General features: G+C 62.5%; 48 protein-coding genes. 21 read left to right on the top strand and 27 right to left on the bottom strand.

Annotation, left to right across the window (positions count from 1 at the left end):
- Positions 1-176: 176 nt before the first annotated feature.
- From ACYU03_RS15655 to ACYU03_RS15645, 3 genes are all read left to right on the top strand, one after another.
- Positions 177-782 carry a hypothetical protein gene (locus ACYU03_RS15655; protein ID WP_461891479.1) on the top strand — a complete coding sequence of 202 codons (606 nt, stop codon included), beginning with the start codon at positions 177-179 and terminating at the stop codon, positions 780-782.
- Between the two features lie 75 nt (positions 783-857).
- On the top strand, positions 858-1,478 hold the full coding sequence (locus ACYU03_RS15650) for a cytochrome b/b6 domain-containing protein (protein ID WP_461885563.1): 621 nt from the start codon (positions 858-860) through the stop codon (positions 1,476-1,478).
- Positions 1,471-2,241 carry a molybdopterin-dependent oxidoreductase gene (locus tag ACYU03_RS15645; RefSeq protein WP_461885562.1) on the top strand — a complete coding sequence of 257 codons (771 nt, stop codon included), beginning with the start codon at positions 1,471-1,473 and terminating at the stop codon, positions 2,239-2,241. Before ACYU03_RS15650 ends, ACYU03_RS15645 begins: the two co-directional genes overlap by 8 nt.
- Positions 2,242-2,464: 223 nt before the next feature.
- On the opposite strand, the gene ACYU03_RS15640 is transcribed toward ACYU03_RS15645, so the two are convergent.
- Together ACYU03_RS15640 and ACYU03_RS15635 are read right to left on the bottom strand one after the other, a co-directional pair.
- On the bottom strand, positions 2,465-2,857 hold the full coding sequence (locus ACYU03_RS15640; RefSeq protein ID WP_461885561.1) for a RidA family protein: 393 nt from the start codon (positions 2,855-2,857) through the stop codon (positions 2,465-2,467).
- Between the two features lie 78 nt (positions 2,858-2,935).
- A complete protein-coding gene (locus ACYU03_RS15635) occupies positions 2,936-3,403 on the bottom strand; it encodes a winged helix-turn-helix transcriptional regulator (RefSeq protein ID WP_461885560.1) in 468 nt (155 codons plus the stop codon).
- 43 nt (positions 3,404-3,446) lie between these two features.
- On the opposite strand from ACYU03_RS15635, the gene ACYU03_RS15630 reads away from it, so the two are divergent.
- The gene (locus tag ACYU03_RS15630) at positions 3,447-4,382 is read left to right on the top strand and encodes an aromatic alcohol reductase (protein WP_461885559.1); all 936 of its coding nucleotides are present in this window, start codon (positions 3,447-3,449) and stop codon (positions 4,380-4,382) included.
- A gap of 51 nt (positions 4,383-4,433) precedes the next feature.
- On the opposite strand, the gene ACYU03_RS15625 is transcribed toward ACYU03_RS15630, so the two are convergent.
- Together ACYU03_RS15625 and choX are read right to left on the bottom strand one after the other, a co-directional pair.
- The gene (locus ACYU03_RS15625; RefSeq protein ID WP_461885558.1) at positions 4,434-5,360 is read right to left on the bottom strand and encodes an alpha/beta hydrolase; all 927 of its coding nucleotides are present in this window, start codon (positions 5,358-5,360) and stop codon (positions 4,434-4,436) included.
- 14 nt (positions 5,361-5,374) lie between these two features.
- Complete coding sequence (gene choX, locus ACYU03_RS15620) at positions 5,375-6,313, bottom strand: choline ABC transporter substrate-binding protein (RefSeq protein ID WP_461885557.1); 939 nt, start codon at positions 6,311-6,313, stop codon at positions 5,375-5,377.
- A 533-nt stretch (positions 6,314-6,846) separates the two neighbouring features.
- Between choX and ACYU03_RS15615 the strand changes: the two genes are divergently transcribed.
- Genes ACYU03_RS15615 through msrA form a run of 3 tightly spaced genes read left to right on the top strand, consistent with a single transcriptional unit; the run spans position 6,847 to position 10,470 of the window.
- Entirely contained in the window at positions 6,847-8,901 is a 2,055-nt protein-coding gene (locus ACYU03_RS15615) for an ATP-binding cassette domain-containing protein (RefSeq protein WP_461885556.1), read from the top strand.
- Between the two features lie 9 nt (positions 8,902-8,910).
- The gene (locus ACYU03_RS15610) at positions 8,911-9,957 is read left to right on the top strand and encodes an ABC transporter substrate-binding protein (protein ID WP_461885555.1); all 1,047 of its coding nucleotides are present in this window, start codon (positions 8,911-8,913) and stop codon (positions 9,955-9,957) included.
- Between the two features lie 54 nt (positions 9,958-10,011).
- The gene (gene msrA / locus ACYU03_RS15605) at positions 10,012-10,470 is read left to right on the top strand and encodes a peptide-methionine (S)-S-oxide reductase MsrA (RefSeq protein WP_461885553.1); all 459 of its coding nucleotides are present in this window, start codon (positions 10,012-10,014) and stop codon (positions 10,468-10,470) included.
- 84 nt (positions 10,471-10,554) lie between these two features.
- Here msrA and ACYU03_RS15600 read toward each other — a convergent pair whose 3' ends face one another.
- Positions 10,555-11,580, bottom strand: coding sequence for a substrate-binding domain-containing protein (locus ACYU03_RS15600; RefSeq protein ID WP_461885551.1), 1,026 nt, complete (start codon positions 11,578-11,580; stop codon positions 10,555-10,557).
- A gap of 252 nt (positions 11,581-11,832) precedes the next feature.
- Between ACYU03_RS15600 and ACYU03_RS15595 the strand changes: the two genes are divergently transcribed.
- From ACYU03_RS15595 to ACYU03_RS15585, 3 genes are read left to right on the top strand one after another with little or no spacing between them, the layout of a single operon-like run.
- On the top strand, positions 11,833-13,182 hold the full coding sequence (locus ACYU03_RS15595) for a uracil-xanthine permease family protein (RefSeq protein WP_461885550.1): 1,350 nt from the start codon (positions 11,833-11,835) through the stop codon (positions 13,180-13,182).
- A 22-nt stretch (positions 13,183-13,204) separates the two neighbouring features.
- Positions 13,205-14,602: an amidohydrolase family protein gene (locus tag ACYU03_RS15590; protein WP_461885548.1), complete on the top strand. Its 1,398-nt coding sequence runs from the start codon at positions 13,205-13,207 to the stop codon at positions 14,600-14,602.
- A 20-nt stretch (positions 14,603-14,622) separates the two neighbouring features.
- Positions 14,623-15,336: a sulfite exporter TauE/SafE family protein gene (locus tag ACYU03_RS15585; RefSeq protein ID WP_461885546.1), complete on the top strand. Its 714-nt coding sequence runs from the start codon at positions 14,623-14,625 to the stop codon at positions 15,334-15,336.
- Between the two features lie 361 nt (positions 15,337-15,697).
- On the opposite strand, the gene ACYU03_RS15580 is transcribed toward ACYU03_RS15585, so the two are convergent.
- The 3 genes from ACYU03_RS15580 to ACYU03_RS15570 all read right to left on the bottom strand — a co-directional run bounded on the left by ACYU03_RS15580 (position 15,698) and on the right by ACYU03_RS15570 (position 19,655).
- Entirely contained in the window at positions 15,698-17,044 is a 1,347-nt protein-coding gene (locus ACYU03_RS15580; protein ID WP_461885544.1) for an OprD family porin, read from the bottom strand.
- A 93-nt stretch (positions 17,045-17,137) separates the two neighbouring features.
- Positions 17,138-18,454 carry an MFS transporter gene (locus tag ACYU03_RS15575; RefSeq protein ID WP_461885542.1) on the bottom strand — a complete coding sequence of 439 codons (1,317 nt, stop codon included), beginning with the start codon at positions 18,452-18,454 and terminating at the stop codon, positions 17,138-17,140.
- Positions 18,455-18,479: 25 nt separating this feature from the next.
- Complete coding sequence (locus ACYU03_RS15570) at positions 18,480-19,655, bottom strand: M20 aminoacylase family protein (RefSeq protein ID WP_461885540.1); 1,176 nt, start codon at positions 19,653-19,655, stop codon at positions 18,480-18,482.
- Positions 19,656-19,801: 146 nt separating this feature from the next.
- Between ACYU03_RS15570 and ACYU03_RS15565 the strand changes: the two genes are divergently transcribed.
- Positions 19,802-20,752: a LysR family transcriptional regulator gene (locus tag ACYU03_RS15565; protein ID WP_461885539.1), complete on the top strand. Its 951-nt coding sequence runs from the start codon at positions 19,802-19,804 to the stop codon at positions 20,750-20,752.
- A 92-nt stretch (positions 20,753-20,844) separates the two neighbouring features.
- On the opposite strand, the gene scpA is transcribed toward ACYU03_RS15565, so the two are convergent.
- From scpA to ACYU03_RS15520, 9 genes are all read right to left on the bottom strand, one after another.
- Positions 20,845-22,920 (bottom strand): methylmalonyl-CoA mutase, encoded by a 2,076-nt coding sequence (gene scpA / locus ACYU03_RS15560; protein WP_461885537.1) that lies wholly within the window; start codon positions 22,918-22,920, stop codon positions 20,845-20,847.
- A gap of 8 nt (positions 22,921-22,928) precedes the next feature.
- The gene (locus tag ACYU03_RS15555) at positions 22,929-23,792 is read right to left on the bottom strand and encodes a Pnap_2097 family protein (protein ID WP_461885535.1); all 864 of its coding nucleotides are present in this window, start codon (positions 23,790-23,792) and stop codon (positions 22,929-22,931) included.
- 61 nt (positions 23,793-23,853) lie between these two features.
- On the bottom strand, positions 23,854-25,089 hold the full coding sequence (locus ACYU03_RS15550) for an MSMEG_0569 family flavin-dependent oxidoreductase (RefSeq protein ID WP_461885533.1): 1,236 nt from the start codon (positions 25,087-25,089) through the stop codon (positions 23,854-23,856).
- A gap of 18 nt (positions 25,090-25,107) precedes the next feature.
- Complete coding sequence (locus ACYU03_RS15545; protein WP_461885531.1) at positions 25,108-25,434, bottom strand: MSMEG_0570 family nitrogen starvation response protein; 327 nt, start codon at positions 25,432-25,434, stop codon at positions 25,108-25,110.
- 1 nt (position 25,435) lies between these two features.
- Entirely contained in the window at positions 25,436-26,422 is a 987-nt protein-coding gene (locus tag ACYU03_RS15540) for a sll0787 family AIR synthase-like protein (RefSeq protein WP_461885529.1), read from the bottom strand.
- A complete protein-coding gene (locus tag ACYU03_RS15535; RefSeq protein ID WP_461885527.1) occupies positions 26,412-26,975 on the bottom strand; it encodes an MSMEG_0567/Sll0786 family nitrogen starvation N-acetyltransferase in 564 nt (187 codons plus the stop codon). The genes ACYU03_RS15540 and ACYU03_RS15535 overlap by 11 nt, the downstream gene beginning before the upstream one ends.
- 13 nt (positions 26,976-26,988) lie before the next feature.
- Positions 26,989-28,080 carry an MSMEG_0568 family radical SAM protein gene (locus tag ACYU03_RS15530; protein WP_461885526.1) on the bottom strand — a complete coding sequence of 364 codons (1,092 nt, stop codon included), beginning with the start codon at positions 28,078-28,080 and terminating at the stop codon, positions 26,989-26,991.
- On the bottom strand, positions 28,073-29,017 hold the full coding sequence (locus ACYU03_RS15525; RefSeq protein ID WP_461885524.1) for a Nit6803 family nitrilase: 945 nt from the start codon (positions 29,015-29,017) through the stop codon (positions 28,073-28,075). The genes ACYU03_RS15530 and ACYU03_RS15525 overlap by 8 nt, the downstream gene beginning before the upstream one ends.
- A gap of 109 nt (positions 29,018-29,126) precedes the next feature.
- Positions 29,127-29,609, bottom strand: a complete 483-nt coding sequence (locus tag ACYU03_RS15520; RefSeq protein WP_461885522.1) for an MSMEG_0572/Sll0783 family nitrogen starvation response protein — start codon at positions 29,607-29,609, stop codon at positions 29,127-29,129.
- A gap of 238 nt (positions 29,610-29,847) precedes the next feature.
- Here ACYU03_RS15520 and ACYU03_RS15515 point away from each other — a divergent pair, with 238 nt between their 5' ends.
- A complete protein-coding gene (locus tag ACYU03_RS15515; protein WP_461885521.1) occupies positions 29,848-31,767 on the top strand; it encodes a sigma 54-interacting transcriptional regulator in 1,920 nt (639 codons plus the stop codon).
- A 37-nt stretch (positions 31,768-31,804) separates the two neighbouring features.
- On the opposite strand, the gene ACYU03_RS15510 is transcribed toward ACYU03_RS15515, so the two are convergent.
- The 3 genes from ACYU03_RS15510 to ACYU03_RS15500 form a co-directional block, all read right to left on the bottom strand.
- The gene (locus ACYU03_RS15510) at positions 31,805-32,863 is read right to left on the bottom strand and encodes an AraC family transcriptional regulator (protein ID WP_461885519.1); all 1,059 of its coding nucleotides are present in this window, start codon (positions 32,861-32,863) and stop codon (positions 31,805-31,807) included.
- Complete coding sequence (locus ACYU03_RS15505) at positions 32,860-33,786, bottom strand: GGDEF domain-containing protein (RefSeq protein ID WP_461885517.1); 927 nt, start codon at positions 33,784-33,786, stop codon at positions 32,860-32,862. The genes ACYU03_RS15510 and ACYU03_RS15505 overlap by 4 nt, the downstream gene beginning before the upstream one ends.
- 108 nt (positions 33,787-33,894) lie before the next feature.
- Positions 33,895-35,298, bottom strand: coding sequence for a purple acid phosphatase family protein (locus tag ACYU03_RS15500; RefSeq protein WP_461885515.1), 1,404 nt, complete (start codon positions 35,296-35,298; stop codon positions 33,895-33,897).
- 431 nt (positions 35,299-35,729) lie between these two features.
- Here ACYU03_RS15500 and ACYU03_RS15495 point away from each other — a divergent pair, with 431 nt between their 5' ends.
- The 5 genes from ACYU03_RS15495 to ACYU03_RS15475 all read left to right on the top strand — a co-directional run bounded on the left by ACYU03_RS15495 (position 35,730) and on the right by ACYU03_RS15475 (position 42,190).
- On the top strand, positions 35,730-38,201 hold the full coding sequence (locus ACYU03_RS15495) for a TonB-dependent receptor (RefSeq protein WP_461885513.1): 2,472 nt from the start codon (positions 35,730-35,732) through the stop codon (positions 38,199-38,201).
- A gap of 29 nt (positions 38,202-38,230) precedes the next feature.
- Complete coding sequence (locus ACYU03_RS15490; RefSeq protein WP_461885511.1) at positions 38,231-40,123, top strand: phytase; 1,893 nt, start codon at positions 38,231-38,233, stop codon at positions 40,121-40,123.
- Between the two features lie 87 nt (positions 40,124-40,210).
- Entirely contained in the window at positions 40,211-40,927 is a 717-nt protein-coding gene (tolQ, locus tag ACYU03_RS15485) for a protein TolQ (RefSeq protein WP_461885509.1), read from the top strand.
- Between the two features lie 13 nt (positions 40,928-40,940).
- Positions 40,941-41,384 (top strand): protein TolR, encoded by a 444-nt coding sequence (gene tolR / locus ACYU03_RS15480; RefSeq protein ID WP_461885507.1) that lies wholly within the window; start codon positions 40,941-40,943, stop codon positions 41,382-41,384.
- Between the two features lie 2 nt (positions 41,385-41,386).
- Positions 41,387-42,190: an energy transducer TonB gene (locus ACYU03_RS15475; protein ID WP_461885505.1), complete on the top strand. Its 804-nt coding sequence runs from the start codon at positions 41,387-41,389 to the stop codon at positions 42,188-42,190.
- Positions 42,191-42,273: 83 nt separating this feature from the next.
- Here ACYU03_RS15475 and ACYU03_RS15470 read toward each other — a convergent pair whose 3' ends face one another.
- Positions 42,274-47,796 carry a trifunctional serine/threonine-protein kinase/ATP-binding protein/sensor histidine kinase gene (locus ACYU03_RS15470; protein WP_461885503.1) on the bottom strand — a complete coding sequence of 1,841 codons (5,523 nt, stop codon included), beginning with the start codon at positions 47,794-47,796 and terminating at the stop codon, positions 42,274-42,276.
- 224 nt (positions 47,797-48,020) lie between these two features.
- Positions 48,021-48,383 carry an SDR family NAD(P)-dependent oxidoreductase gene (locus ACYU03_RS15465; protein ID WP_461885501.1) on the bottom strand — a complete coding sequence of 121 codons (363 nt, stop codon included), beginning with the start codon at positions 48,381-48,383 and terminating at the stop codon, positions 48,021-48,023.
- Positions 48,384-48,682: 299 nt separating this feature from the next.
- On the opposite strand from ACYU03_RS15465, the gene ACYU03_RS15460 reads away from it, so the two are divergent.
- Positions 48,683-49,660: an alpha/beta fold hydrolase gene (locus tag ACYU03_RS15460; protein ID WP_461885499.1), complete on the top strand. Its 978-nt coding sequence runs from the start codon at positions 48,683-48,685 to the stop codon at positions 49,658-49,660.
- Between the two features lie 123 nt (positions 49,661-49,783).
- Here ACYU03_RS15460 and ACYU03_RS15455 read toward each other — a convergent pair whose 3' ends face one another.
- From ACYU03_RS15455 to ACYU03_RS15435, 5 genes are all read right to left on the bottom strand, one after another.
- Positions 49,784-50,533, bottom strand: a complete 750-nt coding sequence (locus tag ACYU03_RS15455) for an SDR family NAD(P)-dependent oxidoreductase (RefSeq protein WP_461885497.1) — start codon at positions 50,531-50,533, stop codon at positions 49,784-49,786.
- 80 nt (positions 50,534-50,613) lie between these two features.
- Positions 50,614-50,964, bottom strand: a complete 351-nt coding sequence (locus tag ACYU03_RS15450; protein WP_461885495.1) for a MerR family transcriptional regulator — start codon at positions 50,962-50,964, stop codon at positions 50,614-50,616.
- Between the two features lie 110 nt (positions 50,965-51,074).
- Positions 51,075-51,584: a GNAT family N-acetyltransferase gene (locus ACYU03_RS15445; RefSeq protein ID WP_461885493.1), complete on the bottom strand. Its 510-nt coding sequence runs from the start codon at positions 51,582-51,584 to the stop codon at positions 51,075-51,077.
- 41 nt (positions 51,585-51,625) lie between these two features.
- Positions 51,626-52,372: a 3-oxoacyl-ACP reductase family protein gene (locus ACYU03_RS15440; protein ID WP_461891478.1), complete on the bottom strand. Its 747-nt coding sequence runs from the start codon at positions 52,370-52,372 to the stop codon at positions 51,626-51,628.
- Positions 52,373-52,457: 85 nt separating this feature from the next.
- On the bottom strand, positions 52,458-53,516 hold the full coding sequence (locus ACYU03_RS15435) for an alpha/beta fold hydrolase (RefSeq protein ID WP_461885491.1): 1,059 nt from the start codon (positions 53,514-53,516) through the stop codon (positions 52,458-52,460).
- 342 nt (positions 53,517-53,858) lie between these two features.
- Here ACYU03_RS15435 and ACYU03_RS15430 point away from each other — a divergent pair, with 342 nt between their 5' ends.
- From ACYU03_RS15430 to cfa, 3 genes are all read left to right on the top strand, one after another.
- The gene (locus ACYU03_RS15430) at positions 53,859-54,350 is read left to right on the top strand and encodes a GNAT family N-acetyltransferase (RefSeq protein WP_461885489.1); all 492 of its coding nucleotides are present in this window, start codon (positions 53,859-53,861) and stop codon (positions 54,348-54,350) included.
- Between the two features lie 306 nt (positions 54,351-54,656).
- Complete coding sequence (locus tag ACYU03_RS15425) at positions 54,657-55,082, top strand: DUF892 family protein (RefSeq protein WP_461885487.1); 426 nt, start codon at positions 54,657-54,659, stop codon at positions 55,080-55,082.
- A gap of 35 nt (positions 55,083-55,117) precedes the next feature.
- Positions 55,118-56,272 carry a cyclopropane fatty acyl phospholipid synthase gene (gene cfa, locus ACYU03_RS15420; protein WP_461885485.1) on the top strand — a complete coding sequence of 385 codons (1,155 nt, stop codon included), beginning with the start codon at positions 55,118-55,120 and terminating at the stop codon, positions 56,270-56,272.
- The last annotated feature ends 371 nt before the right edge of the window (positions 56,273-56,643 follow it).

Genomic DNA, 56,643 nt, shown 5'->3' with positions numbered 1-56,643 from the left:
TGCTGCAAATTTTTCAGAGCGAGTTTAACCAGCTGCGAAAGCGCTGTCGGTTACATTTTTGTCATTCGCAAAGTATGGGCCGAATGACAAAAAAGTAACCGCCCGGTCATCGTGCCGGCCCGGCAGCGTGTGGAAGATGGGGCATCCAAACCCGCAGAGGAACTACCGCAATGTTCATGAAAACTGCTTTTTCCATCTCATTTGGTTTGCTGATGGGGGGGGCTGCAATGATGGCTAGCGCCGCCGACATGCCGGTCATCAAGCCGCTACGAGGCGTCGTCGAAACGGTGGGCGATAATATGCTGACCTTCACCACACGCAACGGTGAGCACCAGACCATCGGCCTGACCGAGCAGACCGGAGTGCTTCAAGTGTCCAAGGCAGAGGTCGACTCCATCAAAGCCGACAGCTTTGTCGGTTCGGCCGCCATTCCGCAGGCTGACGGTACGCTCAAGGCGCTTGAAGTAACGGTTTTCGAGCCCAGTCTTAAGGGCAGCGGGGAAGGTCACTATGGATGGGAGAACGCCGATGGTAGCACCGGCACCATGACCAACGGCACGGTGGGCAAGTTGTCCAGCGCGAATGGCCGCACCTTGACCGTTAATTACAAAGGCGGTGAGAAGAAGCTGGTGGTGCCTGACGATGTGCCTATCGCTTACGTTGAGCCGGGCAAGGTGGAGGAATTGGTCAAAGGAGCCAAGGTCGTGGTGTTTCTTGCGGAGGACGGCAAGAACGCGCGGGGTGTAGCAGTGGGTAAAGATGGCTTCCAGCCGCCTATGTAAAAGCTCCAGTAGGCTGAAGCGAGGCCCACGCAGCCTCGTTTCAGCTCCGGTAGGTGCTATTGGGGAGAGGGGGCCATGAAACGAGTTGTCCATGCATGGCCGGTGCGGGTGATGCACTGGCTCAATGTCGTTTGCATGCTGTGCATGTTCATGAGTGGTTGGGCGATCTACAACGCATCGCCACTGTTCGGTTTCAGATTCCCCGTGGAGTTGACGGTAGGGGGCTGGTTGGGCGGTTCACTCGCCTGGCATTTTGCGTTCATGTGGTTGTTGGTCATCAATGGCCTGTTGTACGTGTTCTACGGTTTGATCAGTGGTCATTTCAAGAGTGACTTCCTACCAGTGACAGCAAGGGCGGTGCTGCGTGACATGAGCGCTGCAGTGCGCTTTCGGCTGGTGCATGAGCACGGTGTTTATAACGCAGTGCAACGCTTGATGTACTGGTTGGTGCTCGCGGCCGGGTTGCTTGTGGTGGTGTCAGGGCTGGCGATCTGGAAGCCCATACAGTTGCACGCGCTGGCAACGTTATTGGGCGGTTACGACGCTGCGCGTTATGTCCACTTCGCGGCGATGGCTGGCATTGGCGTATTCATCGTCGTCCACCTGCTCTTGGTGCTGCTGGTGCCGAAAACGTTGTTACCCATGATCATTGGCCGCCTGCGTTTCATTGAAAGAGGAAGTCCCGATCATGACTGAGTCGGATAAACGCATAAGGCAGCGCCTTCAACTTGAACCATCCCAGCGGCTGCAATTGGAAAACATCCAGCGCAGGCACTTCCTTCGTGGCGGCCTCACCGTCGGTGCCATGGCGATGCTCAGCGGTTGCAACTTGCAAGACGGCGACCAGGTCGATCGAGTTCTGTGGGCCATGTCGCGCTGGAATGACCGGGTACAGGCTTGGTTGTTCAATGGCCAGAAGCTCGCACCTAGCTATACCAAGGCGCAAATTACAACGCCATTCCCGTTCAACGCATTCTATGGCGAGGATGATATCCCGGAGCTTGATTTGTCGGACTATGCCCTGGCGGTATCAGGCAGGGTGCGTGACAAGGCACCGTGGACGTTAGCGCGCCTACGCAAGCTGCCGCAGCGTACAGACATTACGCGTCTGGTGTGTGTCGAAGGTTGGAGTGCCATCGGGCAGTGGGGCGGCGTGCCTTTGAAGACTTTTCTCGAGCATGTTGGGGCGGACACTACTGCCAAATTCGTCGGCTTCAAATGTGCTGACCGGTACTACTCGAGCCTCGATATGGCTACGGCCTTGCATCCACAGACACTGTTGGCGCTGGATTATGGAGAAGTTGCCTTGCCACCCGAATATGGTTATCCGCTGCGGGTACGAGTGCCTACCAAGCTGGGTTTCAAGAACCCAAAGTATGTCGTCGAAATATTCGTCAGCAATGATAACCCCGGTGGGTATTGGGAGGATCAGGGGTATAACTGGTTCAGCGGTATCTGATCAAACCGACCGCAGGCCTAGCTGCGCGAACCGAGTGTAGCGATATGCCGCTATCCTGGACTCGTGCAGAACTGCATCCTCCTTCACAAAGCGCTTTTCATGCGATCCACGTTCTCGCCTGCGACACTCGTCAGTCGACTGAGAAGAATGGTCGGGTCAATTACAGGTCTGTTGCCGCGTAGATGGACACCCTATTTACGATGCAGGCGTATTTGCCGAAAACTCATCGCTGGACCGCGATGCACTTGATCTCCACGAGCAGGCCCGGTCGAGCGAGTTCACTGACACCGATGCATGTCCATGCACAGGTGCTCCTTGGAAAGACTTTATCCTTCACACGTCTGAAGAGTGGCATGTGGCGGTGCATGTCGATGTGATAAGTCGTCATTTCGACTACATCCGCAAATTCACAGCCACCGGCTGCCAGGACGAGTCGGAGATTTTCCCACGCCGCCAAAAACTGTTGCTCCGGGTCTTCAATAACGGACAACTCCGGTGTGCGGCCTACTTGACCAGCACAGTAGAGGGTTTTCCCCACCTTTACAGCTGGCGCGTAACCAGCATGTTCGGAAAGCAACCTCATGCTGTCTGGAATGATGATCTGGCGATCATTCATGATGGTGAAAGCCAAAGATATGAACGGATACGAAACCTACCCCAGCTAGCAGAGCTCCGTCCAGCTGAGTCACTTTTCTTATTGCGGCTTGGTCGCAACTTTGGCTTGCTCGTCATAACATTTGCGCGCTGCGGTAAACTCTTCCGCGTGCTCAATCACCCACGTCCACAGTGGAATCATCTGCACCAGCAGGCCCATTCCTAATGCGGTCAACGAGTATTCGACGCGTAGTGGCTTCTCATGAAAATCGTATCGCTTGATTAACCCATCACGCTCAAGCTGCCGCAGCGTGTGGGTGAGCATGCGTTGTGTCACTCCGTGCAGCCGGCGGCGCAGTTCGGCATGCCGTAATGGGCTGGTGACGCCAAGGGCGTGCACAACCCCGAGTGACCACCTATTACCGGAGTGGCCCAGGATGTCGCGCTTAAGACCGTCCTCATCTTCGCTGAGCGCTTTACAGGCCGCCTGCGATCGCCTCACCAGTTCCTCTGCATCCAGGCCGCTCGGTATCACCGATGTACCTACTTTTGGCTCGTTAGTGTCCATGACAAGATCTCCAGAGCTGAACCAATTTGCTCAGGAGCTAACGATGAAGGCCGACATTTCAAACGTCAAACAGCAAATTCTGGTCATTGGAGCTGGTGAACTAGGGCTCGCCGTATTGCGAGGGTTGGCCGCCAGAGCGGCAGAGTCAATCAGTCTCACAGTGCTCCTGCGTCCAGGCGCTGTGGATCCCCGAGCCCCTGGGAAACAACGGCAACTCGAAGAGATCAACAGTCTGGGCGTAGCCATAGAGCTGGGCGACGTAATGGATGCCACCATGGAAGAATTAGCGGACGTGTTGAGCCGTTACCATACGGTGATCAGTTGCGTGGGATTTGCGGCCGGCCGGGGCACTCAGCGTAAACTCACAGAAGCCGCGCTTAACGCGGGCGTGAAGCGATACGTTCCTTGGCAATTTGGTGTCGACTATGACCTTATTGGGCGTGGCAGCCCACAAGACTTATTCGATGAGCAACTCGACGTTCGAGAAATGTTGCGGTCTCAGCAGCAGACCGAATGGCTGATTGTTTCGACGGGTATGTTCACCAGTTTCTTGTTTGAACCCTCGTTCGGTGTAGTCGACTTGGGTGCCGGGCGAGTGTCTGCGTTGGGTAGCCTGGATACTGCTGTGACGGTCACTACGCCGGATGATATTGGCTCGCTCACCGCTGCTGTGGTATTGCACAACCCGCCCATTAGGAACCAAGTGGTATACACCGCTGGAGACACCCTTACCTATGGGGATTTGGCCGATCTGGTCGAGCGGGTCACCGGACGCACCGTTGTGCGCGAGGAGCTAAGTGTGGAGCAGTTAAAGGCAGACCTGGAGAAAATGCCCGATGACAACTTGCGCAAGTATCGAGCGGTTTTTGCGATGGGGCGGGGAGTCGCATGGGATAAGGCGAAGACTTTTAATGCCCATCAAGGATTGCCTGTAACCAGCGCGGAGCAGTGGGCGCGCTCTAACCTGAAGCATGATTAAAGCACCGTCTGGATGCAAATTGCGCCACGTAAACCGAGGGAAACCTGGTGCTCACGCCAGTCTGTTCGCCAGTGATTCGAACAGCGCCGAGTACAGCCGCTCGACCTCCGGAAGCTCTCGCGCCCGCAGGCAACCATGGACCAACCCCAGGCCCGGAAAGTAGTCCACCGATACGCCATCGCGGCGCAGTCGTTGGGCATAGTGCAGGCTATCGTCGCGCAGAGGATCGAACTCAGCGACACCGATGAACGCCGGGGCCAGTCCGGAGAGGTCGTCGGCATACAGGGGCAGGGCCAGAGCGTGCCGGTACTGGGTGGGTTCAGGCAGGTAGGCGTCCAGGCAGGCCAGCATGTCCTGGGTGGACAGCAGCGGGGCATCCGAACAGTCGAGCCGCGAGGCTGTGGCTTCGTTGCCCAGGGCCGGGTAGACCAACGCCTGGGCCCGTGGCTGTGCTTCGCCGGCATCGCGTAGGGTCAGGCACAGGGCGGCGGCCAGGTTGCCACCGGCGCTGTCGCCGGCCACTGCCAGGCGCGTGCGGTCGATGGGGATGTCCAGCGCGCCGTCGCGCAATGCGCGCCAGGCTGCCAGGCTGTCTTCCAGAGCCGCGGGGAAGGGGTGCTCTGGCGCGAGCCGATAATCCACCGCCACCACCAGCAGGCCCAGATGCGCGGCCAGTTCGGCGCAGAAGAAACTGTGGGAATCCAGGTCGCCGAGCATCCAGCCGCCGCCGTGCAGGAACAGCACTGCGGGCCAGCCGCTGGCCGGTGCCGAGCGGGCAGGGCGGAACAGGCGCAATGGCGGCAGCCCGGCCAGGGCTAGGTCGCGCACCTGCAGGCCTGGCGGGCGTGTTGGGGTGAAAGCGGCGGCCATGCGCGAATAGGCGGCGCGCTGCGCGGCCAGGGACGGATCGGCGGTGGTGAAGGCACGGGTGCGTTCGACGAAGGCCGTCATGCCGGCGGACAGTGGGTAGGTGGCCATTCACGTTAGCTTCCTTACTGGAAGGCGAGGAGCCGTGCCGCATCGGCCGGCCTGCCGTCGAAGGTGGTCACCCCGCTCAGCCAGGCTGTGACCTGTTCGGGGTGGGCCTTGAGCCAAGTACGGGCGGCGTCCAAAGGCTGACTGCGTTCGAGGATCGGCGCCATCACCTGGCTGACTTGCTGGCTGTTGAAACGCAGATTGTGCAACAGCGTGGCGACGTTGCCGCACTGTTGCTGGTAGCCGGCGGCAGTCATGATGGAAACGGTGGCGGCGCCTTCGTCGGGGCCGAACACGTCGTCGCTGCCGGAGAGGTATTTCATGTCGATCTGCAGGTTCATCGGGTGCGGCTTCCAGCCGGAGAACACCACCCATTGCTCGCGCTTGATGGCGCGCTTCACCGCAGTGAGCATGCCGGCCTCGCTGGACTCGACAGCTTGGAAGCCCTTCAGGCTGAATTTGTCCTCGGCGATCATCTGCGCGGTGATGCGATTGGCACCGCTGCCAGGTTCGATCAGGTAGATTCTGTTGTTGAGCTTGTCGCGGAACCGGGCGATGTCGGCGAAGGTTTTCAGGCCGCCATCGTAGGCGTAGGCGGGCACCGCATAGGTGGACTGCGCGTCGCCCAGGGTGGCTGGGCTGATGACCTCGATCTGCTGTTTATCCAGGTAAGGTTTGGCCACTGCCTGCATGGTCGGCTGCCAGTAGCCGAGGAACACATCGAGGCGCTTTTCGGCCATGCCGGCGAGGATGATCTGCTGTGAGGCGCTGGTCTGCTTGACGTTATAGCCCAGGCCGTCGAGCAGAGCCTCTGCCACGGCGCTGCTGGCCACCACATCGGTCCAGTTCACCGAGCCCATGCGCACTGTCTGACAGGCAGCCGGCTCGGCAGCCCAGGTACCGCTGGCGACGGTGAACAGCGCGGCACAAGCGGCCGCTGTGATCGATAGCTTCATGACTTTCCCCTCGAGGCCTTCGTGGCAGTGGTTATCGTTGTTGTGTCATGGGCCCCGCGCGGCGGTGGCTGGCGCTACACGTTACGCAAAGCCAGCGGGGGCAAATCGCACCCTGGCGACCTGCACTTGCACGCTGGCGACCTCTGCGGGGCCGCGCCATGGGGGCAGGGTCCAGCAACTGCGGGTGGGCGCTAGCTTCTTTGCCCAGATCATGCCCAGAGCGCGGCGGTCCAGGCCGAGCATGGCGAGGACTACAAGATGGATGGCGTGCTCGCTTAAACGTTGCCTCGAAATGAGCACGTCTACGCTCGCGTTGATAGGTGAGTACTGTTCGCCGGCCAACAGTGATCGGACAGCAGTGCTGGATTAGCAACAGATCATTGGCGTCGCGAGAGCCTGCAGGCTCCGTTTCTTGCGGTTTCTTCGCACTGGCATGATGTCTGCTCTATATCCCGGGAAAGTCATGTATTTCAGGGGCAGATGTGAGCGTTAATGAATACCCACTCATTTCCAGTGGCCGAGTGGATGACTCTGTGTCTCCCAAGACCGATGCTGAGCCTCTTTCCTTGGTAGCTTCACCGGTCGTCGACATCGCGCTGGAGTTCCGCAAGGTAACCAAGCGCTATGCGAGTAGCGGGCGCCAGGCTCCGAAGAATGCCGTGGAAAGCGTCAGCCTCGCAGTTCGGCGGGGTGAGGTGCTTTGCCTGATGGGCACTTCCGGCAGCGGCAAGTCGACATTGTTGCGCCACGTCAATCGGTTGGTCGAACCCAGCAGTGGCGAGGTGCTGATCGATGGCACTGCGCTGGGAGGACTGTCGGTCCAGGCACTGCGTGAGTTGCGCTCGCAGCGTATTGGTATGGTGTTCCAGCATTTCGGACTACTGCCCCATCGCAATGTGCGGGAGAACGTCGCCTTGCCCCTGGAGCTTCGCGGGGAGACAGAAGCGGCCCGGTATGCTGCGGCGCAGCGGCAATTGCAGGCGGTCGGGCTGGAAGAATGGGGTGAGCACTTTCCTCATGAGTTGTCCGGCGGTATGCAGCAACGGGTAGGGCTGGCGCGGGCTCTGGTGACTGAGCCGGATATCTTGCTGATGGATGAACCTTTCAGCGCGTTGGACCCGACGATCCGGCGGGACTTGCAGGGCCGCTTCCTGCAGTTGGTGCGTGATCGTGGCATCACGACCTTGTTGGTCACCCATGATCCTGGTGAAGCCCTGCGCTTGGCGGATCGCATTGCCGTGCTGCGTGGTGGCGAACTGATTCAGGTCGGGACTCCACAGGAATTGCTTGAGCACCCGGTGGATGCGGGGGTAGCTGACTTCTTCGATGAACGTCCACGCGCTACTCCAACAACGCCAATGCCGGTCCCACCAGAGACTGTTGCCCCTGCGCGGAGAGCCGGTGGGGCGCGGTCCATCGACGTCTGGGCCAGGCAGTGGCTGTTGGGCCCTGTAGCGCTGGCGGCGGCGGGACGCAACGGCTTGTTCTGGCTGGCGCTGTTGATCGAGTTGCTGGCGCTGGCATTGCTTGGCAACGCCTGGGGCGACGGCTCTGCAACTGTCTTTTCCATCGCGCTCGGCGTGTTGGCCGGGAACCGCGCCGCCAGCACCTGGTTGAGCGGGAGCGGCCATGTACGCGAACCATGGGCATTGCCTCTGGCCCTGCTCCTGGTGAGCCAGGTGCTGACGATCTGGCGTGCCGTTACGCCAGACGCCGCGGGTAGCTGGCTGCAGTTCCCGGCTGACCGCGACAGCATGTTGGCGGTAGCCAGCGCGATAGACCAGCTCATCGGCTGGTCCCAGGTGACGTTCGAAAACGTCTTTGTCGGGGTGATCGTTGCTGTGCGAACGGTCATCGAGGGCGTCGAGGGTGCGTTGGGCTGGATACCCTGGCCGGTCCCGGCGCTGGCATTGATCTACCTGGCTTGGCGGTCTGCGGGGTTGACGCTGGCGCTGACCAGCGCGTTGGCGCTGGGTTACATCGGCCTGTTCGGCTTCTGGGAGCGTACCGTTTCCACCATCGCCCTGGTCGGTTCTTCGGTGCTGCTTTCGCTGCTGATTGGCATCCCCACGGGGGTCTTGCTGGCCAAGCGCCCCTTGGCGCGGCGCTTGATCACGCCTCTGCTGGACGTCATGCAGACACTGCCGACCTTTGTATACCTGATCCCGGCCGTGGCGTTCTTTTCTGTCGGCAAGACACCTGCGGTCATTGCCACGGTGATCTTCGCCCTGGCACCGATGATCCGCCTCACTGCGCTGGGCATCCAGGAAGTTCCCAAGGCCGCGGTGGAGGCCGCGCTGGCCCATGGCGCGACGCCTTGGCAGACACTCACCCGTGTCGAGCTTCCCCTGGCGGCAGGCTCGCTGTTGCTGGGGGTCAACCAGACCATCGTCATGAGCCTGTCGATGGTGGTTGTTGCGGCGCTGATCGGAGCCGGCGGTCTCGGCTACGACGTTATGACCGCGTTGCGCAACATCAAGGGTGGGGAGGGCGTCCTTGCCGGTATCGCTATTGTCTTCTGTGCCTTGGTGCCCGACCGGATCATCCAGGCATCCCTTCGCAAACGACATCGTCCCATCCAGGAGTAATGACTTTACATGGCCAGATTCTTTTCCCGTCCCCTTGTCGGCGCAGCCCTGTTGGGGGCTCTTCTGACGGCTACGACGGTCTTTGCCAAAGACAAGATCGTCATCGGCGAGCAGAACTGGACCGGCGCCATCGCCATCCAGCACATCCTTGGCGAGGTCATCAGTTCCCGACTTGATGGCGATGTTTCTTATCTCGCTGGCGACCTTCCGGTGCTGCTCGCGGCAGCTTCCAAGGGCGACGGTTCGGTAGACGTTCTGACCGATATCTGGCTGCCGAACCAATCCGCAGCCTGGAACAAGTACGTCACTGGCGGCACTCGTTCGCTGGTCCCGAACAAGCAGCCTTATGTGGGGGTACAGGGCTTCTACATCCCCGGTTATATCCAGGACAAGTACGGCGTGAAGTCAGTGTATGACCTGCAGAAGCCGGAGGTGGCCAAGCTGTTCGCGCCCCTGGGCGGCGGCAAGTCCCAGTTGCTGGTAGGGCCGGCGGGCTGGGAGTCGACCTACATCGGCCAGATCAAGGCCAAGGACTTTGGCTTCGCCGATAACTTCGAGTCAGTCTCCACTGAGGCTGCAGTGACCTACGCCAGGTTGGACGCTGCCTACAAGGCTGAGCGCGGAGTGATCTTCTATGCCTATACGCCGGACTGGATCTTCTCTGCCTATGATTTGCGCCGTCTGGATGAACCGCCATTCGATGGCTACGCCCAGGACAACAAGAAGGGCGATCCGCTGTACAAAGCCGACGGCTGCTGGAAGTTCATCAGCCCGACCGTGGATGCCGATTGGCTGAACAAGAGCAGCATCACCTGCGCCTACCCTGACGCCAAGGTGCATATCCTCGCGTCCGTCAACCTGCAGAAGCGCGCGCCTCGCATTGCCGCCTTCCTGAGGAATGTGAGCCTTGACCCTGCATCGCTGAACGAGCTGATTCTGAAAATCGAGCGCGAAAAACAGCCTGCAGAAAAGGCCGCCAAGGATTGGGTGGCGGCCAATCAGGCAACCGTGGACAAGTGGCTGGCAGCCGCAGAGGACAAGCTGGCCTCTCAATGAGCAGTCGTATGGGGGCCTTGAACTCAAGCAAACAGCAGTGCGGGAGAGGAATCTATGAGTGAGTTGCAGCGAGCCACCTTTGGCGCTGGGTGTTTCTGGGGCGCCGAGGCGTCCTTGCGCAAGCTGGCCGGTGTTGTGCAGAGTCGGGTCGGCTACGCAGCCGAAGCCGGGGAGGACAAGCCTCTGATCGAAGTGGTGCAAGTCGATTTCGCTCCCGACGTCATCGGCTACTCGGCTTTGCTCGAAGCGTTCTGGGGGCTGCATGATCCGACTTCCACGGACCGTCAGGGCGAACATGTGGGGGTGAAATACCGCTCTGCGATCTTTGCCCATTCACCAGAGCAAGCGGCTGTTGCCGAAGCTGCGCGTAGGCAGCTCGAAGTGTCGGGGCGTTATCAGCGTCCCATTGCCACGGTCGTCGTTGCGCTGGGACGCTTCGAGTTGGCAGCGCAAGAGCATCAGCGTTACCTGGAGAGGAATGGCCTCACAGCTTGCTCGATCAGCCGGGCTTAAAACCCTTGGGGCCGTGAGCCCCCGACGGCATTCGCCTGCTGGGTGATGTGCTGATCCTACGTAGGCGCTACCGCCAGGCAGCGTCTACGGTTTCAGGGTCGACTCGCGGGGAACCAGGGTGGCCAAGGGGGCGTCGATGCGCTGGCGCTGCCCGGTATTGTTGATTTGCTCGAAGAGCAGCTCGATGGCCTGGGCTGCCACGTCCTCAAGGTGCATGTTCAGCGCCGTCAAGGGCGGCGTGCATTCCCGAGCACGCAAGCCGTCATAGCGCGTTACCACTTTCACGTCTTGAGGGACTGCGAGCCCTCTGTCCAATAACGCCCTCACGGCACCTGTCGCAAAGGCATCAACCGGAACGCACAGGCCGTCAACGTCGGGGTGTGCCTGCAACAACTCAAGGCACGCCGCGGCCCCGGCTGCTTCTCCACCTCCTTCGTCTGCTCGAACAATCGCCGGGGCCTGGTTGTTGGTTGTGCAGTAGGCACGGTAGGCCTGCTCCATATCCAGGTAGGAATGCCGGGACTGGACTCCGATTATCAGGCCAACGCGCCGGGCGCCCTGTTCACGTAGGTGGTCCAGCAACAGTGTGCCGGCCGCCTCGCCATGCATATCGATGTACGGTAAGGCAGCCTGCGCCTCGGGTTGGCGCCCTATGGACACCAGCTTGACGCCGCGTTTGCGCAAGCGCGCTACATGCGGGTCGTTGGCCACCGGCTCGATGATTACCGCGCCGTCGATATCCAGCGTATCGAGCAGGTCTTGCGCCTCATCCATGGGCGGAACCAGCACCAGGGCCACGCCTCGACGCAGTGCTGCTTCCGTCGCGGTGGCGGCAATTTCCATCAAAAACCCCAAGCGCGACGACCCGCCGGCAACGGCAAAAGGCATGGAGGAGAGCAGGGCGATGGCATTGGCGCGTCCGGTACGCAGGCGCTGAGCGCGCAAGTTGGGGCTGTAGCCCAAGCGCTCAGCGACTTCCTTCACCAGTGCCCGTGTCATCGGGTCGACTTGCCCGCGATCGTTCAGCGCGTGGGAAACGGTGGTGCGGGATACCCCGGCGGCGCTGGCGACATCGGCAATGGTGAGGCGGCGAGAAGGGCTGTTGGGCATGGACAAGATGGCTCTTTAAGCGATGCCGCAGTTATACGCTGCCTGAAGGCTATCAGCTACTCAGGCACTCAGGTGATGACGCTCCCGTTGACAGTGACTTTGGACAGGAATACATTCACCCAAATCGATTTGGGTGAATTAAAAAATCGATTTGGTTTGGGAAATGCCTGCATTTTCCTGCCAAGGCTACGTCCAGATCCAAATAACAATAATTCAATGGGCCACTGATGGTGGCTCAGGTCGAGGTGGGATATGCCGGATAACGATAAGAGCCCTGTTTGCCCTGTTGATGAGCGCCTGCCGTGGCGCCAGTTGCTGATGTTCGGTGCCCAGCATGTGTTGGTGATGGCGGCATCGCCTATTGCGTCGGTGTTCTTGATGGCCACCGCGTTGGGCTTTTCCAGTGAGCTGACCCTCCAGTTGCTGAGCGCCACCTTCTTGGTCTGTGGCCTGGGCACGCTTGTACAGTCGCTGGGGTTGCGTGGCTGTGGGGCACGCCTGCCGTTCATCATGCTCCCGGGTGGAGCGCCCATCATGCTGTTCATCCTGATTGCCCAGCAAAACGGGGTGGCGACGGCGTCTGGCGCGGTGATTCTGACCGGGGTGTTCTACTTTCTGGTGCTGCCAGTGTTTCGACGCCTACTGCGGTTTTTTCCTTCGGTGGTGGTGGGCACCATGTTGCTGCTGGTGGCGATCAACCTGGTCAAGCTGTCGGGCCAGTTGATTGTCGGCCAACCCGGTAGCGCCCACTTCGCGGCCCCAGAACAACTGCTACTGGCCTTTTCCACCATCGCCATCACGGTGCTGTGCGCGCGGCTCTTACGCGGCACGTTGGGCCAGCTGTCGATTTTGCTTGGACTGCTGGGCGGCAGCTTGCTGGCGGTCGCCATCGGCGCATTCGATAGCTCCGGGGTCAGTGTGTACCCCTTGTTGAGCCTGCCCACCTTCATGCCATTTGGCATGCCGCACTTCGATGTATTCGCCTCGATCCCGCTGATGCTCTTTTGCCTGGTGTCCATGGTGGAAGCCACCGGCCAGACCGTAGCGATCAGTGAGGCGGTAGACAAACCCCTGGATGTAAAACGCGATGTGGTGCGCACCATCCGCGGGGATGCGCTGACCTCTATCTTCGGTGGCTTCATGGGGACCTCGCTGATTATCACCAGCGGCGAGAACATCGGCGTTATCCGTGCCACGCAGGTGCGCTCGCGTTACGTGACCGCCGTTTCCGGGGTGCTGTTACTGTTGTTTGCACTGCTTGCGCCTCTGGCGCGCTTGATCGAGGGCGTGCCTGAGGCCGTGGTCGGCGGTACCAGCCTTATTGTCTTTGCCATCGTCGGCACCATGGGCATCGACATGCTGCGCAAAGTGGACTTGCGCAATCACGGCAACATGTACGTGGTGTCGGTAGCCCTGGCAGTGGGGCTGCTGCCGATTCTCGTTCCTGGCGTTTACAGCCAGTTCCCCAACGGCCTTGCCGGCCTGCTCGGCAATGGCGTGGCGATGGGCGCGCTCACGGCGGCCGTCATGAACTTCTTTTTCCATTGCATTGGCCACCAACGCACTCCGGCGGATGCCAAGCCAAAGCTGATCAACTCCTGAATCCGCACACTAAGGCTTTTATATGAACTGCACTGTTTCCAATCACTTGGCGACTTCGCCTGAGCAGCTTGTGGCTCCCGGTCAACTGTTGGCCCCTGAATGGCTGTTGCTGCCTGAAGGGCCGCGTCGTGATCAGGCTGTATGGGTTGTAAATGGCCACTTCGCTGATGTCGGTCCGTTGGCGTTGTTGCAAAGCCGTTATCCAGGCCACTCGGTTCGCCGTCTCGAAAACCAGTTGTTGATGCCCGGGTTTATCGACACCCATCACCACCTCAGCCAGAGCTTTGGTAAAGGCCTGGTGTTTGGCGAGCCGTCCGAGATTTTCCGCCGTGTCTGGATTCCCCTTGAGGGCACGCTCGATACCGACCTGCTGTACCTGACCAGCAAGCTGGCCGCATTCGAATCGCTGCGCGGTGGGTTCACCACGGTGTGTGATGCTGGCACACGCTCAAAGGAAGGTGTCGAGGCGATCGCCCAGGCTGTTCATGAAGTGGGCATACGTTGCGTACTGGCCAAAACCTGCAATGACCTCGAAGGCGAGCGTGTGCTCGATGCCAGCCAGGTACTTTCGCTGGGCGAGCAGCACCTGTCGGAATGGGACAACGACCCGTTGATTACGCCGTCCCTGGCAATCCCTATTCCGGAGATCGCCACCGACAATACGCTGGGCGCGGTGTACCGCTTGTGCCATGAAGCGGGGAGGGTGTTCCAGAGCCACGTCAACGAGCATCTGGTCGCTGTAGAACGCTCGCTTGAACGCTATGGCGTCCGGCCATTGGAACACCTGCATCGGGCCGGCGCGCTTGGTCCCGGGGCGCTGCTTGCCCACGCAACGCTACTCACCTCGGAAGAGATCTGCCTGTTGCGCGAGAGCGGCGCTGCCGTGAGTTACAACCCGGTAGCCAGTGCCTGGAAAGGCAATGCCGTTGCCCAGGCGCACTTGATGCACTGCCTGAAAGTTCCGCTTGCGCTCGGTACCGATGGCACTCGCGGTGATGGGTTTCGCCTGCTCGATTACGCCGAGGCCGCGCAACGCTTTGCCCATGGATTGCCGGTAGGTGACTCGGTATGTGGCGGTGGGCAGCTCTGGCTGGACATGGGAACCCGGGACGCTGCCGACGTACTTGGGCTGGGCAAGGTGACCGGGCGCATCGCTCCGGGCAGGGCGGCGGATTTCTTGTTGGTGGACCTGGCGGTGCCGGAACTGCTGCCGTCCTGGAACCTCACCTGGGACCTGGTGAGGCTCGCCAATCGAGACCAGATCCAGGCCGTAGTGGTCCAGGGCAAGGTGCGCTTGTGGCAAGGGTGGCCCACGGACTGGGATGCACGGTCCCTGATGCGCCAGGTCGATGCGCTGGCCAGGAACGTCGTGGACCAAGCCCCCATCCATAAAGTGCATCCCTTGCCGACTGTGGCTTAACGACTTGGAACGAGTGGACGATGAATCTACCCTTCGACCCCCTGTACATCATTGCTATCGCTGTCGCGTGCGGTGCGCTTATCCAGGGTACGACGGGGATGGGCTTCGCACTGATCGTGGCGCCGGTCATGGGATTGCTGGCACCCGAATCCTTGCCCATCAGCCTGTTGATACTCATGTTGCCGTTGAATGCCGTGGTTGCCTGGCGCGAGCGCGGCGCCATCGATTTTCGAGGCAGCTCGTGGATTACCCTGGGGCGTTTTGTCGGTACTTTCGGCGGACTCTGGATACTGCTCTGGCTGCCGCTCTCGCAACTCAACTTGTTTATCGGGTTGTCAACGATCGCGGCGTGCCTGGCCACCTGGATGGCGCCGTCTTTCGTGCCCGGGCGCCGGGCACTGATCTCTACTGGCGTGATCACGGGTATCACTGAAACCGCTACCGGGGTCGGCGGCCCGCCGCTCGCACTGGTGTATCAGCATTCGCCGGTGGCCACGTTAAGAGGATCTGTCGCCCTGTGCTTTCTGGTGGGGGAAGTGATCTCGCTGGTGGTACTGGCTGCGGGTGGGCATTTGCGCATCGAGCAGGTCTCGCCGGTGCTGGTCCTGTGCCTGCCCTTGGCATTGGGTGTGATCGCAAGTTACTGGGCCCGGAACCTGATCAACGAGCCGCGCCTGCGCCGCTTCGTGCTCATCTTCGCCTTCGTCTCCGGGACGTTGTTGCTGGTGCAATAAGCCAGACATCAGCGCATTCCACAAAAGAACGCAGCAAAGGTTCGCCATGTTCTCTTTGAAAACCCCAATAACTGGGTGTAATGCTGTTCACTTAAGACATCTGTCGTAAGGTTTGGGGCCGCTGCGCGCCCATCGCGACACAAGGCCGCTTCCGCAGAGGGCTTGCCTTGTGGGAGCGGCCTTGTGTCGCGATGGGCTGCGTAGCAGCCCCACTTGAAGGCACTCCAGCTTGAGTGAACAGCCTTACAATAACTGGGTGGGGCTGCTGTGTACGCCCGTCTGCCCGGTTATTGTCGATGCAGGTGTCATTGGCGGCAGTAAGGTGACCTTGCAGTTGCGTAACTTTTTCTTTTGCCGCATATCACAGGTTCAGCGGGTATTCGATGATCAGCCGCACTTCATTGATATCCGGTAGGTCGGCCTGCGCTTCGTGGTTGCCCCGATAACTGGCCACGCGAGTCCGTAGGGAAAGGTCGCGGGCAGGTCCTTGTTGCACCACGTAGCGCATCTCGACGTCCAGTTCGTGCCACTTCGCACCGTCATACTGCCCATAGGTGGACAGCGCTCCGCCTGCGTAGCGATGGCCAGGGCGCCAGTGCTGGTCGCTGGCGCCCCGGCCGGTGACGTAGCGGGTCATGAAGCTCAGGCCGGGGATGCCGTACCCCGCCAGGTTTAGGTCATAGCGGGCCTGCTGGGACTTCATGCCGGGAGCGTTGAAATCGGAAATCTGCACCGAGTTGGCCAGGTCGATGGACAGGCCGCCGACATAGTCGAAGGGCGTGTCGCCGTCGATCTGCTGATAGGCCAGAGTGATGCGATGGGCACCGTGGCGCCAGGCGCCGGCGAGGCTCCAGCTGGTGTTGTCCACCGGGCCGGAGCGTGCATGGCCGGTGGCGTCGCTGCGGTACAGGTGCATGTCGAAGTTAAGGCCGCTGGCCGGGGTAAACGGCACGTCTTGATTGATGTTCAGGTAGTTCTGTAGCCAGTTGTCCTCGGCACGGGCATGGAACAGTTTGACGCGTAGGGTGTCGTTGACCTGGTAGCTGGCACCGAGGAAGTTGAGGCTGCGCACCTCCACGTCGGAGTAGCGGGTGCGCAGGCCGTCGTCGCCATTGCTGGAGGCGAAATCATGGTAGGCGGTGAAGTGGCCCGCTTCGAGCAGCAAGCCCGACAGGGCGTCGTTGCGCAGGTACAGGCCGGTGGCCATCTCCGGTAGCAGGCGGCTGTCGGCGGTCGTGAAGACCGGAGTCGAGGTGCGCATCTCGCCCCATTTCACCTCGTTGCCGAGCCAGCGCGCCTTGAGTGCGGCACCCGCGTGGCTGTAGTCGTCTTTCACTTCGGCGTTGCGTTGGCGATTGTGGCTGATCGGCAACAGCAGGGTGCCGGTTCGCCCTGGGCCGCTGTCGAGTTTGAGGCCGAGCTGGGCGTGGGCATCGAGCCCCAGGCCCACGGTGCCTTGGGTAAACCCGGAGTCGAGGCCGAGCATCACGCCATGGGCCCACTCCTCGCGGTACCCCTTGCGTTCGTCGGCAGGCCGGGCGGCATTGTCGCCTTGAGTATTGCTGGCGCCGTTGCGCAGGTCGCGGTTGAAATAGAAGTTGCGGTTGCGCAACTCCAGTTGGCTGTCCTCGACAAGACCGTGGGAAGCAGCCAGAGCGTCGGTAGCCAGCAAGGCGGTGCAGAGCAGTGTGGTATGGCGATGGAGCATGAAGGGGTCACCTGTTGTTCTTGTTTTAGGCGCAGCCGGGTACCGCAGGCCGGAGCCTGAGGGGGTGAAGGAAAGGAGGGCTGTGAGCTGGGATCAGTCGAGGTCCTTGCCGGCGGTTTCCGGGGCCAGCTTCAGGCCGATCAATGACAGTAGGATCGCCGCGATGATGTAGAACGCCGGTGCATTGGTGTTCCCGGTGAGGCTGACCAGGCCGGCGGCGAACAGCTGGGCGAAGCCGCCGAACAGGGCCACGCCGATGCAATAGGCCAGGGACATGCCGCTGGCACGGATGCGGGTGGGGAACAGCTCCGGCAGGATCGCCAGGTTGGGCACGATGGTGTAGGTCAGCGGGATGCTCAGCAGGGTCACCACCGTCAAGAGCACCTCCAGCCGGGGGGGCTGGTTGAGCAGCAGAAAGGCCGGATAGATCGCCAGCAACAGGATCGGCAATGGCCAGAAGATCGCCTTGCGCCGACCGATACGGTCGCTCAAGCGCCCGGCATGGGCAGACAACAGCAGCGGCGGTAGGCAAGCGACGATCGCCGCCCAGGTGCCGCTGCTCAGGGGCATGCCAAGCACACCGATGGCATGGTTCGCCAGGTAGAACTGGATGGTGTAGATCGGCACGGTGGCACCAATGACCAGCAGCACGCCAGCCAGCATCTGCCGTGGGTGCTGCAGTAGCAGGGCCAACTGCTTGCCCTGGGACACCGGCGCGCGGTTGCGGGTGGCCTGGCGGTGAGCGTGGGTTTCCTCCAGGCGATGGCGGATGTACTCACTGACCGGAATGCCCAGGATGCCTATGGCGAAGATCAATCGCCAGCCCCAACTGTCCATGGCCGCCGGGCTGAGCAGATTGCTCAGCAGGGTGACCATCAGCCCGCCGAGGCAGATGCCCAGGCTTTGGCTGAAGGTCTGCCAGCTGCAGTAGTAGCCGCGCGAATGCTTGTCGGCATACTCCATGAGCATGGTGGTCGAGGTGCCGATCTGGCCTCCCACGGCGAAGCCCTGCAAAAGCCTGGCGACGATCACCACCGCCGGGCCGAGCAAGCCTGCTTGCGCGTAGGTGGGGGCGATGGTGAACAGCAGCGAGCCAATCGCCATCAGCCACAGGGTCAGGCGCATAGCCGCTTTGCGTCCGACGCGGTCAGCGTACAGGCCGATCACCAGGCCGCCCAATGGGCGCATGACGAAGCCGGTGCCAAACACCGCCAGCGACAGCATCAGCGGGATCAACGGGTGGTCGCTGAAGGGAAAGAACAGCCTGGCCATGAGCGTGGCCAGCAGGCTGTAGACCAGGAAATCGTAGAACTCCAGGGCATTGCCCACGCAGATCGCGGCGATCGCTCGGCGCTTGCAGGGTTGTGGGTGACTGGTTTCGATGGCGAAGTCTGTTGTTTTTGTTGTCATCGTCTTTGCTCTCTTGCGGTGGCCGTCAGGCCAGGAAGTGCCGCACCAGCCGCACCCAGAAGGTCGCACCCAGTGGCAGTGCCAGGTCGTTGAAGTCATAACCGGGGTTGTGTACCTCGCAGCTACCGCTGCCTTCGCCATTGCCGATCAGCAGGTAGCAACCGGGTACCCGCTCTAGCCAGAAGGCGAAGTCGTCGCTGGCGCAGATCGGTTGCTGCCGGGGGGCCAGGCCCTCTTCGCCGAGCCAGTCGCGTATCACGTGTTCGGCCAGTTGGCTGGCGTGCGGATCGTTGACCAGCACCGGGTAGCCCTCACCGAAGCTCACCTCGGCTGTGGCACCGTAGCCTTGGGCGTGCTGCTCGGCCAGGGCCTGGATGCGCTGGCACAGCAGGTTGCGTACGGAGGGATCGAGCGCTCGCACACTCAGGCGCAGTTCGGCCTGGCCTGGAATGACGTTGGCGGCATCGCCGGCGAGAAAGGCACCCACAGTAATGATCGCTGTCTCGCTGGGCGGCACGTTACGCGAGACGATGGTCTGCAGCGCCAGCACCAGCGAAGCCCCGACCACCACGGGGTCGGTCGCCCTGTCCGGCATCGCACCGTGGCCGCCATTGCCCTGGATGACGATGGTCACGCTGTCGGTGGAGGCCATGCGTGGCCCGGCGAGTACACCGAACTGGCCGACAGGCATGCCGGGGGAGTTGTGCAGGGCGAACACGGCGTCGCAGGGGAAGCGCTCGAACACCCCCTCATCGAGCATGCGCTTGGCGCCTGAGCCGCCGTGGCCTTCCTCGGCGGGCTGGAAGAACAGGTGCAAGGTGCCATGCCAGTGGCGTTCACGGGCCAGCTCGCAGGCGGCGGCCAGGAGCATGGCGGTGTGCCCGTCATGGCCGCAGGCGTGCATCTTGCCCGGTACCGTGCTGGCCCAAGGCCGTGCGCTCTGTTCGTCGATCGGCAAGGCGTCCAGCTCGGCGCGCAGGCCCAGCGTCGGGCCATCGCCATTGCGCAAGGTGCCGACCACGGCGGTGCCGGCCAGACCTTGGTGGATTTCGTAACCCCATTGCTGCAAGTGACTGATCACCCGGGCGCGGGTGGCGAACTCTTCGAAGCCCAGTTCGGGCTGGCGATGGATCGCTCGGCGCAGCTCGACCATGGCAGGCGTGATGGCGGCGATGCCGGGGGCGATGCAGGTAGTGTTCATATTGTTATTTCCTGGTCTGAGAGGCGACACTGCGTGACCCGTTGGCGGCCCTGGCCTCGTGCTCTAACCTAGCGCCACCGACGGCTGGGCATAAGCCGCAAAAATGTTGTCATGACGACCCTTGGTGTTCAGGCAGGAGATTCTTAGTGAAGCTGCATCAGCTACAGGCCCTGATCGCCGTGGCCGACCACGGCGGAATCCGTTCGGCCGCCCGAGCCCTCGAGCTGTCCCAGGCCGCCATCACCCGTGCCCTGCGCGAGTTGGAAGAAGAGCAGGGGCTGCCGCTGCTGGCTCGGCATGCCGGCGGCGCACGCTTGACCTCGGCGGGCCTGACCCTGCTGCCGCATGCCCGGCAGATCGCCAGCCAGTTGGAAAAGGCCCAGCGCGACCTGGCCAGCCTGCGCGGCGAAACGCCAACCCGGTTGTGCGTGGGGATCACACCCTGGTTCGGGCAGACCTTGCTGGGTGCGGCGCTGCAAGCCTTTCGCCAGGAAATGCCGACGGTCCAGCTGGAGCTCTACGAAGGCCTGCAGGCGGTCAGCCTGGCGCTGCTGCGCAGTGGCCAGATGCAGTTCTCCCTGGGGCCGGCCGGGGGGCTGCCAGGGCAAGAGTTCAGCCATCAGGCGCTGGCCTACTACCCCATGCGTGTGCTGGCGCGCTTCGGCCACCCCCTGCAGGACGCGCGCTCGCTTGGCCAGTTGCTGGAACAGGAGTGGGTCATGAACTTCACCCAGGCTGGCCAGCACTCGCTCATGCATCAGTTGTTCGGCCGTCATGGCTTGAGCATCGAACCCGGGCGCATCGTCTGCGCCCAATCCAGTGCCATGCTCAGCAGCCTGATCGTCGACGCTGGCATGCTCGGGTTTTCACCCGAGCCGATGTTGCTGTGCGAGCCGTTACGCGGCAAGGCGCGGGCATTGGCTCTGGAGGAGCCGTTGGAGGAAGGGGATATCAGTGTGATTCACCTGCGTGACCAGGTCCTGGACCCGGCCGCGCGTTGCTTCGTACGCTGCCTGCAACAGGCGTTGAAGGCCTGCAGCCGTTCGCGTGATGCCGATGATCGGCGTCTGGCCGACATGCTCAGGTTGTGCTTCTGAACAGGCCGCTAATCCTTGCTGACGGCGGCGTGCGTTACGTCCTTGATCATCTGGATGCGGATGAACTCACCAGGGTATAGAGGCCACGCGATCTAGGCCGCCAGCGTCCCGAAACGGTATCGCTCTATCAGTTCCAGCAGCGTTGCTGCGATGTCCAGCATGTCGCTGCCTGGGCCAAACACCGTCTCGACCCCCAGGGCGAGCAGTGCCGCGATATCGGCCTCGGGCACGATCCCGCCGACCACCACTGGTTGGCGGTTGGGGCGCGAGGCCAACTGTTCGAGCAAGACGCCAAGCAGTGGCGCATGGGCGCCAGCGAGGCTGGAGATGCCCAGCAGGTCGATCGACGGGTCTTCGTCCAGCCGGGCCAGTAACTGTGTAGGTCCTTGAAAGAGGGGCAGCAGGGTGACGCTGAAACCTGCATCGGCCAACACTGAACTGATCAGCCGGATACCACGGTCATGACCATCCTGGCCAAGCTTGCTCAGCAGTACATGAGGGGCGCGGCCATGGCGAATGCTGAAGTCCTCCACCCGCTGGCGCAGCGCTTGCCAACCCTGGCAGGCCGTGCGCAGGTCAGCGTAGAGCCCTGTGGTGAAGGTCGGCGTTTGCCGATACCGAGGCCATACCCGTTCCAGTGCGGCCATGCACTCTCCGACGGTCGCCCTGGCAGCCATGGCCTCCACGCATAGCGCCAGCAGGTTCTGGCGCGCATTGAGCACGCCTTGCTCCAGGGCGTGCAATCGTGCGCGGACTGTAGGTTCGTCGCGCTTCAGGCGCAGCCGCCGCAAGCGCTGGCATTGCTGTTCTCGTACGGAGCGGCCATCGATCGATTGGGTCGGCGGTGTTGCCGCCATGTTCGGTCCGCCGCTGCGCTCGCCGACTCTGATGTGCTCGCCACGGTCCAGGCGAGCCTGGCTGGCCAGAGCCTGGGCATGAATGAGGGCGCTGATGCTGCCGCTATGAATCGCTGCCACCACTCCGCCCTCGGCATCGATCCTGGCGATGCAGTCGCGTACCTGGTCGCAGACCGACGCGGTCAACGACTCCATCATGTAGGAGCCTGCCCAGGGGTCGATGACATCGCAGATCCCCGTTTCCTGCTGCAGGATGCGCTGGGTGTTGCTTGCCAGGCGTGCCGAGTCTGCGCTGGGCAAGGCCAGGGCCTCGTCCCAGGCGTTGGTGTGCAGCGACTGGGTGCCGCCGAAAACGGCGGCCAAGGCCTGTATGGTGGTGCGCACCACGTTGTTCATCGGGTCATGGGCGCTCAGTGAGTAACCTGAGGTCTGGCAGTGCGTGCGCAAGGCGCGCGCACTGGCCTGGGTGACTCCGCACGTCTCGCTGATCTCGCACCACAAAAGGCGTGCCGCCCGCAGTTTGGCTACTTCGCTGAACAGGTTGTTGCCGATGCCGAAGAAGAAACTCATCCGAGCACAGAACCGATTCACGTCGAGCCCGCTGTCGCGCACCTGTTCCAGATAGGTGCGGGCATTCATCAAGGTCAGCGCCAGCTCCAGCACCGGATCGGCACCGGCTTCCTGGAAGTGATAGCCGGACACGGAAATGGGGTTGAACCGCGGCAGATGCTTGGCCAGGTAGTGGATGACGTCGGTGCATATGCGCAGGGAGGCTTGTGGCGCGAACACATAGGTGTTGCGCACCATGAACTCCTTGAGGATGTCGTTCTGCAGGGTGCCGCTCAAACGGGCAGGATCTGTCCCGCTTTCTTGGGCTGCGACGATGAAGGCAGCCATGACGGGCAGCACGGCAGCATTCATGGTCATGGACACCGAGACCTGGTCAAGGGCAATGCCGTCGAACAGCGCATGCATGTCCTCGACGCTATCGATGGCCACCCCAGCCATGCCCACATCGGCGCTGCACCTGGGATCGTCAGAATCATAGCCGCGTTGGGTGGGCAGGTCGAAGGCAATCGAAAGACCCTGGGCGCCGTTGGCCAGATGCTCCTTGAGCCGTTGGTTTGTCTCGCGTGCATCGGCAAAACCGGTGTATTGGCGAATGGTCCAAGGCTTGTGGGTGTACATGCTGGCATAAGGGCCGCGGACGAAAGGCGGTTGTCCGGGCAGGCTGTGCAGGTGCGCCAGGCCATCGAGGTCGCAGGCTTGGTAGAGCGGCTTGAGTGTTGGGCCGCAAGGGGGCCACGGCATGGATCGATTCATGGGCGGGAGCACTCCGAGGGCCAGGTTTTTTCGCTGAAGACATCGGCAAGCTTTGCGCCATCCGACTGACGGAACACTTCGCACCAATGGGGCGTGAACTGCCCGGGGGCGGCGATGTGCAACTGCACCAGGAGGTTGTCGTGCAGATTGAGGTTGCCGTAATAGTGGATTTCCCGCTGGCGTATGTATCCCGGTCTGCGCAGGCCCAGCACCTGCCATTCGGTGCGTTCCACCAGTGCCTGGAAGTTAGCGAAGTAGAAGAGCTCGGCACCGTTGTAGTCGATGTCAGGGCACGGCGTGAAGGAAAAACCGGGCAGGGCGACGCAACTGTCCCTATCAAGCTGGAAATGGTTGTGCCAGTCACCGTTGCGTATCTGCTTGCCAAGCCCATGCAGTTGCCGCCATGGCGTGTCAGAGGCGATCGCCATGGCGGGAGCATCTTTGAGGCAGGCTTTGGCCACGCTGCGGTTGTCACCTGGCGTGTGGCGGCTGATGAACGCCGAGGTCAGGGCGATTTGGCCGACGCAACGCTCGCGCAGTAGCAACCGTTGTTCGCTGAAGTGGCGGTTCTGGGCCACGCGCCACAGACGTGTCTCCAGGGTGAAGGTGCGGTTCTCGGTGATGGCCTGCAGTTGCAGGCCTTGGCACTTGACCTGGGTGAATGCCGCGTAGGCGATGCGGCCCTGTGGGTCTCTGAAGTCCGGAATGGGGCGTCCATACAACGCCGCCAATGCCAGCCAGTGCTGGTGGCCACACTCCTTGAGCAGCCAGTTTTCCGAAAGCCCGGTGAAGGCCAGGTTGGGCATCGAGGCCAAGTAGTGCTCTTGCAGATGCACCGGGGGAGCAGCGTTGTCAGGCATACCGCCTCCTTGAGGCCAGCCCGTCCGGGCTGGCGGATGGAAGGGGAAGGGCGCGTTTGGCTCAGCGCTGGTCGTTGCGCTGGCTGCCAAGGTGAGCGACCACGTACTCCGCGTCGCGGGCCACGCCACTGAAGCGCCCCGAGCCCCAGGTATGCAGCCAGGGCAGGCCGAGGAAATACAAACCTGCCTGGGCGGTGACCCCGCGTTTATGGCCGGGGTAGCCACGGCCGTTGAAGACTGGCACGTCGACCCAGCTGAAGTCGGGGCGAAAGCCAATGCACCAGATGATACTGGTGATGCCCGAACCTGCCAGGTCCAGCGTGGTGGCGGCCTGTTCGGGATACCACAGAGGCTCGTAGGCGGTGGCGGCGGGGGCCTCTATGCCTTGTTCGGCGATGTATCTGTCGATGCTGGCGTTGATGCGGTTGTACACGGCATCGGCCGCATCCAGATTGGCTGCCAGGTCGTCGGCGAAGGCCAGCATGGTCCCGTTAAGCGACTCCAGGCGACCGAACAGACGCATGCCCTCCTGGGCGAAGCGCCGCAGGTCGATGTCGCGACCACCGTCGCGTCCGGTGACGTAGTGGTTGGTGTTGTCACGTACGCCTTCACGCAGCGGGTGGCTGTCGACGTCGATGTCGTAGTAGCCCATCTGCGCCAGCCAATCGACCACATCCTTGCCTCGGTAGAAGCGCGCGCAGCGTGGCGCGTCACCGACCGCCAGGAACACCTGGCGCCCTGCGAGGTGCAAGTCCTCGGCGATCTGCGCGCCGGACTGGCCGGAGCCGACCACCAGCACGGCGCCTTCAGGCAGGCTTTCCGGGCTGCGGTACTGCTCGGAATGGATCTGCTTGATGTCGGCGGGCAGGCGCTCAGCCAGGGGAGGGATGATCGGTGTGTGGTAACCACCGCTGGCGACTATGACCTGGTCGGCGCTGAAGTCGCCTGCGCTGGTGTTGAGCCGGTAGCCGCCTTCGGCCCGCGTGGTCAGCCGCTGTACTGCGACACCCTCGCGCACAGGTGCGTTGACCTTGGCGATGAAGCCGTCCAGATAGGCAATGATCTCGTCTTTTTTCATGAAGCCGTGCGGGTCATTGCCGGTATAAGGGTGGCCGGGCAGGGTGCACTGCCAGTTGGGTGTGACCAGGCAGAAGGCGTCCCAACGCTGGTTGCGCCAGGTGTGGGTCAAGGTGTGCTTTTCCAGCAGCAGATGGTCAATGTCCAGTTGTTGCAGGTAGTGACTGGCCGAAAGCCCGGCCTGGCCGCCGCCGACGACGATTGCGCTGTAGTGGGTCATGTGGTTCTTCCTCGAGGTTCAGATATCGCCGAAGGCGGCGTAGTTGACTGCAGTGGCGCCCTGCAGGTGGATGTCCAGGACGGTGACAAGCAGCGTGTCGGCGGTGTACGACCGTGCCCGCATGCGCAGGCCGCTGAGGCTGTCCATCGCTGAACTGCAGTAGAAGCCCTTGACCTCCCGGACGCGTTCGGAGGCGGCAGTGAGGGCGTTTTCGGCGAGGCGTAGGAATTCGGCCATGGGGTAGCTTTTGCCGATTTCCAGGTAGTCATGGACGCTGGTGGACGGCGAGTAGGTATCGGTTTCCTGGCCGTCGGGCCAGCGCAGACGGATATTCACGGCGGGCATGTCAATGTTCCTCGGGGTGGCTGAAGCCGGTGAAGGGGCGGTTGTCCAGGTTCCAGAATTCCTGGTGTTGCTGGCCCAGGCTGACCCGCAGGCGGGCGCTGTCATCGATCTGGCCGATGGCGGCGCAATGCAGGCCCTCGAAGGCGAATGCCGTTTGCACGTCCGGCAAGTCATCGGCGGCCAGGGTGAGCAGGAAGCCGTAGCTGGGAAACGCTTGCAGCCAGCGCTCAAGTGGCGCACCGGCAGGCCGGGGCAGGCGCTCGAGGTCCAGGTGGGCGCCACAGCCGGTGGGTTCGAGCAGCATCAGCAGCGTGCCGAGCAGCCCGGCATTGCTGATGTCCTTGGCGGCCCGCAGCAGGCCGGCCTCGGCCAGGCGTGGCATGACGTCCAGCTTTGCCCGCAGGCGCTCGCCTGGCACGCCTTCGAAGGCTTTCCAATAGGGCATGTCGCCATGCCACTGGCCATCGAGGTCGACCACCATGGCCAGGCACTGACCGGGCTCGACATGCAGGGTCGACAGTAGGCGCCTGGCCCAGCCAGTGATCGCCACGGCCAACGCCGTGGGATTGCCGGGTGCTTGGCTGGTGTGCCCGCCGGCCAGTTGCAGGCCATACGCCTGGCAGGCGTCGCGAATGCCCAGGAGGATGTCGTTGGCCGATTGCTCGTCATGGTGCCAGTAGGCATTGACAACGGCTGTCGCGCGGCCACCCATGGCAGTGATGTCGCTGACGTTGGCCATCACCGCCGACCACCCGGCAAACCAGGGCGCCTGGTCGACGAACTGCGGCAACATGCCTTCGATGGCCAGCAGTTGATACTGGTCGCCGCAGCGGATGGCCGCGGTGTCGTCGCCAGGCAGGGCATACAGTGCGTCGCGGTGGGCGCTGCTGGCCGGCAGGACCCTGGCCGGATGCTGGATCGCCTGTTTGGCGCGCATGGCCGGGGTGTCGCTCAAGCTGCTGAGCAGCGCGTGCAGATCAGTGTCCATGGTGTGGCCTCCGCTGGCGCATCAACGCCACCTGGCGGGGCAGGAACGGGTACATGCCCAGGCGCGCCTGCATCAGTACATGGGGCTGGCCGAGCAGTTCGATCGGTTCGAGGGTGTCCCAGTGCAAGCTGTGGAAATAGCCCTCGTTGGCGTGCTGCACGGTGGCCAGGAACGTCTGGCACCCCAGGTCGATAGCCCGCGATACCGCTTCGTTGACCAGTGCCTTGCCGATCATGCCGTGACGGCGATAGCGCCGTTCAACGCACAGGCGGCCGCCGTACCAGACGCCCGGGGCGGTGGTGTAGATGCGCACGGCTCCGATGACCTGCTCCGGTATGCCGCAATGGTGGGCCACGGCGACGATGGGGATGGCCTGGAAGTCGCGCTCATCCTTGTCCTGCTCCAGAAGTCGCTGTTCCTCGGAAAACACCGCACGGCGCAACGCGTAGTAACCAGTGCGCTCCCAGGCCTCGGCCGCCGGTTTGACCCGCAGGTGCCCGGCGAGGAAGTCCCCGAATGTGTCGTCCGTCAGTGCGAAGGCGTGTTCGGCCATGGCGGTTCTCCTGTCACTCGTGGTGCTTGAGTGCCGAACAGGCGCCGCACTTGGCGCAGCCGGCATTGATCTTGTCGGAATGCAGCCCGTGACGGCGCAGGCTTGCGCCGATGCGCGGATACAGACGTTGCATGAAGGCACTGTCGGGTTTGGGGTGGTGGGCCAGCGGGGTGTTGTCGATCGGCACGAAGGGCACCACGAAGGGGTAGACTCCCAGCGCCGCGAGGCGCTCGCTCATAGCGGCGATGGCCTCTTCGCTGTCGCCCAGGCCGGCGAGAATGTAGGTGCTGACCTGACCATGCCCGAACACTTTGACCGCCGCCTCGAACGCGCTGAAGTAGCGCTGCAGCGGTACTTCGGCCTTGCCGGGCATGATGCGCTGGCGCACCGCGTCGGTGACCGCTTCCAGGTGCATGCCCAGCGACACCACGCCGCTGTCCTTGAGCCGTGTGAACCAGCGGTCATCGTCCGGTGGCTCGCACTGTGCCTGTATTGGCAGGTCGACGGCAGCGGTCACGGCGGCAGCGGATTCGCACAGGATCGCTGCGCCACGGTCCGCTGTCTGTGGAGTGCCGGTGGTCATCACCATGTGCTTGACGCCGTCCAGCTCCACCGCCGCCTTGGCGACCTGGGCCAGTTGTGCCGGGCGCTTGCGGGCGATGGTCTTGCCCGTGGCAAGGGACTGGTTGATTGCGCAGAACTGACAAGCGGTGGCGGCATCGTTCATGCGGATGCAGTGCTGCAGGATGGTCGTGGCCAGCACGTCCTTGCTGTGCAAGGTGGCAATCTTCCAGTAAGGAACGCCGTCATCGGTGCTCAGGGCATAGAAGTTCGGTACCCCTGGCAACTGCACCTGGCCCACCTGCAGGCCTTCACGAAAGATCAGGGCCTGGCCGCCACTGTCGTCCGGTACGGCGCTGTAGGGCGAATCCAGGGACGCACGGTTGAGCATCGGCACCATGGCGGTACGCGCGCCCAAGGTCAGGGCCTTGTGGTCCGAGGGGCCGGCGCCGCCCTTGCGGCTCAGGCCGTCGGAGCCCTGCCAGCGCACGCCGTGGCATTGCAGTTCGGTCAGCAGGTCGGTGGCGATCACTTGACTATTCATGTTCGGCCACCTCATGGCGTTCATGAACATGGCGGGCAGGGCGTCGGTCGATCAGCAGGCTGAGCAGTTCCGGACGGCTGTAGTGGCCCACCGAATCCATCATGCGTTTGCGTTTGTCGATCAGGGCCAGGTCCAGGTCGGCAATGATCGCGCCTTCGCCTTCGGTCTTCTGCGCCAGGACCTTGCCTTCCGGGCTAATGATGGCGGTGAAGCAGCCTCCGGAGATCGGTTCTAGCGCGCAGCCGGTATCGGCCATGATCTGCGCTTGCTGTTGCTCATCCAGCCAGGCGGTGGCGTTGACCACGAAGCAGCCGCTTTCCAGGGCATGGTGGCGGATGGTGACTTCCATCTGCTCGGCGAAGATCGGCCCGACCAGGGAGCCTGGGAACATCGCCGCGTGAATCTGTTCGCCGTCGGCCATCAGCGCATAGCGGGCCAGCGGGTTGTAGTGTTCCCAGCACGCCAGGGCGCCGATGCGTCCGACGGCGCTGTCGGTGGCACGCAGGCCGGAGCCGTCGCCTTGGCCCCAGACCATCCGCTCGTGATAGGTGGGGGTGATCTTGCGCCGATGCTGGATCAAGGTGCCGTCAGCGTCGAACAGCAGTTGTGCGTTGTAGATCGTGCCGTTGTCGCGCTCATTGATGCCGATGCAGGCAACGATGCCCGACTCGCGACAGGCCTCGGCGATCTGGTGGGTGGAGTCGCTAGGCACGCTGACGGACTCTTCGAGCAACTGGAGGTGTTGCCTGCCCATGGCGAAGGGCGGCTGCACGAAGGAGAAATAGGGGTAGTAGGGCACCACGGTTTCCGGGAAAACCGCGAACTGCACGCCTTCACGGCCCAGTTCCAGCAACTGGCCGCAGAGTTTGTCGACGGTGGCCTGGCGTGAGTAGAGCACTGGGCTGAACTGTACAGCGGCGGCGCGGATGACGGGCATGGCAGGAGTCCTTGCAGCGAGTCGGGAGGATGGGCAGCCTCTGCGTAGGGGGTGCGAGCGACGGAACCGCTACGCAGGGGCATGCACCGTTTTTACTGGGGGGCGGTGGTCAGGCCGTCCAGGTATCGATGATCAGCGCGCCCTCGCGACGCATCAGCAGGCGCAGGTCCATCACGTCCAATGGGTTGATGGGGCGAATGCCTTCGATCAGGGCTTTTTCGGTCTGGCCGTAGAGCGCTTGCAGGGCGAAGCGGCAGGCGTAGACTTCACCGCCCTCGGCCATGAACGCCTTGAGTTGATTGTTGACTGCCAGGTGGCCCGGGAAGGCCTCCGTACCCAGTGTGGGGAAGCCGCGTTGCACACCCAGTTGCACGCCCGGTCCGTAGAGCAGGACCTTGGTTTCGAAACCCTTGCGCAGTAGGCGTTTGGCCTGCAGCAGGTTGACCAGGCCAATGGAGCCTTCGAAGGCGATGGTGTGGAATGTCAGCAGTGCTTTTTCGCCCGGCTCGGCCTTTACATCCTCGAAGACTTTTTCTTCGTAATTGACCAAAAAGTCGCCGTCTTGATAGTGGGAAATGTCCACGGTAGGCATATCGTCTTCTCCGGTTGTTATCGCTGTGATCGATCGCCGGTGCGGCGTATCGTTGCAGGAGACAAGTGCGAAGGACGTGCCAGGCTTTACCCGCTGATTCTGTGTGTTGGTAACTTGTTGATTTAGTAGAAGATTCTCATCTGATACGGTTTTTTTGCATTCACCTGAGCCTGTTCTCGAACTACGTAAATGCGTAGAACTACGATTATTCGTAAAGCGGCTTGCGAGATTTCGTACTATGTCCGAGACCGATTTCCTCAGCGGCTGGGCTGACCTGGCCTACTCTTCGCGGCACATGGTGTTCGAGCACTGCGCCGATGCCATCGCCTTGCTCGACCCCTACGCGGACCGTTTCTGCGATCTCAATATCGCCACCTGCAAGCTCTTCGGCTATCAGCGCCAAGAGCTGTTGGTGCTGCCGATCAGCAAGTTGTTCGGGCATCAGTTGGCCGACTTGATCGTGTTTAGCCAGGCAGTTCTAGAGAAAGGGCATGGCTGGACGGACGAGTTGAGCTGCAACTGCAAGAGCGGCGAGCGGATCGAGTTGGAAATCAAGGCCACCACCCTGCAGGTCAAAGGACAAGCGCAGATCATCCTGGTGCTGCGTGAGCAGAGCCAGCAGCGCTACCAGCAAGACCAGGCGGATACCGAGCGGGCCATGCGCGGCGGGTTGATCGAGTGGCGCAATATCCTCAACCTGTTCAAGGAAACCGAGCGCGACAATCAATTGCTGCTCAGCGCCGTGGGGGACGGTATCTACAGTATCGACAACGAGGGACTGGCGACCTTCGTCAATCCCGCTGGCGCGCGGATGCTCGGCTGGGAGCCCGCCGACATGATCGGCAAGAACATCCACCGGATTCATCATCACAGTCATGCCGATGGCTCGCACTACCCTGTGGAGGACTGTCCGATCTACCGGGCCGTGCACGATGGCGTGGTGCACGAAGGGCGCCAGGAGGTGTTCTGGCGACGCGACGGCAGTTGTTTTCCCGTGGAGTTCACCAGCACACCGATCATTTCCGATAGCCAGCTGGTGGGGGCGGTGGTGGTCTTTCGCGACATCACTGAACGGCGTACTACCGAGTTGCAACTGCAAACCGCGCTGGACGAGCTCAAACAGCTCAAGGCTCGCCTGGAGGAACAGAATGCCTACCTGCAGGAAGAAATCCACATCGAGCATAACTACCGGGAAATCGTCGGTCAGAGCGAGCCGATCCGTAAGATCATCAAGCAGATCGATGTGGTAGCACCCACCGATGCGAGCGTGCTTATCCATGGTGAGTCGGGCACCGGCAAGGAGTTGATTGCCCGGGCTATCCACCAGGCGAGCCGGCGCAGCAACTCTCCGTTGATACGGGTTAACTGCGCGGCGATTCCGACCGAGCTGTTCGAGAGCGAGTTCTTTGGGCATATCCGCGGCGCCTTCACTGGCGCCGTGCGCGACCGTGTCGGGCGTTTCGAGTTGGCCGATGGCGGTACGTTGTTCCTCGATGAAATCGGCGAGATCCCCTTGGACCTGCAAAGCAAGCTGTTGCGTGTCTTGCAGGAGGGGCAGTTCGAGCGAGTCGGCGAGGAGCGCACACGCAGGGTCGATGTGCGCATCATCGCTGCGACCAACCGTAACCTGCGTGAAGAGGTGCAGAGCAGGCGTTTTCGCGAAGACCTGTATTTCCGCCTCAATGTCTTTCCAATCCAGTCACCGGCATTGCGTGAGCGGCCGATGGATATCGCGCCATTGGCCATGCACTTCATCACTGAGATCGGCAGGCGCCTGAACCTTCCTGGCAGGCGCCTGCGGGCCGTGGACATGGAACGGCTGCAACGCTATTCATGGCCGGGCAACATCCGTGAACTGCAGAATGTCATTGAGCGGGCGCTGATTACCGCGCAAGACAACAATCTCAACATCGATCTGCCCGATGACATGCTGCAGAGCCGCGTGTCGCGTGTCACCCAGGCGACCTCCACGATCCTGACCGATGAACAGGTGCGTGCGTTGGAGCGCGAGAATACCCAGGCGGCCTTGCGTGCTTGTCATGGCAAGTTGTTTGGCAAGGATGGAGCTGCCCAGTTGTTGGGGATAAAGCCAACCACACTGGCTTCTCGCCTCAAGCGCCTGGGGGTCAAGACTGACGTCGATGACAAAGAAGGCTGAGCCGCACCCGCGTTGTCTACCGTTACCTATCACGGGATCAGCAACAGTCTCCGAGCTCCGGGCTCGGCAGGTTATCAATAGCCATGTAGAACCTCAGCTCGCTCGGTACGCGCCCGGTCCAGCGCTTGAACGAGCGGCGGAAGTTGGTGTTGTCGCTGAAGCCCAGGTATTGGGCCACTTCATCGTTGCTGTAGCCTTTGACCTGATACAGGTACAGGGCGAGATCACGACGTACCCGGTCGAACTGCTCCTGGAAGTTCGTGCCGTGTCGGGCCAACCTGCGCTTGAACGAGGCCGGGCTGGTGGCGAAGGCGGCGGCGACCCGCTCCAGGTTCAGCGGCTGCCGGATCAGGCCGAGCAGGTGTTCGTGCAACTGGTCCAGGAAACTCACTCGCCAGCCCCAGGCGTCGAGCTGTGCATCGCAGGTTTGGCGGGCGACCTGCTGGGCGGTGGAGCCTGCGCCCGGCCAGGGCCGTAGCAGGTATTCCCGTGGCAGGCTCATCACCGTCGAGGGGCAATCGAAGTTCAGTGCGTCGCCCAGGTGCACCCAGTACTGCTCCACATACGCAGGCTCGGCATGGGCGAATTGGAAGCGCCATGGTAGATGCTCGTTCTGCTGGCGGCGGGCGAGGGCGACCACGGCGGTCACGCTGGCCTCAAGCAGGAATAGCGACTGCTCACCGATGGTGCAACTTTCCCGCCAGTACAGGTGCAGGTAATGCTTGTCCAGGCGCAGCACGGGGGTCAGTAGCGGTGAGAGCAGGGCGCGGTATTGGTCGACCCGCTCCAGAGCCTGGAGCAGGTGGTCGGCCTGTTCCAGCAACAGGCTGGCGGTTCCATAGTGCCCTGGCCACAGGCGCTGGCCATAGAGAAAGCTGCTGTCGTCGGCATCCAACAGGCGCCGGGCGTTGGCGATCAGGCGCAGGAACTGTTGCGGGCTGATCAGCGCCTGTCCGGTGATGATGTCGTCGTAGAACAGCTCGCAACCGCTCAACAGGCGGTGGGTGTCGATCCGCCGCGAGCGCGCCAGGTCGATCAGCGCGGCGGGTAGGTGATGGGCCGCGATGAAGCGGCTGTCGTATTCGTAACCATTCATGCGCTGCGTACCTGGTGTGGCTTGGCCTGTACCAGGGCCAGGTTGAGGCGCTTGAGCAACTGCGCTTCGTCCTCGTCCAGGGCCATGACGCTGGCGACGCTGGCCGACAGTTGCAAGCGCTCGCCGTGGCGGCTGGTGTGGTGGGCGAGGTGGCCGATGCTCTGGCGCAGGTCCTCGGCCATGGCCTGGGCCTGACGCTGGCCAGTGTTGGGCAGCACGGCGACGAAACGGTCACCGGCCAAGCGGCAGAGCATGTCCTGTTGGCGCAAGTTGAGCAGTAGTAACTGGGCCACCACCTGCAGCACCTGATCGCCTTCTTCCTGGCCATAGCGCTGATTGACCTGGCTGAAGTCGTCCAGGTCGATCGCCACCAACGACAGGGGCTGCTGTTCGGCTGCGGCGTGCGCCAGTGCCTGCTGCAAGTGCTGGCGCAGGTACTGGGCGCCAGACAGCGGGGTGAGCTTGTCGAACAGGCGGTGCTCACGGAACAGCTGCTCGCGCTTGCGCATCTGCTCGGTGATCGCATGCTGCTCCTGCTGCAGGTGGTACATGCCCAGGGTCAGCAACAACATGCCCACCGGCATGGGCGCGGTTTCCAGCCAGTTGTCCCAGACGGCCTCGGCGGGCAGGCGGATGAACTCGTCCAGGGTATCCATCCACATCGAGAAGGCGGTGAAGCACAGGCCCAGTGATAGCAGGCGGGTGACCCGTCCGGCCGGGCGCCCGCGCAGCAGCATCAGCAGCCAACCGCAGAGGATCAGGCAGGTGCCGCCTTCGCCGGCCACATCCATCCAATTGATCTCGGCCCAGGTCTTGAGCGTGCCGGCGGCCAGGTAGATGAGCACGCCGGCGTTGGCGGCGAGGATCAGGCCGGCCAGGGTCCAGCCGTGGAGTTTCAGGAGGGATCTGAGGTTCAGGTTCATAGCAGGGTGGGCTTCCTTCGTATGCGCTGTTGCCTGTACGGGCCCTGTCGCGGGACACCCCATACAAAAGGGCCAGCATGCAAGCCGATTGTCTCAATACGATGACGCTCACTTGCCCCGCGCAGTGCACGGTAAGCCATCCGGCCCCATGCTGAGCTCACAGTAGCGCTCGGCGGCCAGGGCCAGCTCTGGCTCGTGCAGGAACTTGCGACCCTGGGCGTCACGCTGGATATCGAACGCGTCGTACAACGCATCGTCGGCTGAGTAGGTACGCACCCGCAGGCGGTCCTTTTCGACGGCGATGGTCTGGTACAGCTGGGTATCCTCGGCGCTGCGGTCGGGCTGGCTGCGGGCACGGTCGTTAAGGCTGTACATCTTCGAACCAGTCACCGAGACCATGTACACCGGGCCGATGGCTTGCTGCTGGTGTTGGGCGGCCTGGCTGGCCTGGCGGCCTTCGGCGTGGGTCAGGCGGCTGTAGCAGTGGTCATGGCCTTGCAGCACCAGGTCGACCTGGTAGTGCTCCAGCACGGGTTGCCAGGCGGCCTTTAGCGGCTCGGTGTCTTCAGGACGGGCGCAGGTGTAGACCGGTTGGTGCATCACCACGATGTTCCACTGGGCCTGGCTGCTGCGCAGCACGTCCTCCAGCCACGCGGTCTGCGCCTGCAGCGTGCCCAGGTCGAGGGCCGAGGTGCCGTCGAGAACGACGAAGCGCACGTTCTGGTAGTCGCTGAAGTAGCTGGTACCGTCCACCCCGGGCGCGCCATTGCGCGGCAAGGCGAACTGGGCGGGCACATGGGGGCTCAGGACCCGGTTTTCGCTGCCGTCCGGGTTGAGGCTTTCCAGGTACTCGTGGTTGCCGAAAGCGGGCAACTGCGGGATCGCCGCGTACGACCAACCACCGGCCTGGGTCCACTCACCCCATTCGTCATCGTGGGCCAGGTCGTCGCGCGAGGCGACCAGATCGCCGGCATGCACCACCAGTGCCGGATGGGCCACGCTGCGCAGGGCCTGGCGGATGGTGCGCGAGGCGATGGCGAGGATGTCGTTCTGGGTGTCGCCGAGGTAGAGGAAGGTGAACGGCGCGAAGCTCGCCTTGGCGGTACGGAACTGGTGCCATTCGCTCCAGCCGGCACTGCCTTTGACCCGGTACACGTATGCGGTGTCGGGTTGCAGTCGCTCCAGGCGCACCTGGTGGTAGTTGGCCGGACCGTTCTCGCTGTCCAGGCGCTGGGTGTCGCCGCTCACCTGGCTGGCCTTGGCCGCCAATGAGGGGCTGGCCAGGGCTGGGCCGAACTCGAGCAGGGCTGTGGCCTGCGCCAGGTCGGTGCGAAAGCTGAGCGCCATCTGCGTCGAGGCGTCCTGCCCTGGGGTTAGCACGATGCGGTCCGCCAGGTTGCCCGCCGCATAGGGCTGGCCGACAGAGCGCTGGATGGGAGTGTCGTTGGCCTGTGCCAGTCCTAGGGGTAACGCCGCGCAGAGCAGGGCGGCGAGCAGCAGGGGGCGGTGCATGTGGATTTCCTCGATAAGCCCGCAGGCGTGATGGGTGGCCAAGGAAACAAAGCCACATGACGGTTCGGTTACCTGCCGGGGGGTCGATTCGGCTCAGGTCATCGCCGCCGCGCAGAGCCATTTTTTCAGGGTGAATTCAGCCCAGGGTGTTTGCCGCGAAGCGCCCTATGGGCTGCTCGGGCCGCGCCATCACCAGGGTTGGCAGGCACTGTCCGACCATGCGCCAGCGGCGTGGGGCACTGCGCCAAGGGTGCTTGGCAAGCCAGTCGTAGGGGTCATTTCAGCTCAACAGGTCGGCGAAATGCCTCGAAAAGAGCCTTTCCTGGGGGCTGCTGATGAACACTGTCATGCAAGTGCCACACAGGATTTCTAGCGTTCGCAGCCATTCCCGGATTCGCCGGGCCACTGCAAGCGAGGGATTCAAGGTGGCAATGCCGTTTCGTCACATCCGCAACGCTGGGTTCAGGGTCAGCCTGTTGACCGTCGCTATCACTGCTGCGCCAGCCTGGGCGGATGAGGAGGCTGTCGAGCGGGTCGAAGTGATCGGCCAGGCGGCCAGTATCGACAAGGCGCTGCGCGAGCAGAAGAGCTCCGACAGTATCAAGAGCGTGGTGCACGCCGATGGCGTTGGCCAGTTGCCGGACGACAACGCCGCCGAGGCCCTGCAGCGGATTCCCGGCTTGTCGGTGGAGCGCGACCAGGGCGAAGGCCGCTTCGTCAGCGTGCGCGGCATCGCTCCAGACCTCAACAGTGTGACCATCAACGGCACCCTGGTGCCTGCGCCGGAGGGCGACCGCCGCGCCGTGGCGCTGGATGTGCTGCCTGCGGAGCTGGTGCAGTCGCTGTCGGTGGTCAAGACCCTGACCCCGGATATGGACGCCAACTCGCTCGGTGGCACCATCGAGGTGGAGAGCCTGTCGGCCTTCGATCACGATGGGCTGTTCTACACCTTCAGCGGCGAAGCCAGCCACGATACCAATGTCAGCCGCGACAGTCCGAAGTTCTCCGGCGCCATCAGCGACCGCTTCAGCCTTGGCGACGGCGTCGACAACTTCGGTGTGGCGGCGGCGTTCAGTTGGCAGAAACGCAAGTTCGGCTCTGACAACGTCGAGACGGGCGGTAACTGGGATTTCGACGACGGCGCGCGGCTGGAGGAGGTCGAAGCCCGCGACTACGAGATCACCCGCGAGCGCACCGGCTTCGGCCTGAACTTCGACTATCAGCCCGACGACTTCTCCAACTATTACCTGCGCACGCTGTACAGCAAGTTCAAGGACACCGAGACGCGCAATGCCCAGGGGCTGGAGTTCGCTGACCCGCAGGCCTCCGGCCAGCGTGGCGAAGCCGAGGGCTGGCGTGAGCTCAAATCGCGTGAAGACACCCAGGAGATTCAATCCTACGTGATCGGCGGCGAGCGCATCATCGACCTGTGGACCGTCAGCGCCCAGGCCGGCTACAGCCAGTCCACCGAGAAAGACCCGGGCGGCATCTCTGGCGCCAAGTTCGTCGGTGACTTCGACGGCGTCGGCTTCGACGGTACGCGCAAACCTAGGCTCAGTGTCGGCAACGACTTCTACGATCCGGAGTCTTTCACGCTCGATGAAGTGGAGTGGGAAAAGGTCAAGGGCAAGGACAAGGAAAAGAACATTCGCCTGGACCTGGCGCGTGACTACGAACTGGGCGGCAATGCCGCGCAGGTCAAGTTCGGCGGCAAGCTCAGTCGCCGCGACAAGACCAGCGACACCGAGGCCTGGGTGTTCGACGACTTCGATGACATCAGCCTCGGTGGTTATCAAAGCGGCAATGTCGACTATGCGCTGGGCAACTTCGGCAATGGCATCAGCGCCGGCGCCATCAAGGGACTGATCGGCGGCCTGGACCGGGCGGCGTTCTACGACGAAGAGGCCTCCCGCATCAACGATTTCGACATACGCGAAGACATCAACGCCGCCTACCTGATGAACACCCTCGACATCGGCGACTGGCGCCTGATCGCCGGCCTGCGCTATGAGGGCACCGAGTTCGAGGCCAAGGGCACGGGCCTGCGCGATGGCGTCTACGAGAGCACCCACAGCAAAAGACGCTACGACCACTGGCTGCCGGGCTTGCATGCGCGCTATCAGCTGTCACCGGACACCGCGATCCGCGCCGCCTGGACCAACACCGTGGTGCGCCCGACCTTCGGTCAACTGGCGCCAGGCTTCGTGATCGACGACAACGACGCCTCGTTCGGTAACCCGCAGCTCAAGCCGCTGGAGTCGATGAACTTCGACCTCGGCATCGAGCACTACATGGGCCGCGCCGGCGTGGCTTCGGCGTTCCTGTTCTACAAGGACATCGATCATTTCATCTACAGCACCGACCTGGCCGGTACCGGCGACTGGATCGATTTTGACGAGGCGCAGAGCTTCGAGAATGGCAGCGGCGCCAAGTTGTATGGCCTGGAGCTGGCTTACTCGCAGAAGTTCGACTGGCTGCCGGCACCGTGGAACGGCCTGCTGCTGAGCGCCAACCTGACCTTGAGCAAGTCCGATGCAACCCTCGAAGGGCCTGGCGGCAAGCGCGGCATCGACCTGCCCAACCAGTCCGATACGGTCGGCAACTTCATGGTCGGTTGGGAGAACGACCGCTTCAACATGCGCCTGGCTGCCAACTACAAGTCCAGCTACCTGCTCGAAGTCGCCGCTATCGATGACAAGGCCCACGACCAGTATGCCGATGAGCAGTTGTACGTCGACTTCAAGGCCGGCTACTTCATCACCCCCGAGCTGCAGTTGACCTTCGAGGCGCAGAACATCACCGACGAGTCCTACTACGTCTACACCGGCCGCCGTGGCTACAACGCCCAATACGAAGAATACGGCCCGACCTACAAGATCGGCCTGACCCTCACTCACTTCTGATTCGCTGCCTTCAGGGATATTGCCTGCTCATGCGTATGTTCACCTTGTCCATGCTGGGGCTGTGTACCGCCCTAGCGCACCTGGGCGCCAGCGCGGCGCCAAGCCTGACCCTCAGCCCCGCGCTGATCGACAGCGAATACACCCAGTGGCTGGCGCCACTGCCGTTCCTCAAAGGAGCCGAGCGCCTGCAAGTCTCGGCCAAAGCGTTGCAGTTGGTAGACAGCAAGGGCCGGGTGGCCAGCGAGCTGCCAGGGCGCTTCGAAACCCTCGACCACCGCAGCGATGCCACGGGTGTGCTGGTAGCGACGCTCGACAAGACGCGTCAGCAAGCGCTGCTGGTGAGGCTCGGCGATGGCGGTACATGGGGTGCACCGCACTACTTGGCGAAAACGCGTTTTGCCATCGAGGGGCTGTGCCTGTATCGCGACAGCGCTCGGAATGACTTCCTGTTCCTGGTGGGCGAGGAGGGCATTGGCGAGCAATGGCTGGTGGCCCAGGACGGGCAGGCATTGGCCCAGGCCCGTCGGGTGCGGGCCCTGAGCCTGCCGCCGCAGAGTGGTTTTTGCCAGGTCGATGACAGCACCGACGACCTCTATGTCAATGAAGAGAACGTCGGCCTTTGGCGCTACGCGGCTGGGGCCGAGGCGCCGCTGCAGCGCGAACCGGTAGACCTGCGTACGCCCTTTGGTGGGCTGGCGCAGGCGGCCGCGGGCATGGCGCTGGTTCCAGGTGGCTTGCTGGCCCTGGACCCAGCGGCGGGGGCCTTGCACCTCTATCAGCGCCGCGCCGAGCAGTGGCTGCGGGCGGGCCGGGTGGCGTTGCCGGGGCTGGACGAGCCGGAGCAGGTCAGCGCCCGCGTCGCGGCCAATGGCCTGGAGCTGTTGTTGACGGATGACCAAGGTACACACCGCGCGACTCTGGACTGGATACCGCAAGCCGTGCCGGTGACCCCGCCGCTGCCCCAGCTCACCCCACTGGTGCAGACCGAGGGCGTGCCCAGCCTTGGTGATGCGGCGGACGACCCGGCCATCTGGATCGACACCCAGCGGCCAGAGCGCAGCCGCGTGCTCGGCACCGACAAGAAGGGCGGCTTGCTGGCCTACGACCTCAATGGCAAGCAGCTCCAGGACCTGCGCGTGGGCCGTTTGAACAATGTCGACGTGCGCACGGGCTTTCGTCTCGGCGAGCGTGAAGTCGACTTGGCCGTGGCCAGTAATCGCGACCATAACAGCCTGCACCTGTTCGCCATCGACCCGGCCAGCGGCGAACTCGCCGACATCGGCCAGATACCCACGCCGCTCAAGGACATCTACGGCCTGTGTCTGCTCAAGGACCACCAGGGCGCCATCCACGCCATCGCCAATGACAAGGACGGCCGCTTTATGCAGTACCGCCTCGACGGCAGCGGCGGCAAACCGAGCGGTGAACTGGTGCGCAGCTTCAGCACCCAGACCCAGCCGGAAGGCTGTGTTGCCGATGACCGCAACCAGCGCCTGTTCATCGGCGAAGAAGATGTGGCGGTCTGGACCCTGGACGCCCGCGCCGATGCCACGGCGCAACTGGAGAAGGTGATCGGCGTTGGTGGGCCGATACAGGACGACATCGAAGGCCTGGCGCTGTACCAGGGTGACAAGCGCGATTACCTGGTGATCTCCAGCCAGGGCAACGACAGCTATGTGGTGGTCGAGGCCGAGGCGCCTTACCGGTTGCGGGGCAGCTTCCGGGTCGGCCTGGATGCGCTGCGCGGCATTGACGGCGCTTCGCAGACCGATGGCCTGGAAGTGACCTCGGCCAACCTGGGAGGCCCCTGGCAGCAAGGGATGCTGGTGGTGCAGGACGGCCGCAAGCGCATGCCCGAAGGCAACCAGAACTACAAGTATGTGCCCTGGTCGGCGATTGCCGAGGTCTTGGGCCTGGAGTGAGGCCTGCGGGGCTGCTTGTCATCCGGACGCAACCTCTCTGCCATTGACTATGAGCCCAGCGGCTCGACCGATAGGAAGGACATCGATATGCAAACCCAAACCCCGCTTGAACACACCAGCGTCTGGGGACTGATCAGCGAGGCTAGCCTCGTGGTCCAGGCCGTGATGCTGTGCCTGGTGCTGGCCTCGCTGCTCAGCTGGTACCTGATCGTCCAGCGCGGCAGCTTGCTGCGCCGCTGCGAAACACATGGCAAGGTTTTTCTCAAACAGTTCCGCAGCACTGAAATCGGCCAGTTGTATCAGGACGCCGGTCGCCATGCGCCCGCCGCCGACGCCGGCTTGCAGCGGATCTTCCTCGCTGGGTACCAGACCTTCCAGCAGCTGCAGCCTCAGGCCGGTCAGCAGCCGGACAGTGTGCTCGAAGGTGTCGAGCGCAGCCTGCTGGTGGCCATCGCCGAGCAGGAAGAGCGCTTGGAGAAAGGACTGCCGTTTCTTGCCACAGTTGGCTCGGTCAGTCCGTACATCGGCCTGTTCGGTACGGTGTGGGGGATCATGAATTCGTTTCTTGGCCTGTCCCAGGTGCAGCAGGCGACCCTGTCCACCGTGGCGCCGGGGATTGCCGAAGCGCTGATCGCCACCGCCATCGGCCTGTTCGCCGCGATCCCAGCGGTGATGGCCTACAACCGCTTCAGCGCCCGTAGCCAGACCTTGATTGCCCGTTACTACGCCTTCGGCAACGAACTGCAAGGCCGCCTGCAGCGTCGCCTGCAGGGCACGTCGGCAGGCCTGGCGGCCGCCGCCTGAGGAGGAATGCAGCATGTTGGCCAGACCCGTCCGCAAACATGGCTTGAAAGCCGAAATGAACGTGGTGCCCTACATCGATGTGATGCTGGTGCTGCTGGTGATCTTCATGGTCACCGCGCCCATGCTGGTCCAGGGCGTGCAGATCGAGCTGCCGAAGGTGGCCGCCGAGGCGCTGCCGACACCCAACCAGCAACGCATCGTCACCCTCTCGGTGAAGGCCGATGGTAGCTATTACTGGAACCTGGGCAGCGAGGTGGACACCACCACGCAGACCGACAGCGCCGTGGACAAGACGCAGATGCGCAAGAAGATCGCTGCCATCGTCGCTGAATACCCTCAGACCCAGGTGTACCTGCGCGCCGACCGCAGCACCGACTACGCCGCCGTGGTGGCTGGCATCGCCGAGCTGCAGCGCGGCGGCGTGAGCCGCCTGGGCCTGATCACCGAGGCGCCCTGACCATGACCAGCCTGATCCTCGAGCCATCCGCGCCGCGTACGTTTTGGCCCGCCTGGCGTGAGCATGGCACGGCGCTGGGGGTTGCCGTGGCCTTGCACGCGGGGCTTGCCTACGTCTTGCTCAACCTGTCTCACACGCCGGTTCTGCCGCCGGCTCCCGCGTCGGTGATGCAGACGCAACTGGTGTCATTGCCGACGCCGGCGCCCGAGCAGCCGTCGACCCCTGTCGCATCACCGGCGCCCCCGCCTGTGCTTACGCCCGAGCAATCTGTCACGCCAACGCCGGTAGCACAGGCGCCCGCTGTCGACGACGCAGCTCTGGCGCTCAAACGTGTGCAGCAAGAGCGCCGCGAGCGCCAGCAGCGCTTGGCGCGGGAGCGCCTTCAGCGCCAGGCCGCCGAGCGCCGCGAGCAACTGGCCCGCGAAGAGCAAGCGCGCGAAGCACGCCTGCAGGAGGAGCGTCTGGCCCAGGCGCGCAAGGCGCAATCCGTGCGCCAGGCCGCCGCTGACCGTGCCCGCGCCGAAGCCGAGGCCGCGAGCCGGCAATACCTGCCGATTGCCAAGGAGGCCCCTGAATATCCGCAACGGGCCCTGGATCGGCGCATCGAAGGTGAGTGCACGGTGGCCTACACCGTGGACACCCTGGGCCGGGTCACCGATCCGCGAGTGGTCGGTAACTGCCATCCACTGTTGGTCAAGCCGTCGCTGACCGCCGCCAAGCGTTTCCGTTACCAGCCCAAGGTGGTGAATGGCCAGGCGGTGGCAGTGGCCAATGTGAAGAACACCTTCAGCTACAGGATCGAGTAGTCGGTGGCGTGGGTGGCCTGGCGTGGCGCGAGGCAGCTGAACTCCCGCGCTTCATTGCCCGTCGGGCCAGGCAGGCGTAGCGATCACGCTTGTGCGGGTGGCAGAGCGGGCAGTTTGAATTGAATAACGGCGCCTCGGGGTTGGTTGGCGCTCGCCCACAGCCGTCCACCATGGGTTTCAATGATCGAGCGACAGATCGATAGCCCCATCCCCAGGCCTGTGGACTTTGTGGTGTGGAACGGCGCGAAGATCTGTTCGGTGCATGCCGAGGCGAATCCCACGCCCGAGTCCATCACACTCACATGCACCCAAGCTGCTTCGTCCAGGACTGTTCTGATGTGCAATTGCCGTGGCTCGTCGTCGACGTCAGCCATCGCTTCGAACGCGTTGATAATCAGGTTGAGCAGGACTTGCTGCAGCTCGACAGGGTCCCCTTCGATGGGGGGCAGGCCGTCGGCCAGTTGCGTCTGTATCGAGACAGCGCATTTCACGGCCTCGCCGCGAGTGAAGTCGATCATTTCGTGAATTGCAGCGTTGACGTCGATGGGTTCCTTCTGCGGGGCGGCCTTGCGAATCAGCCCGCGAATCCGACCGAGTACGTCCGCCGCGCGATTGCCCGCCTTGATGACGCTGTCGAGCAGTTGCTCAACCTCATTGAGTTCAGGCGGCTGGGCCCCCAGCCAGCGTCTGGCGGCGTAGGCACTGGTCAATGTCGCGGTAATGGGCTGGCTGACCTCATGCGCGATGGACGCGACGAACTGCCCCATCGTCGCGACGCGGCTCGCATGAGCCAGTTCCGCCTGTACTTCGCGGTAGCGTTGCTCGCTCTCGCGGACTTTCTGCTCCGCCAGCTTGCGCTCGGTCAGGTCGAGGACGAAGGCGACACCTTCCTTGCGATTCGCTTCGAACATGGACAAACCGACGATGACGGGCAGGCGGCTGCCATCTCGTCTGATGTATTCCTTTTCGAGGGGGTAGGTGTGGCCTGCCAACAGGGTTTGTGCCAGGGCGTGCTCGCTGTCCTGGCGCAACTCAGGAGGCGTGAAGTCCCTCCAGTTCATGTGACCCGAGGTAAGGTCTTCCCGCTGATACCCCAGCATACGCAGAAAGGCGTCGTTAGCCTCAATGATCTTGCCATCGGTATCCCAGACGACGATGCCGGCGATGTTGGCGTCGACCAGCCGGCGGATCTTCGCCTCACGTTCGGCAACGTCGCGGTACAACCGGGCATTCTCCAACGAAATCGCAGCTTGCGAGGCCATCAGCGTCAGAATGCTGATCCGGCCTGGGCAGAACACCCCGGCGGTCAGGCTGTTTTCGAGGTAGAGCGCGCCGGTCAGCTTCGCTTGGTTCAACAAGGGCAGGCAGAGAATCGATCGACAGTGCTGGTCACGGATGTAGGGATCGGTGGCGAAGAAGGGATCGGCTACGGCGTCGTCCAGGCAGATGCTTTCCTGGGTACGCAGCACATGATAGAGCACCGACTCCGGCAACAGCGCCCCGCTGACCGGCGCATCGTGCAACCGCAAGCGAGTGGTGCGGTCGACGAGCTCTGCTTGCGCGGCGATCCGATGCTCGTTGCCGGCTGACAGGATCAACAGGCCGCGTTCGGCGCCAGCCTGCTCGATTGCCGTGCGCATGATCATGTCGATCAGCTTTTCCAGAACGATCTCGCCGGAGGTGGCCTGCAGCACCTTGAGCACGGTCGCAAGGTCAAGTTGTTCGACTGGGGTCGTGATGGTGGTCGTAGCCGCAGGGTCAAGCTTGGGGGGCGCTGTCTTCAGGAGCGGATACTTCGCCTCGAGTTGCCGCACTTTCCCTTCGGCGCCCCAGCGCAAGTAGCTGTCGCGAGCATCCTGCAGGTAGACGCGGGCCACCTTTCCAAGACCGCGAGTGGCGTAGAAGTCGCCCGCCCGTTCATTGGCGAGCGCCTCGATATGCACGAAGCCGCTTTCCTGCGCTGACTGGATGGCCTGCTCATAAAGCCGCTCGGCACTGGCCACTCGCTCTTCGAGTCGGGCTATTTCGGCTTCCACCAGCGAAATCTGCCCGGTGAAGTTCTCCGGGCACAGATCTGCCCAGATCTGCAGCTCACTCCGATGCAGGGCCAGGGTATCCAGGCACTGTTGTCGCTCACCGGTCGGGGTCGAGTCGCAGAGAGCGGCCATGGCGAGTGCGGCATAAAAGTAGTATTCGGCCTCCTCGATGAACGAGTGCGATGTCCAGAGCAGCGTTTGGGCCTTGGTGGCGGCCGCCATGGCCGCTTCGTGGTCGCCGGCCAGATAGCGTGCCTGTAGCTTCCGGATCCAGTACCAGCACGCGAGTACCGGCGAGTCCATGGGCAGGCGCCGTTCGATATCCGCTTCGCTGGATTGTCCTTCTTCGATGCAGCCAAATGTCTGTGTCAGGCCACGGAGCGTACGGATCAGCGCAAGCTGGTTCTCGATGAATCCGATGACCAGGCCGAAGCGCACCGTGTTGGCATAGGCCAGGGCGTGCTCGGCTTCGCTTTGCAGCTCGACCAATGACTCGCCGGTGAATAGCAGGTTGGAGATGAGGCTATTGCATGTGAACGCGCCAAACGGCAGGTCGCCGGTCCGTTTCGCTATGTCGAAGACTCGGCGCAATGGGTCGTGGCAGCTCCGTACGGGACGCGCCCAGCGCTCGACGAAAAGCGAGAAGGAGAGGTAGGTTCGGGCCTCGTAGCGCTCCAGGCGGCGTCTTTCGACGAGTTCGCAGCCGAGCTGGCCGAAGCGGAATCCGGCCTGGTAGTCACCGAAACGCCGCCCGGCGACCCTGGGAATATTAGCGTAAGCCACGCAGGAGGCATCGCCATTGCCGTGTTCGAGGCTGATATTGATCGCTTTGCATATCGTCAGGCACGCGAGGTTGCCATCGGTATGCAAGGCGGGTGAAAAGAGCGTTGTCAGTGCCTCAATGGTGGCGAGGGCGACCGTATCCTGCATCGGCGGCAGGTCGATGAGCGAGTCGATGCTGCGCTCCCCGAGCAGCGAGCCAATGCGCTCGTATTCGCTTCGCACCGTCTCCTCATCCGGATGGGGTGGCCAGTCGATGCCCACGTGGCGAAGGAAGGTGAGGCAGACGGCTACCGCGTTTTCCCGCTGATCGAGAATCAGGTACACATCCACCTGCAGGCAGGCGACCAGGGCGCCTTCGACTGTCGTCGCCGCTCGGCCTGACAGTGTCTTTAGCCGCTGTTCGGCGGCCAGCAGCTGACCCGTTACGAATTCGCATTCGGCCCGGCCTGCCTCCAGAGCGAACATCAGGTCATGCCGGCTCTTCCAGCAGGCGTCGTGCAGCAGTCCTGCCCCAGCGGTGAAATAGGCGAGCGCCGAGCTGTAGGCGGTGGATGCCTTGGCGCGCTGACCGGCAAGCAGGTTGAGTTCGGCCAGTTGCTCGCGCTCGGCCGGCGTGTCGATCAGGGCGGTGCCGCGGTTGAGTTGGCCGACGATCTCGAAGATCGCTTCCTCGCGTTTCTCCGGCGGTGTCCGGGCGACAAAAAGATGCCCGATGCGCAGGTGGATTTCGGCGCGCTGGGCCTCGGGGATCAGTAGGTAGGCGGCTTCCTGGATACGGTCGTGAGCGAATGCATAGACGCCATCCAAGCGTTCGACCAGCTCCTGGCGAAGCGCATCCCACAGCACCTGGTGCACCCGGGCCTGCGGGATGTCGAGAACGCTCGCAAGCGTGGCAACCTCGGCGGCGTTGCCCAGGCAGGCAAGCTGTTGCAATGCCTGCCGCGTTTCAGCCGGCAAGCGGATCAGCTTGCCGACCATCAGGTCTACCACGTTGTCGGTGTATCGCTTGGCATGGATGCGGTCGGGGTTCCACTGCCATTTTCTGGCGTCGGGGTCGAGGGTCAGCAGCTTTTCTTCGGCGAGGGCCTGCAGGAACTGAATCACGAAGAACGGATTGCCGGCCGTTCTGTCCTCCACCAGTTCGGCCAGGGGCCCGATGTGTGGCGGCTCGCAATGAAGCGCATCGGCGATCAATTGTTCGATGTGTCCACGGGCAAGGGGGGCCAGGTTGACTTCATCAATCCGGCCTCCTGCCTTCCTCATTTTTTGCAGCGCGCCCCGCAAGGGATGGGTGGCGTCCACCTCGTTATCGCGGTAGGCCCCGATCAGCATGAGGTGCCGTAGGCCCGGGCGGGTCAGCAAGTCCCCGAGCAGATCAAGGGTTGCAGCGTCAAGCCACTGCAGATCGTCAAGGAAGAGCGCAAGGGGATGTTCCTCCCGGGCGAACACGCCGATGAAGCGCCTGAAGACTTGCAGGAAGCGGTGTTGTGCTTGTTGAGGCTCAAGCTCCGGAACCGCTGGCTGCTCTCCGATGATCAGCTTCAGTTCGGGAATGAGGTCGGTCATGAGTCTCGCGTTGGGCTGGAGCGCCTCCGACAATGCGTCGCGCCAGCTCGCCAGTTCGCTGTCATTCTTGCCCAGAAGCGGGCGCACGAGGCTTTGAAAGGCCTGCACCAAGGTCGAGTAGGGGATGTCCCGCTTGTATTGATCGAACTTGCCGGATGCGAACAGGCCACGTGACGGCACCAGTACCTTGTGGAGCTCATTGACGACCGAGGACTTGCCGATGCCGGCGTAGCCACTGACCAGTACCAGCCCCGGCGCATCGCCTCGGATGGTCCGCTCGAACGCGGCGACCAAGGTGTCGACCTCGCGTTCACGGCCATAGAGCTTTTCTGGAATCAGTAGCCGGTCCGGTGTGCTGTGTTCGTCCAGCGTAAAGTCGCCGATGTGGCCATGGGACTCCCAATCCAGCAGACAGCGGCGCAGGTCATGTTCGACGCCGGCGGCCGTCTGGTAGCGCTCTTCGGCGGTCTTGGCGAGCAATTTCAGGACCAGCCGGGAAACCGCTGCGGGGACCGTTGCTACCCGTTCGCTGGGGGGCACCGGCTTCTTGGCAATGTGGCAGTGCACCCACTCCATGGGATCGGCAGCGGTGAATGGCAGCGAAGCGGTCAGCATCTGGTAGAAGGTGACGCCGAGGGCATAGAGGTCGCTGCGCGAATCGATCGAGCGGTTCATCCGCCCGGTTTGCTCGGGCGCCATGTAGGCAAGTGTCCCGGCGATGGTCTCCGGCGGCTCAGGGGAAAGCCGTTCACGGGGTAGCCGAGAGGCAAGGCCGAAACCGCCGAGACGCGCGTGACCATCGTTGCAGTTCACCAGGATATGGTCGGGTTTCAGGTCCTTGTGTACCAACCCCCTCTGGTGCAGCTTACCCAGCGCTGCGGCGATATCGGCTGCAAGGTGCAGGAATGCGCTTGTCTGCATGGGTGTGCCGAGCAGGCACGAAAGCGGCTCGCCGCCGGGGTCCTTGTACACCAGCGCGGTACGTCCGCTTTCCCGCAGCAGAGCCAGTGGGCACAAGGCCCAAGCATCATCCAGCTCGTCCTTCAGGGAGAACTCGTGCGCGAGGCGGTCGATATTGGCGGAGCCGGCCCGGATGATAGCAGGGCGTACAACGAGGACCCTGTCGCTACCATGTTGATGGGAGCGCTGTTCGCGGCAGACGATGCGCTCGCCGTCATTCCATGCGATCTGAAGTTCTTTGCCCAACGAGGTCGAGGTCATATACGAAGCCTTAGCTGTTCACGCGTCGCTATCGGCCTGTTATCTGTTCTCGACGTACCTCGGGTGCCCGCCTGCAAGGGCGGTGGAAGTGCCGCGACCGACTGTTCGATGATAGGGCGAAGGTATCCGGGCGGCGAAATGCACGCCAGGACATAAAACCCTGAATCTCGGCCAGGGGCGAAGCCGGACACCGGACCGCCGCATCAGCTCATGTCGTCGCCTTTTCAAGCCCCGCTAGCGTCGGCCCATTTGTCCCAGTCGGCGATGCGGGCGGCATAGACATTGGTCTCGAACTGCGTACGCACGTCGTCCAGGTCGAGTTCTTCGACAGTACCGCCCAGTCCATAGCCGGCATTGCTGACGACGACATCAAGATGGCCGAAGTGGGCATGGCCCTTCTGTACGGCGGTGACGTCCAGGGGCAACGGCAAGACGGCATCGCCGTAACAGTCGGCCAGGATCTGCAGCGAAGCGGTGTCGCGTGCGGTCGCGACGACCTTATCGCCGCGCTGGAGAGCGGCTTCGGCCCAGAGGCGACCAAAGCCGCGCGATGCGCCGGTGATGAACCAGACTTTTCCGGTGGACATGAAACAGACTCCTTCGATGCCGGTCCTGCGTTCCTGATAGGGGACTCTTCAGTGCGCGCATCGTAGAAGGAAACCTGCCGTGCCAGAAAGGCCATATATCCCTGGGTTTCTGCCGTTGGGTGCGGGTGAACTCTACGTATCACCTCCCGATACCCATAGATGATGGTGTGCGCTACTCGCCTGGCAATAGGCTTTCCTGGCTGGTTTACGGGCGCTGCGCAGAGCGCGACTGTTCCGGCAAACCTGGTTCCACCAACCCTTATTCACCGCAACAGCGGTGCCACGCGAGAGAACGCACCATGACTGACGAAACCCCAGGAACCACCCGCCGCTCCCTGATGAGTGCCGGTGTAACGGCTGCAGCGCTGGCCGTGACCGTGCCGGTCTTGGCGGGTCAAGCAAGCAAAGGTTCGGCTTCTGCAAGGGATGGCCAGGGCGGCAAGAGCCGGGGCTCGGACTACCTCACACTCAAGGATGGCACGCGTCTTTTCTACAAGGATTGGGGCACAGGCCAGCCGATCGTGTTCCATCACGGCTGGCCACTGTCCAGCGACGACTGGGACACCCAGATGCTGTTCTTCCTCAGCAAGGGCTACCGGGTCATCGCCCATGATCGGCGCGGCCATGGCCGCTCCACGCAAACGGCTTCCGGCAATGAGATGGATACCTACGCTGCCGATGTGGCGGAATTGGTTACGCACCTGGGCCTGAAGGACGCGATACATGTCGGTCACTCGACCGGCGGTGGCGAAGTGGCCCGCTATGTCGCCCGCTATGGGGCTGGCCATGTCGCCAAGGCGGCGCTTATTGGTGCCGTACCGCCGATCATGGTCCGTACGGAAAAGAACCCTGGAGGCTTGCCGCTGACGGTCTTTGACGGTTTCCGCCAGGCCCTGGCGGAGAACCGCGCACAGTTTTATCGCGATGTGGCAGCAGGCCCTTTCTATGGCTTCAACCGGTCGGGAGCCAAAGTCTCCGAGGCGGTGATCGACAACTGGTGGCGCCAGGGCATGGTCGGTGGTGCCAAGGCGCATTACGACTGCATCAAAGCCTTTTCGGAAACCGACTTTACTGAAGATCTGCAGAAGATCGAGGTGCCGACGCTGGTGCTGCATGGCGAGGATGATCAGATCGTCCCCATTGACGACTCGGCGCGGCTGGCTATCAAGTTGCTCAAGCGAGGCACCTTGAAGACCTACCCTGGCTTGCCCCATGGCATGTGCACGACCCATGCCGAGACCATCAATGCGGATCTGCTGGCGTTCATCCGGGGGTAATGCACAAGCCGTTGCGCGCTGCCGAGCTTGGAAGGGGCTTTCCAGACTCGTGCGCTGGTGGCGGGGCCAGGCGCAAAGCCTGGCCCCGCTGCAACGCGGCTTGGAATGGAACGTCAACAGCCTCTAGATCTGTCCGAAGCCACCATCGACACACAGGTCGATGCCTGTGATGTAACTGCTGTCGTCTGATACGAGGAAGAGCGCTGCTTTGGCGAGCTCTTCAGGTTGTCCGATTCTGCCCAGGGGGATCTGTGCAGCGAGCATGGCCTCGAATTCGCCACGCTGGTCAGCACCGATGCCCATCTTGCCGATGATTGGCGTGGCGGTCGGGCCTGGGCTCAGGCAGTTGACGCGGATGTTCCTCTGCTTGAGGTCGACCATCCAACTGCGTGCGAATGAACGGACCGCGGCTTTGGTCGCGGCGTAGACGGTATGGGCTTCGAGCGCCTTGAAGTGGGCTATCGAGGAGACCAGGACGATCGAGCCACCATCGCAGAGCAGCGGGAGGGCCTTCTGGATGGTGTAGAAAACACCTTTCACATTGATGTCGAACTGCAGGTCGAACTGGCCTTCCTCGACCTGCTCCAGGGGGGCGGGGAAAATGACACCGGCATTGGCGACAATGATATCCAGCCGGCCATGCTGCTTGGCGATGTCCGCATAGAGATCATCGAGATCGGACAAGCGGCTTACGTCGGTATTGAAGCCTGTGGCTTTGTGCCCGATCAGCTCGACCGCTTCGTTCACCACGTCCGAGCGTCGCCCGGTAATCAGTACTTCTGCGCCTTCCTGGGCGAACAATTGCGCTGTGGCAAGGCCGATTCCACTGTTCCCTCCGGTCACAAGGGCGATTTTGTTGGTCAACTTTCCCATCGTCACTCCATTACGGTTTTCGTGATTTCGTCAGTTCGTCGTCAATGGAGGTTGATTCGGCCGAATCGGGAACATGGGTGTCATGCAGGCATGTAGCGCTCTATCCTGGATGCCAGGCGTGCGCGACGCTCCGCCAACTGAGCCAGAAGCTCATCCAGCGCCTGGAGCTTTTCCACGTGTTGCTGTAGGCAGGCCAGGAACCCCTCGCTGTCGTCCTCCTCCTGCAGATACCGCAGCAGTCCTTGGATCTGTCGGGTGCTGAAGCCACAGTCGATGAGTTCGCGCACCCAGATCACGCGTTGCACCATGGACGGCGGATAATCGCGATAGCCGTTTTCCAGTCGCACGGACTCGATCAGTTCCTTCGATTCGTAATGACGCAATACGCGCGTGCTTACACCGGCTTTCGAAGCCAATTCCCCAATCTGCATGGCAACCTCCACATGCCGATCCTATGACCTTGACGCTAGTGTCAAGGTCAAGCGTTTGTAATCCAGCACCTATTCATCGCTCCCGGGGCGGCCAAGGCAGGCCGTAGGGCTCAAGCACGAGAAGCCGCGAGCAGCCGGTAGCGATTGAAGCTGGTGCCGTCGAGTTCAACCGCGCCATCAGGCCGGAAGCCAAGTCGAAAAAGGCCCTTGACCCGGGTCCTGCTGGGCGGCAGCAAAATGGTGACGGACCCTAGGCCCATTTCCTGAAAGGCCCGCCGGACAATCTCATCGAAAATAGTTTTGCCAAACCCCCAGTAGTCCGGGTGCAGCACCAGGGCAAGGTCGGCATCGCCTTCTTCCAACTGCAACCCACCCCAGCCAGCGAACGCCTGATCGATCATGAAGGCCCATGGCCCATACCCATTGAGCCCCCACTGCGACTCTTTCTCCGCGACCCAGGCCAGACATTTGGCTTCGTCGAAGTCAGGACTGCCCAAGGGCATTTGACGCAAGACGTCAGGGTGGTTGTTGAGGTTGATGATGTCAGCAGTGCTGACTTCACTTAGCCGCTTGAATTGCAGGTTTATGTTTTGCCTTTGCATATCGCCGTGAGCCCCCATCGGTAGCTGGCTCCAAGCATTGTACTCACAGCGGGGCAGCGTCAGGCCAGGTAGCCACCATCCACCGTAAAGCTTGCACCGGTGACAAAACTGCTTTCTTCACTTGCCAGATAAGCCGCCACCGATGCGACCTCATCGGCTTTGCCCAGTCGTCCCAGCGGTATCAGGTTGACGAGTAGGTCGTGCACGGCGCTGTCCTCTGGCGTCATGTCCGTCGCGGTCGGCCCTGGCTGGATGTTGTTGACGGTGATCCCGCGTGGGGCAAGGTCGATTGCGAGCGCACGGATCATGCCTGCCACGGCGGCTTTGGTCATGGAGTAGCCGCTGGAGCCCGGAAATGCGGAACGCTGCGCGGCCACGCTGCCGATGGTGATGATCCGCGCGCCGGCCTCCATGACGCGGGAGCAGGCCTTGGCGGCAATGAAGGCCGCTCGCACATTGATGGCATACAGCTCGTCAAGGGCTTCGACGCTGAAATCATCCAGCGTGCCCACGCTGAGCCTGCCGGCATTGTTGACCAGGATATGCAGTGCGCCGAAGGCTTTCAGTGTGGCGGCAACCGCGTTCTCGATGTCTTCTTGGCTACCGCTGTCGGCCTTGATGGCCAGCGCTTCTGCGCCTTCTGCTGCCAGGCTCGCCACCAGGGCATGGGCTTGGCTATCGGAGGATGCATAGGTGAAGGCGACGCGGGCGCCTTCCTGGGCCAGACGGCGCACGATGGCGGCGCCGATGCCGCGTGATCCGCCGGTGACCAGGGCGACTTTGCTTTGAAAACGATTGAGGATGATGGACATAAGGCCTCCAGAGGTGTCGAGGGTGTCTGCTGCAGGCCAAGGCAGTTGAGCGCACTGCCTTGGCTACCTGGTTGTCCTGTTACAGGTGATCAGCGTCGATCACCGCCTGGACGAAGGGTTGTGGTGCTTCCTGTGGCAAGTTGTGGCCGATGCCCCCGCTGATCAACCGGTATTCGTACTTGCCGGTGAACCGCTGGGCATAGGACTCGGCAGGTGGGTGCGGGGCGCCGTTGGCGTCCCCTTCGAGGGTAATGGTCGGCACGCTGATCGAAGGAAACTTGGCCAGCCGCTGTTCCAGCGGGTCGTACTTGGTCTCACCCTGCGCCAGGCCGAGCCGCCAGCGATAGTTGTGAACGGTGATCGCGACCTGGTCAGGGTTGTCGAGGGCTGCCGCGCTACGCTCGAAGGTCGCATCGTCGAAGGCCCATTTCGGGGAAGCCAGCTGCCAGATCAATTTGGCGAACGCGTGGCGGTTAGCGTCATAGCCGGCGCGTCCGCGCTCGGTGGCGAAGTAGTACTGGTACCACCATTGCAGTTCAGCGCTGGGCGGCAGCGGGGCCTTGGCCGCTTCCTGGCTGCTGATCAGGTAGCCGCTCACGGAGACCAGCGCCTTCACACGTTCAGGCCACAGGGCTGAAACGATGTCGGCCGTGCGGGCGCCCCAATCGAAACCTGCCAGCACGGCCCGCTTGATCTTGAGTGCGTCCATGAAGTCGATGACGTCGCTGGCCAGCGCTGCGGGTTGGGCGTTGCGGGGTGTGTCAGGCGACAGGAAACGGGTGTCGCCGTAGCCGCGTACGTAGGGGACAAGCACCCGGTAGCCTTTCGCTGCCAGCAAGGGCGCCACCTCTTCGTAGCTGTGTATGTCGTAGGGCCAGCCATGTAGCAGTAGGACCACCGGGCCATCGGCAGGGCCGAGTTCGGCGTAAGCCACGTCCAGTACACCAGCCTTTACATGCTTGAGTGGGCCGAACGTATCGGACGCGGCGCTGGGAGCGCTCACGCTGGTCGTGGCCGGGCCCTTGTCACTGCTGGCGTTGGCGCCAAAGGCAGCGAACGGCATCAAGGCGCAGGCGAGCAGTGCCGGAGCCATCAGGCGGCGGTGCTTGGAGGGGGCTTGTTTGGATTGGGTGATCATCACGGACGTTCTCCTTGGCGAGACCTGCGGCTCTGCGTGGCCTGGAGCGGCAAGTCTCCAGGGGGGCTGATTGACGAGGTCAGTTAAAGGTGCCGGTGTATCCACGATGTGTCTGATAGCGCGCTGGGGTGATTCCTTGTGTATCGAACGCTAGTTCATACACAAAAAGATACAAAGCACCAGGGCAAAGGGTACGGCGGCATCAGTCGATACCCCGGTATGCGATGGGCCGCGCAGCGCTGGCGCCTACAAGGCTTGTCGGGCCTTGAGGGCCAGGCTCTCTGTGGGGCGCAGTGACTTGCGTTAGCATGTCGCCCCGTTTCTGTTTTCCGGTAATCGCCTATGACCACTCCAACTTTCCGCCAGGCCCTAGCTACGGACGTAGACCGCTGCTACCAGATCGAAACCACTGCCTACGACGGCGATGAGGCCGCCACCCGGGAGAAGATCGCCACGCGCATCGCCGAGTACCCGGAGGGTTTTTTGATCCTTGAACTCGATGGCGAGGTGGTCGGTTTCATCAACAGCGGTTGCGCCCATGAAGTGGTGATGTCCGATGAGGCCTTCAAGGAACTGGTCGGACATGATCCGCAGGCACCGAACGTGGTGATCATGTCGGTGGTGATAGACCCGGCGTGGCAAGGGCAGGGGCTTGCGGTACAGATGATGGATCGCTTCGTCGGGCAAATGCGGGTGGCCGGGAAGCAGAGCATCCACCTGATGTGCAAGGAACGGCATGTCGGGCTCTACCAGCGCATGGGTTACCGCTATGTCAGACCTTCGGCTTCGGATCACGGCGGCATGGCGTGGCACGAGATGGTGATGGAGCTCTGAGGGCACCCGGCACGCCATACCCGCGCAGAGTCCATCAGCAGATTGCTTGACGACGTGCGCGGGCGTTGGCGAGGAGAGAACGGGACACTGCAAAAAAATAGAATCGAATAGGTAGGTGGTCTTGACCAAGATCGATTCGCAGAGCGCGTGAATCCTGAATCAGACGCCTGTTCCGGTAATTCTGGCCGGATGCCATCTATTCATTTTATTGCACTCATGGCCCATTTTATTTCAGTTAATTTCATAGCTCCGCGCCTCTAAGCTCTTCCTGTCGCCGCGCAGTCCTGCGGCTTCAGGAGTAGTCTCATGTCGTTTTCCTATGCTACACGCGACTCTGCCACACCCCCTCACGATGACCTGGTCGACTGGCTGCGCCTGCTGCTGCGCGCCGAGCGCGCCGGTGCCCGGTTGATGCTCGACAGTGCCCGGCAGACTGACGACCCAGCGCTGCTGCAACGCCTGGAGCATCTGCACCATGGCGAGGCGGAAAGCTGCCGCCGCCTGCGTAACTGCCTGGAGCGCCTAGGGGCTGCGCCGGGGCAGGGCATGGGTGAGTTCCATGCCAAGGCCATGGCCATCCCCGACCTGCACGAGCGCCTGCTGTTCATCGCACGGGGCCAGCGCTGGGTTGCCCGTCAATTGCAGGAGCGCCTGCCGCTGATTGCCCAGCCCTGGTTGCGCCGGGAACTGGAAGTGGTCCTGCAACTGCACCAGCCCACGCCTGACGCCTGAGCGCGTCCGATTTCCAACATCAACAAGGACACACCATGCCTTCCGAGCTTTCGTCCGATCTGCAGGCCGTCGCGCCGGCCAATCGCACCACCCGTTTCGCCCGCTCATTGCTCACTCAGGCCGGCCTTGGCCTGGACGGCGAGCAACCCTGGGACATGCAACTGCACAAGGCCGACGTGCCGCAGCGTGCCCTGGCGCAAGGCAACCTTGGCCTGGGCGAGGCCTATATGGATGGCGACTGGGACTGCGCGCAGCTCGATGAGTTCTTTGCCCGCCTGTTGCGCTCAGGCGTGGCCGACCAGGTCAGCCCAGTGGCGCTGATCTACCATGCCTTGCAGGCGCGTCTGAGCAATCGACAGACCGCCCGGCGCGCCTGGGCCGTGGGCGAACGGCACTATGACCTGGGCAACGATTTCTATGCCGCCATGCTCGATCCGCGCATGACCTATACCTGCGGTTACTGGAAGGACGCCAGTGACCTGGCCGAGGCCCAGGAAGCCAAGCTCGAGCTGATCTGCCGCAAGCTCGGCCTGCGCCCCGGCATGCGAGTACTGGACATTGGCTGCGGCTGGGGCAGCTTCATGGGGTACGCAACTGAGCATTACGGCGTCGAGTGCGTGGGCGTGACCATCTCCCGCGAGCAATGCCAGTGGGCACGGGAACGCTACACAGGTTCGGCACTGGAGTTTCGCTTGCAGGACTACCGCGAGCTGGATGAGCGTTTCGACCGCATCGTCAGCATCGGCATGTTCGAGCATGTCGGGCGCAAGAACCACCGCACCTTCATGGAGGTGGTTGCGCGCTGCCTCGATGAGGAAGGCCTGCTCCTGCTGCACACCATCGGCAAGAACCGCCGCCGCGATGTGCCGGACCGCTGGATCGACAGGTACATCTTCCCCAATGGCGACCTGCCTTCGATCGGCCAGATCGGCGATGCGGCTGATGGCCTGCTGGTGGTCGAGGACCTGCATAACTTCGGCGCCGACTATGACCGTACCTTGATGGCCTGGCATGCCAATTTCGAAACCCATTGGCAACAGTTTGCCTCCGAGTTGGGCGAGCGCTTCCGGCGCATGTGGCGCTACTACCTGTTGTCCTGCGCGGGAGCCTTCAGGGCCAGGGATATTCAGCTCTGGCAATGGGTGATGTCGCGAAAGGGTGTGGTCGGTGGGTATCAACGGGTCAGCTGACAGGTCGGCATGCAGGCGAGCCGAGAGGCACACTTCACATGAACCTGCTCGTCTCGGCTCTCGTGCTTTCCATCTGATCTGCTTTTTTCCACATAATCTGAATCTGTAACCGTATCAGTCACCGGCCGACAATACGCCTCGAGCCCAGCCCTTGGGGCGGCGTGCGCTGGGCTTGCTGCGCCCGCCGCATTGCCAAATGCACTGTCGAGGTCCTGATGATCAAGCTTGCTGTGTTCCTGGGTGGGTTTCTGTTGTTGACCCTCCTCATCGGTTTGCTGGGCACTATTCCACCAAGCTGACACCCACCATTGGTGGCAAGCCCGAGCCACCCGGCCTGGGCTTGCCTCCATCCCTCTTGGCGCCATGGCCGG

Source organism: Pseudomonas sp. X10, assembly GCF_054889225.1.
Note: the sequence above shows the minus strand (reverse complement) of the source record. Positions and strands in the feature narration are given on the sequence as shown.

Coding starts and splice junctions, on each gene's coding strand:
- ACYU03_RS15460 (WP_461885499.1), top strand. CDS start 48,683: ATGACTGACGAAACCCCAGGAACCACCCGCCGCTCCCTGATGAGTGCC.
- tolR (WP_461885507.1), top strand. CDS start 40,941: ATGTTGGCCAGACCCGTCCGCAAACATGGCTTGAAAGCCGAAATGAAC.
- choX (WP_461885557.1), bottom strand. CDS start 6,313: ATGAAGCTATCGATCACAGCGGCCGCTTGTGCCGCGCTGTTCACCGTC.
- ACYU03_RS15570 (WP_461885540.1), bottom strand. CDS start 19,655: ATGAACACTACCTGCATCGCCCCCGGCATCGCCGCCATCACGCCTGCC.
- scpA (WP_461885537.1), bottom strand. CDS start 22,920: ATGCCGTGGCCCCCTTGCGGCCCAACACTCAAGCCGCTCTACCAAGCC.
- ACYU03_RS15650 (WP_461885563.1), top strand. CDS start 858: ATGAAACGAGTTGTCCATGCATGGCCGGTGCGGGTGATGCACTGGCTC.
- ACYU03_RS15600 (WP_461885551.1), bottom strand. CDS start 11,580: ATGCCCAACAGCCCTTCTCGCCGCCTCACCATTGCCGATGTCGCCAGC.
- ACYU03_RS15535 (WP_461885527.1), bottom strand. CDS start 26,975: ATGGCCGAACACGCCTTCGCACTGACGGACGACACATTCGGGGACTTC.
- ACYU03_RS15610 (WP_461885555.1), top strand. CDS start 8,911: ATGGCCAGATTCTTTTCCCGTCCCCTTGTCGGCGCAGCCCTGTTGGGG.
- ACYU03_RS15525 (WP_461885524.1), bottom strand. CDS start 29,017: ATGCCCGTCATCCGCGCCGCCGCTGTACAGTTCAGCCCAGTGCTCTAC.
- ACYU03_RS15655 (WP_461891479.1), top strand. CDS start 177: ATGAAAACTGCTTTTTCCATCTCATTTGGTTTGCTGATGGGGGGGGCT.
- ACYU03_RS15640 (WP_461885561.1), bottom strand. CDS start 2,857: ATGAATGATCGCCAGATCATCATTCCAGACAGCATGAGGTTGCTTTCC.
- ACYU03_RS15490 (WP_461885511.1), top strand. CDS start 38,231: ATGCGTATGTTCACCTTGTCCATGCTGGGGCTGTGTACCGCCCTAGCG.
- ACYU03_RS15530 (WP_461885526.1), bottom strand. CDS start 28,080: ATGAATAGTCAAGTGATCGCCACCGACCTGCTGACCGAACTGCAATGC.
- tolQ (WP_461885509.1), top strand. CDS start 40,211: ATGCAAACCCAAACCCCGCTTGAACACACCAGCGTCTGGGGACTGATC.
- ACYU03_RS15635 (WP_461885560.1), bottom strand. CDS start 3,403: ATGGACACTAACGAGCCAAAAGTAGGTACATCGGTGATACCGAGCGGC.
- ACYU03_RS15500 (WP_461885515.1), bottom strand. CDS start 35,298: ATGCACCGCCCCCTGCTGCTCGCCGCCCTGCTCTGCGCGGCGTTACCC.
- cfa (WP_461885485.1), top strand. CDS start 55,118: ATGCCTTCCGAGCTTTCGTCCGATCTGCAGGCCGTCGCGCCGGCCAAT.
- ACYU03_RS15465 (WP_461885501.1), bottom strand. CDS start 48,383: ATGTCCACCGGAAAAGTCTGGTTCATCACCGGCGCATCGCGCGGCTTT.
- ACYU03_RS15510 (WP_461885519.1), bottom strand. CDS start 32,863: ATGAATGGTTACGAATACGACAGCCGCTTCATCGCGGCCCATCACCTA.
- ACYU03_RS15505 (WP_461885517.1), bottom strand. CDS start 33,786: ATGAACCTGAACCTCAGATCCCTCCTGAAACTCCACGGCTGGACCCTG.
- ACYU03_RS15515 (WP_461885521.1), top strand. CDS start 29,848: ATGTCCGAGACCGATTTCCTCAGCGGCTGGGCTGACCTGGCCTACTCT.
- ACYU03_RS15580 (WP_461885544.1), bottom strand. CDS start 17,044: ATGCTCCATCGCCATACCACACTGCTCTGCACCGCCTTGCTGGCTACC.
- ACYU03_RS15430 (WP_461885489.1), top strand. CDS start 53,859: ATGACCACTCCAACTTTCCGCCAGGCCCTAGCTACGGACGTAGACCGC.
- ACYU03_RS15435 (WP_461885491.1), bottom strand. CDS start 53,516: ATGATCACCCAATCCAAACAAGCCCCCTCCAAGCACCGCCGCCTGATG.
- ACYU03_RS15495 (WP_461885513.1), top strand. CDS start 35,730: ATGCCGTTTCGTCACATCCGCAACGCTGGGTTCAGGGTCAGCCTGTTG.
- msrA (WP_461885553.1), top strand. CDS start 10,012: ATGAGTGAGTTGCAGCGAGCCACCTTTGGCGCTGGGTGTTTCTGGGGC.
- ACYU03_RS15630 (WP_461885559.1), top strand. CDS start 3,447: ATGAAGGCCGACATTTCAAACGTCAAACAGCAAATTCTGGTCATTGGA.
- ACYU03_RS15445 (WP_461885493.1), bottom strand. CDS start 51,584: ATGGGGGCTCACGGCGATATGCAAAGGCAAAACATAAACCTGCAATTC.
- ACYU03_RS15585 (WP_461885546.1), top strand. CDS start 14,623: ATGAATCTACCCTTCGACCCCCTGTACATCATTGCTATCGCTGTCGCG.
- ACYU03_RS15455 (WP_461885497.1), bottom strand. CDS start 50,533: ATGGGAAAGTTGACCAACAAAATCGCCCTTGTGACCGGAGGGAACAGT.
- ACYU03_RS15450 (WP_461885495.1), bottom strand. CDS start 50,964: ATGCAGATTGGGGAATTGGCTTCGAAAGCCGGTGTAAGCACGCGCGTA.
- ACYU03_RS15555 (WP_461885535.1), bottom strand. CDS start 23,792: ATGCCTGACAACGCTGCTCCCCCGGTGCATCTGCAAGAGCACTACTTG.
- ACYU03_RS15625 (WP_461885558.1), bottom strand. CDS start 5,360: ATGGCCACCTACCCACTGTCCGCCGGCATGACGGCCTTCGTCGAACGC.
- ACYU03_RS15645 (WP_461885562.1), top strand. CDS start 1,471: ATGACTGAGTCGGATAAACGCATAAGGCAGCGCCTTCAACTTGAACCA.
- ACYU03_RS15475 (WP_461885505.1), top strand. CDS start 41,387: ATGACCAGCCTGATCCTCGAGCCATCCGCGCCGCGTACGTTTTGGCCC.
- ACYU03_RS15545 (WP_461885531.1), bottom strand. CDS start 25,434: ATGCCCGCCGTGAATATCCGTCTGCGCTGGCCCGACGGCCAGGAAACC.
- ACYU03_RS15595 (WP_461885550.1), top strand. CDS start 11,833: ATGCCGGATAACGATAAGAGCCCTGTTTGCCCTGTTGATGAGCGCCTG.
- ACYU03_RS15590 (WP_461885548.1), top strand. CDS start 13,205: ATGAACTGCACTGTTTCCAATCACTTGGCGACTTCGCCTGAGCAGCTT.
- ACYU03_RS15575 (WP_461885542.1), bottom strand. CDS start 18,454: ATGACAACAAAAACAACAGACTTCGCCATCGAAACCAGTCACCCACAA.
- ACYU03_RS15520 (WP_461885522.1), bottom strand. CDS start 29,609: ATGCCTACCGTGGACATTTCCCACTATCAAGACGGCGACTTTTTGGTC.
- ACYU03_RS15425 (WP_461885487.1), top strand. CDS start 54,657: ATGTCGTTTTCCTATGCTACACGCGACTCTGCCACACCCCCTCACGAT.
- ACYU03_RS15550 (WP_461885533.1), bottom strand. CDS start 25,089: ATGACCCACTACAGCGCAATCGTCGTCGGCGGCGGCCAGGCCGGGCTT.
- ACYU03_RS15470 (WP_461885503.1), bottom strand. CDS start 47,796: ATGACCTCGACCTCGTTGGGCAAAGAACTTCAGATCGCATGGAATGAC.
- ACYU03_RS15540 (WP_461885529.1), bottom strand. CDS start 26,422: ATGGACACTGATCTGCACGCGCTGCTCAGCAGCTTGAGCGACACCCCG.